Origin of the sequence: Streptomyces sp. NPDC096040, assembly GCF_040303265.1 — a bacterium.
Lineage (GTDB): Bacteria > Actinomycetota > Actinomycetes > Streptomycetales > Streptomycetaceae > Streptomyces.
Window position 1 is genome coordinate 1 of the sequence record NZ_JBEOTA010000018.1, and the last position, 57142, is coordinate 57142.

General features: G+C 70.9%; 51 protein-coding genes and 1 pseudogene (1 of these 52 cut by a window edge). 23 read left to right on the forward strand and 29 right to left on the reverse strand.

Annotated elements, in window-relative coordinates:
- The 10 genes and pseudogenes from ABTY98_RS24595 to ABTY98_RS24640 form a co-directional block, all read right to left on the reverse strand.
- A pseudogene (locus ABTY98_RS24595) lies at positions 1-149 on the reverse strand (sulfate adenylyltransferase subunit CysD); the annotation flags it as partial.
- The gene (cysC, locus tag ABTY98_RS24600; protein WP_352223106.1) at positions 146-682 is read right to left on the reverse strand and encodes an adenylyl-sulfate kinase; all 537 of its coding nucleotides are present in this window, start codon (positions 680-682) and stop codon (positions 146-148) included. The gene cysC and the pseudogene ABTY98_RS24595, both read right to left, overlap by 4 nt.
- A 44-nt stretch (positions 683-726) precedes the next feature.
- The gene (locus tag ABTY98_RS24605) at positions 727-1437 is read right to left on the reverse strand and encodes a phosphoadenylyl-sulfate reductase (RefSeq protein ID WP_352223107.1); all 711 of its coding nucleotides are present in this window, start codon (positions 1435-1437) and stop codon (positions 727-729) included.
- On the reverse strand, positions 1434-1622 hold the full coding sequence (locus tag ABTY98_RS24610; protein WP_352223108.1) for a hypothetical protein: 189 nt from the start codon (positions 1620-1622) through the stop codon (positions 1434-1436). Before ABTY98_RS24610 ends, ABTY98_RS24605 begins: the two co-directional genes overlap by 4 nt.
- Positions 1619-3316, reverse strand: a complete 1698-nt coding sequence (locus ABTY98_RS24615) for a nitrite/sulfite reductase (protein WP_352223109.1) — start codon at positions 3314-3316, stop codon at positions 1619-1621. Before ABTY98_RS24615 ends, ABTY98_RS24610 begins: the two co-directional genes overlap by 4 nt.
- A 125-nt stretch (positions 3317-3441) precedes the next feature.
- Positions 3442-3525: a putative leader peptide gene (locus ABTY98_RS24620; protein WP_309500612.1), complete on the reverse strand. Its 84-nt coding sequence runs from the start codon at positions 3523-3525 to the stop codon at positions 3442-3444.
- Positions 3526-3617: 92 nt separating this feature from the next.
- Entirely contained in the window at positions 3618-4232 is a 615-nt protein-coding gene (locus tag ABTY98_RS24625; RefSeq protein WP_352223110.1) for a GNAT family N-acetyltransferase, read from the reverse strand.
- Positions 4233-4275: 43 nt separating this feature from the next.
- Positions 4276-5610: a hypothetical protein gene (locus ABTY98_RS24630; RefSeq protein ID WP_352223111.1), complete on the reverse strand. Its 1335-nt coding sequence runs from the start codon at positions 5608-5610 to the stop codon at positions 4276-4278.
- Positions 5611-5818: 208 nt separating this feature from the next.
- A complete protein-coding gene (locus tag ABTY98_RS24635) occupies positions 5819-7111 on the reverse strand; it encodes a GAF domain-containing protein (protein WP_352223112.1) in 1293 nt (430 codons plus the stop codon).
- Positions 7112-7391: 280 nt separating this feature from the next.
- Positions 7392-9035: an acyl-CoA dehydrogenase family protein gene (locus ABTY98_RS24640; RefSeq protein ID WP_352223113.1), complete on the reverse strand. Its 1644-nt coding sequence runs from the start codon at positions 9033-9035 to the stop codon at positions 7392-7394.
- Positions 9036-9187: 152 nt separating this feature from the next.
- Between ABTY98_RS24640 and ABTY98_RS24645 the strand changes: the two genes are divergently transcribed.
- Both ABTY98_RS24645 and ABTY98_RS24650 read left to right on the forward strand, forming a co-directional pair.
- Positions 9188-10333, forward strand: coding sequence for a YihY/virulence factor BrkB family protein (locus tag ABTY98_RS24645; RefSeq protein ID WP_352223114.1), 1146 nt, complete (start codon positions 9188-9190; stop codon positions 10331-10333).
- A 255-nt stretch (positions 10334-10588) separates the two neighbouring features.
- Positions 10589-11260 (forward strand): helix-turn-helix domain-containing protein, encoded by a 672-nt coding sequence (locus ABTY98_RS24650; protein WP_352223115.1) that lies wholly within the window; start codon positions 10589-10591, stop codon positions 11258-11260.
- Here ABTY98_RS24650 and ABTY98_RS24655 read toward each other — a convergent pair.
- Both ABTY98_RS24655 and ABTY98_RS24660 read right to left on the reverse strand, forming a co-directional pair.
- A complete protein-coding gene (locus tag ABTY98_RS24655) occupies positions 11249-11644 on the reverse strand; it encodes a VOC family protein (protein ID WP_352223116.1) in 396 nt (131 codons plus the stop codon). The two genes, ABTY98_RS24650 and ABTY98_RS24655, sit on opposite strands and share 12 nt — an antisense overlap.
- Positions 11645-11695: 51 nt before the next feature.
- Positions 11696-12322 (reverse strand): VOC family protein, encoded by a 627-nt coding sequence (locus ABTY98_RS24660; protein WP_352223117.1) that lies wholly within the window; start codon positions 12320-12322, stop codon positions 11696-11698.
- 97 nt (positions 12323-12419) lie between these two features.
- Between ABTY98_RS24660 and ABTY98_RS24665 the strand changes: the two genes are divergently transcribed.
- The 4 genes from ABTY98_RS24665 (at position 12420) to ABTY98_RS24680 (ending at position 14912) form a co-directional block, all read left to right on the forward strand.
- Complete coding sequence (locus ABTY98_RS24665) at positions 12420-12962, forward strand: membrane lipoprotein (RefSeq protein WP_352223118.1); 543 nt, start codon at positions 12420-12422, stop codon at positions 12960-12962.
- Positions 12963-12993: 31 nt separating this feature from the next.
- Positions 12994-13644, forward strand: a complete 651-nt coding sequence (locus tag ABTY98_RS24670; protein ID WP_352223119.1) for a ThuA domain-containing protein — start codon at positions 12994-12996, stop codon at positions 13642-13644.
- A gap of 159 nt (positions 13645-13803) precedes the next feature.
- On the forward strand, positions 13804-14670 hold the full coding sequence (locus ABTY98_RS24675; RefSeq protein WP_352223120.1) for an isocitrate lyase/PEP mutase family protein: 867 nt from the start codon (positions 13804-13806) through the stop codon (positions 14668-14670).
- A gap of 17 nt (positions 14671-14687) precedes the next feature.
- Positions 14688-14912 carry a hypothetical protein gene (locus tag ABTY98_RS24680; protein ID WP_352223121.1) on the forward strand — a complete coding sequence of 75 codons (225 nt, stop codon included), beginning with the start codon at positions 14688-14690 and terminating at the stop codon, positions 14910-14912.
- Positions 14913-14972: 60 nt separating this feature from the next.
- Here the strand turns inward: ABTY98_RS24680 and ABTY98_RS24685 are convergent, their stop codons facing one another.
- The 5 genes from ABTY98_RS24685 to ABTY98_RS24705 form a co-directional block, all read right to left on the reverse strand.
- Positions 14973-15176: a hypothetical protein gene (locus tag ABTY98_RS24685; RefSeq protein ID WP_352223122.1), complete on the reverse strand. Its 204-nt coding sequence runs from the start codon at positions 15174-15176 to the stop codon at positions 14973-14975.
- Positions 15177-15206: 30 nt separating this feature from the next.
- Positions 15207-16271 carry a LacI family DNA-binding transcriptional regulator gene (locus ABTY98_RS24690; RefSeq protein ID WP_352223123.1) on the reverse strand — a complete coding sequence of 355 codons (1065 nt, stop codon included), beginning with the start codon at positions 16269-16271 and terminating at the stop codon, positions 15207-15209.
- 412 nt (positions 16272-16683) lie between these two features.
- Entirely contained in the window at positions 16684-17589 is a 906-nt protein-coding gene (locus tag ABTY98_RS24695; RefSeq protein ID WP_352223124.1) for a carbohydrate ABC transporter permease, read from the reverse strand.
- Positions 17589-18473, reverse strand: coding sequence for a carbohydrate ABC transporter permease (locus ABTY98_RS24700; RefSeq protein ID WP_352223125.1), 885 nt, complete (start codon positions 18471-18473; stop codon positions 17589-17591). Before ABTY98_RS24700 ends, ABTY98_RS24695 begins: the two co-directional genes overlap by 1 nt.
- Before the next feature lie 10 nt (positions 18474-18483).
- Positions 18484-19812, reverse strand: a complete 1329-nt coding sequence (locus ABTY98_RS24705; RefSeq protein ID WP_352223126.1) for an ABC transporter substrate-binding protein — start codon at positions 19810-19812, stop codon at positions 18484-18486.
- A 331-nt stretch (positions 19813-20143) separates the two neighbouring features.
- On the opposite strand from ABTY98_RS24705, the gene ABTY98_RS24710 reads away from it, so the two are divergent.
- The 5 genes from ABTY98_RS24710 (at position 20144) to ABTY98_RS24730 (ending at position 28734) form a co-directional block, all read left to right on the forward strand.
- The gene (locus ABTY98_RS24710) at positions 20144-21178 is read left to right on the forward strand and encodes an ABC transporter substrate-binding protein (RefSeq protein ID WP_352223127.1); all 1035 of its coding nucleotides are present in this window, start codon (positions 20144-20146) and stop codon (positions 21176-21178) included.
- Positions 21175-22701: a glycosyl hydrolase family 28 protein gene (locus ABTY98_RS24715; RefSeq protein ID WP_352223128.1), complete on the forward strand. Its 1527-nt coding sequence runs from the start codon at positions 21175-21177 to the stop codon at positions 22699-22701. Before ABTY98_RS24710 ends, ABTY98_RS24715 begins: the two co-directional genes overlap by 4 nt.
- Positions 22698-25802, forward strand: a complete 3105-nt coding sequence (locus ABTY98_RS24720; protein ID WP_352223129.1) for an alginate lyase family protein — start codon at positions 22698-22700, stop codon at positions 25800-25802. Before ABTY98_RS24715 ends, ABTY98_RS24720 begins: the two co-directional genes overlap by 4 nt.
- A gap of 29 nt (positions 25803-25831) precedes the next feature.
- A complete protein-coding gene (locus ABTY98_RS24725; RefSeq protein ID WP_352223130.1) occupies positions 25832-27070 on the forward strand; it encodes an alginate lyase family protein in 1239 nt (412 codons plus the stop codon).
- A 107-nt stretch (positions 27071-27177) separates the two neighbouring features.
- On the forward strand, positions 27178-28734 hold the full coding sequence (locus tag ABTY98_RS24730) for a carboxylesterase/lipase family protein (protein ID WP_352223131.1): 1557 nt from the start codon (positions 27178-27180) through the stop codon (positions 28732-28734).
- Here ABTY98_RS24730 and ABTY98_RS24735 read toward each other — a convergent pair.
- The gene (locus tag ABTY98_RS24735) at positions 28708-29766 is read right to left on the reverse strand and encodes a LacI family DNA-binding transcriptional regulator (protein ID WP_352223132.1); all 1059 of its coding nucleotides are present in this window, start codon (positions 29764-29766) and stop codon (positions 28708-28710) included. The two genes, ABTY98_RS24730 and ABTY98_RS24735, sit on opposite strands and share 27 nt — an antisense overlap.
- Before the next feature lie 128 nt (positions 29767-29894).
- On the reverse strand, positions 29895-30812 hold the full coding sequence (mmuM, locus tag ABTY98_RS24740) for a homocysteine S-methyltransferase (RefSeq protein ID WP_352223133.1): 918 nt from the start codon (positions 30810-30812) through the stop codon (positions 29895-29897).
- Between the two features lie 129 nt (positions 30813-30941).
- Between mmuM and ABTY98_RS24745 the strand changes: the two genes are divergently transcribed.
- Genes ABTY98_RS24745 through ABTY98_RS24755 form a run of 3 tightly spaced genes read left to right on the forward strand, consistent with a single transcriptional unit; the run spans position 30942 to position 34335 of the window.
- Complete coding sequence (locus ABTY98_RS24745) at positions 30942-32333, forward strand: amino acid permease (RefSeq protein WP_502994333.1); 1392 nt, start codon at positions 30942-30944, stop codon at positions 32331-32333.
- 31 nt (positions 32334-32364) lie between these two features.
- Positions 32365-33189, forward strand: coding sequence for a PhzF family phenazine biosynthesis protein (locus ABTY98_RS24750; RefSeq protein WP_352223134.1), 825 nt, complete (start codon positions 32365-32367; stop codon positions 33187-33189).
- A gap of 9 nt (positions 33190-33198) precedes the next feature.
- A complete protein-coding gene (locus ABTY98_RS24755; protein WP_352223135.1) occupies positions 33199-34335 on the forward strand; it encodes an aminoglycoside phosphotransferase family protein in 1137 nt (378 codons plus the stop codon).
- Between the two features lie 48 nt (positions 34336-34383).
- On the opposite strand, the gene ABTY98_RS24760 is transcribed toward ABTY98_RS24755, so the two are convergent.
- Positions 34384-36501: an autotransporter gene (locus tag ABTY98_RS24760; protein ID WP_352223136.1), complete on the reverse strand. Its 2118-nt coding sequence runs from the start codon at positions 36499-36501 to the stop codon at positions 34384-34386.
- A 201-nt stretch (positions 36502-36702) separates the two neighbouring features.
- Between ABTY98_RS24760 and ABTY98_RS24765 the strand changes: the two genes are divergently transcribed.
- Positions 36703-38112 carry an RICIN domain-containing protein gene (locus ABTY98_RS24765; RefSeq protein ID WP_352223137.1) on the forward strand — a complete coding sequence of 470 codons (1410 nt, stop codon included), beginning with the start codon at positions 36703-36705 and terminating at the stop codon, positions 38110-38112.
- Between the two features lie 12 nt (positions 38113-38124).
- Here ABTY98_RS24765 and ABTY98_RS24770 read toward each other — a convergent pair whose 3' ends face one another.
- Positions 38125-39804: a rhamnogalacturonan lyase B N-terminal domain-containing protein gene (locus ABTY98_RS24770; protein ID WP_352223138.1), complete on the reverse strand. Its 1680-nt coding sequence runs from the start codon at positions 39802-39804 to the stop codon at positions 38125-38127.
- A 188-nt stretch (positions 39805-39992) separates the two neighbouring features.
- On the opposite strand from ABTY98_RS24770, the gene ABTY98_RS24775 reads away from it, so the two are divergent.
- The 4 genes from ABTY98_RS24775 (at position 39993) to ABTY98_RS24790 (ending at position 43571) form a co-directional block, all read left to right on the forward strand.
- On the forward strand, positions 39993-41051 hold the full coding sequence (locus tag ABTY98_RS24775; RefSeq protein ID WP_352223139.1) for a rhamnogalacturonan acetylesterase: 1059 nt from the start codon (positions 39993-39995) through the stop codon (positions 41049-41051).
- Positions 41052-41216: 165 nt separating this feature from the next.
- Positions 41217-42914, forward strand: a complete 1698-nt coding sequence (locus ABTY98_RS24780; RefSeq protein ID WP_352223140.1) for a DUF2264 domain-containing protein — start codon at positions 41217-41219, stop codon at positions 42912-42914.
- A 12-nt stretch (positions 42915-42926) separates the two neighbouring features.
- Entirely contained in the window at positions 42927-43223 is a 297-nt protein-coding gene (locus tag ABTY98_RS24785; protein WP_352223141.1) for a hypothetical protein, read from the forward strand.
- Between the two features lie 183 nt (positions 43224-43406).
- On the forward strand, positions 43407-43571 hold the full coding sequence (locus ABTY98_RS24790; protein ID WP_352223142.1) for a hypothetical protein: 165 nt from the start codon (positions 43407-43409) through the stop codon (positions 43569-43571).
- Between the two features lie 15 nt (positions 43572-43586).
- Here the strand turns inward: ABTY98_RS24790 and ABTY98_RS24795 are convergent, their stop codons facing one another.
- The 5 genes from ABTY98_RS24795 to ABTY98_RS24815 all read right to left on the reverse strand — a co-directional run bounded on the left by ABTY98_RS24795 (position 43587) and on the right by ABTY98_RS24815 (position 48905).
- Positions 43587-44387: an ABC transporter permease gene (locus ABTY98_RS24795; protein WP_352223143.1), complete on the reverse strand. Its 801-nt coding sequence runs from the start codon at positions 44385-44387 to the stop codon at positions 43587-43589.
- Positions 44388-44392: 5 nt separating this feature from the next.
- Positions 44393-45196, reverse strand: coding sequence for an ABC transporter permease (locus tag ABTY98_RS24800; RefSeq protein ID WP_352223144.1), 804 nt, complete (start codon positions 45194-45196; stop codon positions 44393-44395).
- Position 45197: 1 nt separating this feature from the next.
- A complete protein-coding gene (locus ABTY98_RS24805) occupies positions 45198-46193 on the reverse strand; it encodes an ABC transporter ATP-binding protein (protein WP_352223145.1) in 996 nt (331 codons plus the stop codon).
- Positions 46194-46332: 139 nt separating this feature from the next.
- On the reverse strand, positions 46333-47583 hold the full coding sequence (locus ABTY98_RS24810) for an ROK family transcriptional regulator (RefSeq protein WP_352223146.1): 1251 nt from the start codon (positions 47581-47583) through the stop codon (positions 46333-46335).
- 68 nt (positions 47584-47651) lie between these two features.
- Positions 47652-48905 carry an FAD-binding protein gene (locus ABTY98_RS24815; RefSeq protein WP_352223148.1) on the reverse strand — a complete coding sequence of 418 codons (1254 nt, stop codon included), beginning with the start codon at positions 48903-48905 and terminating at the stop codon, positions 47652-47654.
- Between the two features lie 180 nt (positions 48906-49085).
- Between ABTY98_RS24815 and ABTY98_RS24820 the strand changes: the two genes are divergently transcribed.
- The 4 genes from ABTY98_RS24820 (at position 49086) to ABTY98_RS24835 (ending at position 54761) form a co-directional block, all read left to right on the forward strand.
- Positions 49086-50093, forward strand: a complete 1008-nt coding sequence (locus ABTY98_RS24820) for a hydroxyacid dehydrogenase (RefSeq protein ID WP_352223149.1) — start codon at positions 49086-49088, stop codon at positions 50091-50093.
- A 48-nt stretch (positions 50094-50141) separates the two neighbouring features.
- Complete coding sequence (locus tag ABTY98_RS24825) at positions 50142-51200, forward strand: LacI family DNA-binding transcriptional regulator (RefSeq protein WP_352223150.1); 1059 nt, start codon at positions 50142-50144, stop codon at positions 51198-51200.
- A gap of 388 nt (positions 51201-51588) precedes the next feature.
- Complete coding sequence (locus ABTY98_RS24830; RefSeq protein WP_352223151.1) at positions 51589-52908, forward strand: radical SAM protein; 1320 nt, start codon at positions 51589-51591, stop codon at positions 52906-52908.
- 359 nt (positions 52909-53267) lie between these two features.
- Complete coding sequence (locus tag ABTY98_RS24835) at positions 53268-54761, forward strand: cellulose binding domain-containing protein (RefSeq protein WP_352223152.1); 1494 nt, start codon at positions 53268-53270, stop codon at positions 54759-54761.
- Between the two features lie 94 nt (positions 54762-54855).
- On the opposite strand, the gene ABTY98_RS24840 is transcribed toward ABTY98_RS24835, so the two are convergent.
- The 3 genes from ABTY98_RS24840 to ABTY98_RS24850 all read right to left on the reverse strand — a co-directional run.
- The gene (locus ABTY98_RS24840) at positions 54856-55857 is read right to left on the reverse strand and encodes an ABC transporter substrate-binding protein (RefSeq protein ID WP_352223153.1); all 1002 of its coding nucleotides are present in this window, start codon (positions 55855-55857) and stop codon (positions 54856-54858) included.
- Between the two features lie 79 nt (positions 55858-55936).
- On the reverse strand, positions 55937-56971 hold the full coding sequence (locus ABTY98_RS24845; protein ID WP_352223154.1) for an ABC transporter permease: 1035 nt from the start codon (positions 56969-56971) through the stop codon (positions 55937-55939).
- On the reverse strand, positions 56968-57142 hold the 3' portion of the coding sequence (locus tag ABTY98_RS24850) for an ATP-binding cassette domain-containing protein (protein ID WP_471509688.1). 581 nt of this gene lie beyond the right edge of the window; 175 of the gene's 756 nt are visible here — the last part of the coding sequence; the start codon falls outside the window, past its right edge; its stop codon occupies positions 56968-56970. The genes ABTY98_RS24845 and ABTY98_RS24850 overlap by 4 nt, the downstream gene beginning before the upstream one ends.

Consider the following 57142-nt stretch of genomic DNA (forward strand, 5'->3'; position numbering starts at 1 on the left):
TTGCCGCCGGAGAACAGGATCACCGGCCGTTCGAACTCGCCCGCCACCTCACGGAAGACATGGACCGCCTCGGACTCCAGCGCGTCCAGGTGGGAGAGGGCGTACGGGGTGTCCGTGCCCTCCTCATGGGTTGCCACGGTCGCCGTCATGCCAGTCCCTTCTCGCCGAGCAGGGCGTACACGGACGCCGCGGACTCCTGCACGGTCTGGTGCTGCGACTCGATCCGCAGATCGGGCGTCTCGGGCTCCTCGTACGGGTCGTCGACCCCCGTCAGCCCGGTCAGCTCACCGGCGGCCTGCTTGGCGTACAGACCCTTCACATCGCGTACGGAGCACACCTCGACCGGGGTCGCCACATGCACCTCGACATAGGCGGTGCCGTTCTCCTCGTGGCGCTTGCGCACCGCGTCCCGGCTGTCCGCGTAGGGGGCGATCACCGGAACCAGCGCCTTCACGCCGTTGCGGGCCAGCAGTTCGGCGACGAAGCCGATGCGCTGCACATTGGTGTGCCGGTCCTCACGGCTGAAGCCGAGGCCCGCCGAGATGAACTCGCGGATCTCGTCGCCGTCGAGCACCTCGACGAGATGGCCCTCCATGCGCAGCCGGGCCGCCAACTCGTACGCGATGGTGGTCTTGCCGGCGCTCGGCAGACCCGTGAGCCAGACGGTGGCTCCGGTCGTCACGTGATTCTCCAATGTCGTAGGTGTCGTAGGCACGGTCATGGGGATCAGGTGTGCAGGCCGCACTCGGTCTTGGCGCGGCCCGCCCAACGGCCGGCGCGCGCGTCCTCGCCCTCCAGCACCCGACGGGTGCAGGGGGCGCAGCCGACCGAGGTGTAGCCGTCCATCAGCAAGGGGTTGGTCAGTACACCGTGCTCTGCGACGTACGCGTCCACGTCGTCCTGGGTCCAGCGGGCGATCGGGGAGATCTTGACCTTCTGCCGCTTCTCGTCCCAGCCGACGACCGGGGTGTTCGCCCGGCTCTCCGACTCGTCGCGGCGCAGCCCGGTCGCCCAGGCCGTGTAGCTCTCCAGACCCCGCTCCAGGGGCAGCACCTTGCGGAGCCGGCAGCAAAGATCGGGGTCGCGGTCGTGCAGCTTCGGCCCGTACTCGGCGTCCTGCTCCGCGACCGTCTGGCGCGGGGTGAGCGTGATGACGTTGACGTCCATCACGGCCTCGACCGCGTCCCGGGTGCCGATGGTCTCCGGGAAGTGGTAGCCGGTGTCGAGGAAGACGACGTCGACGCCCTTCTGGACGCGCGACGCAAGATGGGCCACCACCGCGTCCTCCATGGAGGAGGTCACGCAGAAGCCCTTGCCGAAGGTGTCCACCGCCCACTGGAGGATCTCCAGGGCGGAGGCGTCTTCGAGATCGCGGCCGGCCTGCTCGGCCAGCGCCTTCAAATCGTCGGTGGTGCGGTCTTCCTGAGCTGTGGTCATATCTGTTCCCCTCCGGCTTCGGAGTGCTTCAGCCCCCGGGCGAGCAGCCCGAGGAACTTCAGCTGGAATGCGCGGTTGCAGGCCGCGCATTCCCAGGCACCGTGACTGCCTTCCAGAGCCTCGCTCGGCCGAAGGTCCTCGTCACCGCAGTAGGGGCAGTAGAAGGGGGCGGCCCGCTCGCTCATGACAGGGCCTCCTCACTGGCGCGGGACGCCCAGGTGGCGAACCGCTCGCCGTCCTCGCGCTCCGCCTGGAAGCGCTTGAGCACCCGCTCGACGTAGTCCGGCAGCTCGTCCGAGGTCACCTTGAGACCGCGGACCTTGCGGCCGAAACCGGCCTCCAGACCCAGGGCGCCGCCCAGGTGCACCTGGAAGCCCTCGACCTGCTCGCCCTGGTCGTTGAGGACCAGCTGGCCCTTGAGGCCGATGTCCGCGACCTGGATGCGGGCGCAGGCGTTGGGGCAGCCGTTGAGGTTGATGGTCAGCGGCTCGTCGAACTCGGGCAGCCGCCGCTCGAGCTCGTCGATGAGCGAGGCGCCCCGTGCCTTCGTCTCGACGATGGCGAGCTTGCAGTACTCGATGCCGGTGCAGGCCATGGTGCCGCGCCGGAAGGGGGACGGCCGGGCGGTCAGGTCCAGCGCCTCCAGGGCCTCGACCAGCGACTCGACCTGGTCCTCCACGACATCGAGGATGATCATCTTCTGCTCGACGGTGGTCCGCACCCGGCCCGAGCCATGGGCCTCGGCGAGGTCGGCGATCTTCGCCAGGGTGGTGCCGTCCACACGGCCGACGCGCGGGGCGAACCCGACGTAGAAGTTGCCGTCCTGCTGGCGGTGCACACCGACGTGGTCACGCCAGCGCTGCAGGGGCTGGGCAGGCGCGGGGCCGTCGACGAGCTTCCGCTTGAGGTACTCGTCCTCCAGGACCTGGCGGAACTTCTCCGCGCCCCAGTCGGCGACCAGGAACTTCAGCCGGGCGCGGGTGCGCAGCCGCCGGTAGCCGTAGTCGCGGAAGATGCCGATGACACCGGCCCAGACGTCCGGGACCTCGTCCAGCGGCACCCAGGCGCCGAGCCGGACGCCGATCTTCGGGTTGGTGGACAGTCCGCCGCCGACCCACAGGTCGAAGCCGGGGCCGTGGTCGGGGTGCTCGACACCGACGAACGCCACGTCGTTGATCTCGTGCACGACGTCCAGGAGCGGGGAGCCGGAGATGGCCGTCTTGAACTTGCGCGGCAGGTTGGAGAACTCCTTGCTGCCGATGTACCGCTCGTGGATCTGGTCGATCGCCCAGGTGCCGTCGATGATCTCGTCCTCGGCGATACCGGCGACCGGCGAGCCGAGGACCACACGCGGGGTGTCGCCGCACGCCTCGGTGGTGGACAGGCCGACGGCTTCGAGGCGGTTCCAGATCTCCGGGACGTCCTCGATGCGGATCCAGTGCAGCTGGATGTTCTGCCGGTCGGTGACGTCCGCGCTGCCGCGCGCGAACTCCTGCGAGATCTCGCCGATCACCCGCAACTGCTGGGTGGTGAGCCGGCCGCCGTCGATCCGCACCCGCAGCATGAAGTACTTGTCGTCCAGCTCCTCCGGCTCCAGGATGGCGGTCTTGCCGCCGTCGATGCCGGGCTTGCGCTGCGTGTACAGGCCCCACCAGCGCATACGTCCGCGCAGGTCGTTGGGGTCGATCGAGTCGAAGCCGCGCTTGGAGTAGATCGTCTCAATGCGTGTCCGCACATTGAGACCGTCGTCGTCCTTCTTGAACTGTTCGTTTCCGTTGAGCGGGGTGAAGTGACCCATAGCCCACTGACCCTCACCGCGGTGACGGCTCACCTTGCGGCGGGGCGCGGAGGCGGCAGGGTTCTGCGGGGTGGCGGCCATGGCGATATACGTCCTTCGGACAGGTGGGAAGCGTGCTCTTACCTGCGCCTGCGGGCGCGCGTGGAGGTCTGCGCGGCATTGCGCGAGGAGAGGTCTGGACAGGAAAAGGCGGCGGTGCTGTGCTCTCAGCCCGCCGGACAGATGGCGCTGGACATGCGGCCGAGGTCGACGTGCCGCCGACTCACCAAGGCGATTCCAGTTCCAGACATGACGGAAGCGTGTCACGCGGATCTCTGACCAGTCCACCATCGTCCGCGATTCGGACGGATCTATTCTGAATGCTGAGACGAGGTGGTGTGGGTCACGCCCCGGGGCTTGTCGCCGGACGGACCTCCGGGTGGGCCCCGGGGTGGGCACCCGGCCAGGGTCCCGGCGCTGTGACGTCCGGCTCCTCCTCGACCTTCGTGTCGAAGAGCCTGAAGCCCCGCCGCTGGTAGTTGGCCATCGCGTGCTCGCCGTCCAGGCTGCAGGTGTGCAGCCACACCCGCTTCGTCGGCGGCCGCTCGGGCCACCGCTCCGCCAGGTCCCAGGCGCGTGCGGTGCCGTACGAGAGCAGGTGACCGCCGATCCGGCGGCCCCGGAACGCCGGGATCAGGCCGAAGTAGACGATCTCCACGACCCCGTCGTCCTGCGGTTCCAGCTCGACGTAGCCCGCCGGGGTGCCCCGGTCGTAGCCGACCCAGGTCTCCACGCCCGGCCGCTCCAGGTGCTCCCGCCACCGGGCGTACGTCCAGCCCAGCCGGTCGGTCCAGCGGATGTCGCCGCCGACCGAGGCGTACAGGAAGCGGCTGAACTCGGGGGAGGGGATCTCGGAGCGGACGATCCTGACCGTGTCGTCCTGCGGCGCGGCGGCCGGGAGGAGGTCGGCGGGGGAGGTCTGCTCCAGGGACCAGGTGGTCACGACGATGCTGCTCATGGGGGCCAGGCAACCATCCCGGCCCCGGCCGTGTCGATGTCCGTCATCCGAGTGAGGCGTCGATCGAGCGCAGCGGCACCGAGAACAGCATGCGGTCCGTGACCGACCACACCTCGCCCGTGTCCGGGGCGTAGGAGAGCGAGCCGGTGCTCTCGGCCCAGCAGCGGTGCGAGGTGTCCGAGCCGCAGCGGGCCGCCCGTGCGCCCCCGGTGTCCTGGCGCCACAGGCTGCCGTGGCCGTCCATGGCGCCGGGGAGGTGACCGACATACCACTCGGAGGCGGTCGCGCCCGGCGGGCGGTACGACAGGACGCCCCGGATCTCCGAGGCACCGGTCCGGTACGCCTCGACCGCGTCCGCCCGGCCGGCGGCGTCGGTCGCGAGCGGTCCGTCGTCCCTGGGGTTCTCGTCGAACGCGTACCGCCACAGCCGGGCCCGCTGGTCGCTGCCGGCGGACGTCCACTCGGCGAGGACCAGGCTGTCCGGGGCCGTCCCGCGGTCCACGGCGAGCGCACTCGGGCAGGGGGCGCCGGCCGGGGAGCAGGCTCCGGCGGTGAACCGGTACGAGCCCACGGCGGGCATCACATACCGGAAGCCGTCGGCCGACCAGCCGCCGGGCACCCGGCCGATCGCGTCGGTCAGTACCGAGGTGCGCTGGATGCGGTTGAGGTCGTAGACGTAGAGCGCGTCGGCGCTGCCCGCGGTGGTGGTGACCAGCAGCTTGTCCTCGTACCAGACCATGCCGGAGATCTGCGAGGTCAGGCCCCGGTAGCTCCTCCCGTCGGCGCTGGGCACGGTCAGCAGGACCCAGGAGTAGGAGGGGTGCGCCGGGTCGTTGGTGTTCACGACCGCGACTCCGGCCAGGCCCCGGGAGGCGGCGGGGCCGCTGGAGGTGCTGTGTGTCCAGCCGGCCAGGACGACCCGGTTGGCGCCCCACAGGCCGTCGTCGTCCGCGTCGGAGGAGGTGGTCACCGAGGCCGGTTGCCAGTCGTCGGTGAGGGTGTCGGTGGGGTCCCAGCAGTAGGCCTCGGCGGCCGCCGGGGTGACCGGCAGCGACTCCCGGTCGCCGGAGTCGCAGTCGGCCGCCTCGCGAAGGCTGTGGTCGGCGTCCGCCAGGACGTCGGCGACCCCGACCGTGCCGCCCATCGCCGAGGCGAGCCGGTCCAGCGAACGGCGCGGTACGAGGTGTTCCTGAAGCTGCAGCCGCGCGGTGTCGGCGGTGGAGGTCAGTGGCTTCAGCGCGCCCGGGTCCTCGGCGACCGTGGCCTGCGAGGCGCTGACGATCGTGGCGGTCGCGGTGAGCGCCAGCGCGGTCCCGGCCAGGGCGGCGCGCAGTGCCGCGCCCCGCCTGCGCCGCCGGTGTCTGCCGCGATGCTTCATGTCTCCTCCCGAGGCGGGCCAACTGCGCCTGATGGTCCGTACGTTGATCGAGGAGCAGTTGGGGATGCCCGCACCGGGATGCTACGGCAGTCCGGGCGGCCGTACCGCGAAGACCCCGCAAATATGCGGAAGATACGTCACCGTATGTCACGGATGCGTCAAATAAGCCTGGGGTTACGGGCCTTCACGCGGACATACATGCGGGCCTTCACCTGGACCGGGGACCCGCTCCTCTCCTCGCCGCCACCGCCGGGGCGGTCGAGTGGGGCAGCAGGTCGCGCGGGTCGGCTGGGAGCAGCACCTCGATCTCCGCGTCCTCCCCGAAGCGGTACGGCCGGTGTTCGAGCAGCGCCCCCAGATAGCGCCGGATCCTGGACATCTCGGCGCGCACGGTCACCGTCCGTGAGGCGTCCCCGAAGACGTCCTCGGCCAGCCCGGCCGCGCTGCGCCCGGTGCGCCGTACCGCCAGCAGATACAGCAACTCGGCGTGCCGGGGGCTCAGTTCCCGGGACCAGGAGCCCGCGCCGCGGCCCACCGTCACCGAGGGTCGGCGGGGCTGGGCCAGGTCGAGCACCAGCCGGCCCCCGCCCAGCGGCGCCGGCTCGTCCATCGCCCGCAGCAGCCAGCCCCCGCCCAGCGGCTCCACCGAGCACAGCCCGATCGCCGGCAGCCAGCGGCGGCCCGGCGACAGGGACTTGGGCAGCGCGAGCCGCCGTGGATACGGCATGCCGGTGACCGCCGCCGTCCAGCCGTCGACGTCCACCACCAGCGCCCGCCCGCCCAGCCGGGCCAGCACCGGCGCCGCGACCGCACGCAGCCGCTCCAGCGCGTCCAGATGCAGCTCCCGCAGCCGGGCCTCGGCGAGTTTCGCCACCGAGTCGACCCAGGCCAGGGTGGCCGGATGCATGGTCTCCAGCGGACCGCTGACGTCCACCACGCCGAGCAGCCTGCCGTCCCGGGGGTCGGTGATCGGGGCACCGGAACAGGTCCAGGAGGTGTGGGTGCGGACGAAGTGCTCGGCGGCGAACACCTGCACGGGGCGGCGCACCACCGCCGGGGTGCCCACCCCGTTGGTGCCGACGACATCTTCGCGCCAGTCGGCGCCGAGTTCGAAGCCCAGCCCGTCCGCCTTGCGCAGGACCGGCGAGGAACCCTCGCGCCACAGCACCCGGCCTTCGGCGTCGGCCACCACCATGATGTGCTGGGCGACATCCGCGACCGAAAGCAACCCCTCGCGCAACACCGGCAGTACGTCCCTGAGCGGTGACTCCTCACGTCTGCGCCGGACTTCGTCGGCGGACAGCAGCCCCGAACGGAAGTCGTGGTCGGGGTCGACGCCGCTGCGCAGCATCCGCCCCCAGGACTGCTCGATCACCGGCCGGGGCGCGATCCGCCCACGCTGTCCGGCGAGTCTGGCCTCGCGTACCTCGTTCAGTAACCGCGCCGCCTGCGCCGCGTCCACCGCGGCAAGTCGCGCCACGTCCTTCGGCAGGTTCCCCACTGAGGTCCTCCCGGACAGTCCTCGAAAAGGCATGGAAGAGTCTTGTCAAGCCGTCCGGGCGGCGGTTTCCGGTCCGACTGCGCGTCTCATACTGCCGTTTTCCAGCGCCGGAGGGACACAGTCCGCACACAGACACCGATATGTTGCAACCCCTTGCAACCCTGGTGAACGGACCGTGGGTGGCCGAAAATTGAGCCGACGCCACGGCGTCTCTGGCCTGACATGGGCCGAGAAGCGGGGGTGGTGCCGTGTCGGCGCAGCACCACCCCCGCGTCCCTTTTCACGCAGGGGTGCGCACCCTGGCCCGGTCCACCACAGCCGTGAGGTCCAAGCCGCCTGGCAGCGTGCCGAAACTCGAACCCCACTGGTTGCCCAGCCGCGACGCGCAGAAGGCGTCGGCCACCTCCGGTGGGGCGAAACGGACCAGCAGGGAACCCTGGAGAACCGTTGCCAGGCGTTCGACCAGCCGACGGGCCCTGGCCTCCATGCCCTCCAGGTCGGCCAGTTCGGAGAAGAGGTCCTTGACCGCGCGGTCCAGGCGGTGGTCGGCGCCGTGGGCGCGGCCGATCTCCTGGAGGTAGGCGTCCAGTGCTCCCGGTTCGCGCTGCAACGCCCGCAGGGCGTCCAGCGCCTGGACGTTGCCCGCGCCCTCCCAGATCGAGTTCAGCGGTGACTCGCGCACCAGCCGGGGCAGCCCCCACTCCTCCACATAGCCGTTGCCGCCCAGGCACTCGGCGGCCTCCACCGCGACCGGCGCGCAGCGCTTGGTCACCCAGTACTTGGCAGCGGGCAACGCCAGCCGCAGCAGGGCCCGTTCGGCCTCGCTCCCGTCGTCGTAGGCGGCTGCCAGCCTGAGTGCGAGCGTCGTCGCGGCCTCCGACTCGATCGCGAGGTCGGCCAGGACGTTGCGCATCAGCGGCTTGTCGGTGAGTTTCCCGCCGAACGCCTCGCGGTGCGTGCAGTGGTGCACGGCCTGCGCCACCGCCTGCCGCATCAGCCCCGCCGAGCCCAGCACACAGTCGAGCCGGGTCGCGGCGACCATCTCGATGATCGTCCGCACCCCGCGCCCCTCCTCGCCCACGCGCCGCGCCCAGGTGCCGTCGAACTCGACCTCGCTCGACGCGTTCGACCGGTTGCCGAGCTTGTCCTTGAGACGCTGGAGGAGGAAGACGTTGCGGGTGCCGTCCTCCAGGACGCGCGGCACGAGGAAGCAGGTGAGCCCGCCGGGCGCCTGAGCCAGCACCAGGAACCCGTCCGACATGGGCGCCGAGCAGAACCACTTGTGTCCGGTGAGCGTGTACGTCCCGGACTCGGCGAGCGGGACGGCGGCGGTCGCATTCGCGCGTACGTCGCTGCCGCCCTGTTTCTCCGTCATGCCCATGCCGAAGAGGACGCCCGCCTTCTGGGCGGCGGGCCGCAGCTCACGGTCGTAGATCATGGAGGTCAGCAGCGGTTCCCACGTGGCGGCCAGCTCCGGGTCGGTGCGCAGTACGGGCACCGCCGCGTTCGTCATCGACAGCGGGCAGCAGTTGCCGGCCTCGACCTGGGTCCAGACGAGGAAGACGGCCGCCCGGCGGACGTGCCCCGAGGGCCGTACCCAGCCGGTGGTCAGGCCCGCGCCGACGCCCTTGCCGAGCATCCGGTGCCAGGCGGGATGGAAGTCGACCTCGTCGATCCGGTGGCCGTAGCGGTCGTGGGTGCGCAGCCGCGGTGGGTGCTCGTTGGCCTGCGCCCCCCACTCCTGCACCTGCGCCGAACCGGCCGAGACGCCGATCGACGACAGTTCGGCGCGCACCTCGTCCAGCAGCTCCGGTCCGGTGTGCCGCTCCACAGCCTCGACGAGGGCGCGGTCGGCGGCGAAGAGGTCGTACCCGACCAGCGGGGGCGGCTGGTTGGTCACGGTGTGGGTGGTGGTGCCTGCCATGTCTGCGAACCTACCCGGGGCGACGGCGGTGGTCTCCAGCGTGACACAGCGGGTACCCCAGGTCGCCTCGCAAGATCCCCCCGAGTTCCGGAAGATCACGGCCGGGGCCCCGGAAGATGAGTACCGCCCCGGACGGCGGATACCGTTAGGGCGTGCAGCCAGCAAGCGATACCCCCGAGCGGCCCTCCGGCCGGCTCCACCGGGCCAGGGCCCTCTACCGGAACGTCTCCAAGCGCAGGACGGCCTGGCTGCTGCTCAAGGACACCGTCAATTCCTGCATGGAGTACCGCATCCTCGGCCTGGCCGCCGAGGCCGCCTTCTTCACCCTGCTGTCCGTGCCGCCGCTGCTGCTCAGCCTCATCGGACTGCTCGGCTACGTCGACGACTGGACCGGCGCCGACACCATCGCCAGTCTGGAGACCAACCTCCTGGACGCCTCCCGCACCGTCCTGTCCGACAGGGGCGTGAAGGAGATCGCGGAGCCCATCCTGCACGACGTGATGCGGGGTGGCCGCCCCGACGTGATCTCCATCGGTTTCCTGTTCGCCCTGTGGTCGGGCTCCCGCGCGGTGAACGTCTTCATCGACACGATCACCGTGATGTACGGCCTCGACGGTGTCCGGGGCATCGTGAAGACCCGGCTGGTGTCCTTCCTGCTCTTCATCGCGGCCCTGCTGATCGGCTCGGTGGCGCTGCCGCTGATGGTGGCCGGGCCGGACGCGGTGGTCCGGATCGTGCCGTGGTCGGAGACGGTCGTACAAGTCCTGTACTGGCCGGTCGTGATCGTCCTGTCCATCGTCTTCCTGACCACGCTGTACCACGTCTCCGTGCCGGTGCGGTCGCCGTGGATCGAGGACGTGCCGGGCGCCCTGGTGGCCCTGGCCATGTGGGTCCTCGGCAGCTTCCTGCTGCGCATCTACCTGACCAGCACCATCGAGGGCGCGACGATCTACGGCTCACTCGCGGCCTCCGTCGCCGTGCTCCTGTGGATCGGTGTGTCGGCGTTCGCGGTGCTCGTCGGCGCCGCCGTCAACGCCGCGATCGACCGGGTCTGGCCGGCCGCCGCCACGGCCGCGGCCCGCGCCGCCAACGAACGGCTGCGCGAGGCCCAGGTCGCCGAATACGTCGCCCGCGCCGCCGCGGCCCGCGAGGCCCACCTCGACGACCCGGACGACCCCGACATGCCCTCCGAGTTCCCGGAGCGCTGGTCCCGCTTCCTGCCGCCCGAGGACGTCACGGCCCGCCTGCGCACCCATGTGAAGAGCAGTCACCCGCCGCACAAGCGGGAGAGAGGCTGAGGGAGCGCGAGGGCCTGTCCGGCGGATCATGCCGCGGACGCGGGGTGTGGCACCCACTCCCCCGAAGGGGGAACCCCCAGCGGCGTTGTCGTCGGTCACCGACGTCCCCCAGCCTTCGGCCGGAGGTGTCCCCGCCGCGTCGACGCCCTCCTTCGCCTTGCAGCCGCACGCACCACACCCCGCTCACCGGCGTCGATGAGACACCGCTGGCTTCCTGCGACTTCATCCGCCGGGCAGGCCCCTAGGCTGGCGTACGTGTACGAGGAACGGGCGTCCCGGCTCTCCGGCGCGGTCGTCTGGGTGAACGCCCCCGGCGAGGACGGATCGGGGCGGGTGCTGCCCGACGGGTGCATGGACCTGCTCTGGCACGAGGGGCGGCTGCTCGTCGCCGGGCCCGACACGCATGCGTACGTCACTCAGGGCGTCCCGGGCGTATGGGTGGGCCTGCGCTTCTCTCCCGGTACCGCGCCCGCCTTTCTCGGAGTGCCCGCGCATGAGCTGCTCGATCGGCGTGTGGAGCTGTCGGAGCTGTGGCCGGCGTCCGTCGTACGTCGGCTGCGGGGGCGGGTCGAGGCCGCGGCGGAGCCCGCAGCCGCCCTGGAGGAGATCGCGCTGGAGCGGGCCGCCGCCCCCGACCCGTTGCTGGGCCGGCTCGTCCAGGCCCTGGACGAGGGGCGGCCGGTGGGCGCAGTCGCCGACGAACTCGGTGTCGGGGTACGCCGGTTGCACCGGCGCAGTCGTGACGCCTTCGGCTACGGACCCAAGACGCTCGCCCGGGTCCTCCGGATGCAGCGGGCCCTCTCGCTCGCCCGGGGCGGGATTCCGCTCGCCGAGACGGCCGTCCGGGCCGGGTACGCGGACCAGCCCCATCTCTCCCGTGAGGTGCGGGAGTTGGCCGGGCTGCCGTTGACCGGGCTACTCCGGTAGCGGAGCGAACAGGTCGACGCCGTTGCCGTCGGGGTCGTGCACCGTGGCGTACCGCTGGCCCCAGAAGGCGTCCCACGGCTTGAGCTCGCCGTGGTACCCGGCACCGACCAGGTCCTCGTAGACGGCGTCCACCTCGGCCGGCGACCCGCAGCGGAAGGCGAGCCCCACCCGGCCGCCGCCGGCCGGCGGGTGCCAGGCCGGGTGGAAGGAGCGGACCGTCTCCTCGGTGTCCAGGGCGACGGTGAGCCCACCGGGAAACTCGGCCTCGACATGCGGCTGTTCCTCGGCACCGGGCGGGAAGTCCAGGCCCAGGCGGCGGTAGAAGGCGAGGGACGCGGTCAGGTCGGAGGCGACCAGACCGATCACGGCGAATCGTGGGGTCATGACGTCACCGTAGGCAGAAGGGCGAGCGCCGGTCTTGAAGGAATCGGACAGTCAGCCGAAGGTCACGGCTCCCCGCGGGGTGTCGACGGTGATGGAGAACGACAGCGGTCCCTCGGCCAGGGGCAGGTCCGTGCCCAGGGCCCTCAGCAGGGGGCGGAGCTCCGCGGGGTCGGGGGCGGTCGCGGACACCGCGAGCAGCGGGGTGACCGGCAGACCGGACGCGGTCGGGTGGAGCGAGGAACCCCAGTCGATCAGGAACGGCACCAGGGGGTGCGCGGAGGTGCTGTCGGTCAGCCGCCACTCCAGCAGCGTCCCGTCGGGGCGGCGCCGGCTCATCGGGTGCGGGGTACCGGGGTCGTAGCCCCGGGCCCGCGCGGCCGCGACCGCCGCGTCCAGGTCCGGCGGGCTGATCGCCCAGGTCACCAGGCGGGCCGTGGTGAGCGCGTCGACACCGAAGGGGCGGGCGCCGGGCGGTACGGACTGCTCCGGGTCCGGGCCGATGATCTCCAGGTAGCCGGTGCCGCCCAGCGACACCAGATGGTTGCGGGTGCCGAGATCCGGGTGGACACCGCCGGCGGCAGGGGTCACACCGGTCCGCCGGGCGAAGTCGGCGACCGTCGCGGCGAGGTCGGGGGTCGCCAGCACCAGGTGGTCGAGGAGGGGCGGGGTGGCGTTCATCCAGGCCGAGGTTAGGCACAGCCGGGAAGGAGTCACAAGCGGCGGGGAGACCGGAAATCCCGGTGCCTGTGGAACACCTGTGCGGCACGATAGGCGCGTGATCCGTGTCGTGCGCGTCCTGCCGCCGCTGCTCCTCGCCGCCGCCCTGCTCACCGGATGCGGTACCGAGAAGGCGGGCCCCGGAGATTCAGGCTCGCCCGCCGACCCGGCCGAACTCGCCTCCAAGGCAAAGGCGTTGGGCATGGACCCGGAGCTGGTCTACGTCACCGGGGCCCCGGGGTTCACCCTCGCCCAGCAGTCCGTCGGCGTGCAGGGCGACGACGGCTTCTCCGCCTCCTACACGGACAGGACCGGCGCCGTCATCCACCTGTACACCGACCACCCGCGCTATGCCGGGCAGCACGAGTACGAGGTGACGAAGAAGGACTGCGTGGTGTGGCTGGACGGCGAGGGCGGGGTCTCCGACGCGGTACTGGGCAAGGCGGTGCACGCGATCCACCGCCCCTCCGCCGACGAACTCGACGCCCTGCTGCCCACGCCCGACCCGGCCTTCACCGACGACCAGCCGGTACAGCGCGGCGACCTGCCGCCCAACGGCGACGGCGCACCCGACAACAGCGTGCCCACGCCCGGCCTTTGAGCCGTCGACGGTCATGGGCGACCATGCGGCCATGGCCCCTCGACTGCTCCTCCACACCCGCACCACCGGCTACCGCCACGACTCGATCCCCGACGCCATCGCCGCCGTACGGGAGTTCCCCGATGTCGACGTCGACGCCACCGAGGACCCGGCCGCCCTCGAACAGCCCCTGGACGGGTACGCGGCCGTCGTCTTCCTCTCCACCAGCGGCGAGATCCTGACCCTGGCGGGCCGCGCCCGGCTGGCCGCCTACGTCGAGGCGGGCGGCGGCTTCGCCGGCGTACACGCGGCGGCCTGCACCGAGTACGACTGGCCGTACTACGGCGAACTCCTCGGCGCCCGCTTCGCCCGCCACCCGGAGTACCAGCCCGGCAGGGTGCTCATCGAGGACCATGACCATCCGGCGACCCGGCAACTGCCCGCCGTCTGGGACTTCACCGACGAGTGGTACGACTTCCGGGACAACCCGCGCGGCCGGGTCCGGGTGCTGCTGCGCGCCGACGAGTCGTCGTACGACGGAGGCGCGATGGGGGACGACCACCCGCTGTCCTGGTGCCGTGAGCAGGGAGCCGGACGGGTGTTCTACACGGCCCTGGGACACGCCCGGGAGGCCTACCGGGACCCGGGCTTCCTGGCCCATCTCCACGGGGGCGTCACCTGGGCGGCACGGCGCGGCAAGTGACGTTTCTCCGGTGAACCCGATCCGCCATTGGAGTGAGTAAAGCTCGCGCATGGAGATGGTCACGCGCATATCTAGAGATGCTCTTGTCTTGGTAAAGGGCTGTCGAGACGCGGAGGCCGTCGAGCCGCCGCGCCACCCACCCACAGGAGGAGCCGGACCTTGACTTACGGGAAGAAGCTGCGCGAGCAGATCGCCGGGCCGGGGACCACCCCGTTGATCGGCGTGTACGACATGTACTCGGCGTCGATCGCGGCCAAACACTACGACGGTATGTTCGTCTCCGGCTTCGGCTTCGCCGCCTCGTACTACGGCCTGCCGGACATCGGATTCATCGCCTGGCCCGACATGGTGGCCTTCGTCCAGCGGCTGCGGGGTGCGTTCCCGCACCACCATCTCCTCGTCGACATCGACGACGGGTACGTCGACCCAGAGGTCGCCTGCCACGTCGTGGAGGGACTGGAGCGTATCGGCGCCTCCGGGGTGATCCTCGAGGACCAGAAGCGGCCCCGCCGTTGCGGGCACGCCGACGGCAAGCAGGTGCTGCCCCTGGAGGAGTACCTGGAGAAACTGGAGAAGGTCCTGGAGACCCGCAAGGACCTGGTCGTCGTCGCCCGCACGGACGCCACGGACGAGCACGACATCCTGCACCGCGCGGAGCGGCTCGCCGCCACCGACGCCGACGTGGTCCTCGTCGACGGGGTCCGCAGCGAGGAGTGGATCCGCCGCATCCGCAAGGTCGTCGGCGACAAACCGCTGCTCTTCAACCAGATCGGCGGCGGCAAGTCACCCAGGCTCTCGCTCACCGAACTGGACGAGCTCGGTGTCGACGTGGCCATCTACTCCACTCCCTGTCTGTTCGCCGCGCACGAGGCCATGGAGAGCGCGCTCGGCGAGCTCAAGGCGTCGGACGGCCGGCTGCCCCAGGTGGACGCGGCCGGTGGTGTCGGGGTCAAGGCGTCCACCACCCTGCTGGAACGCAACATCGCCCGGGAACGGCTCGACGCGCCCGAGGGCGTGGGCGTGTGAGGCGGTTGCCTACGGCTGTGGCGGTCGCGGCGGTGCTTCTCGGCCTGGCCGCTGTTCCCGCCCACGCGGGCGGGAGTCTGATCACGGTGATCGACAACTCCAACGCGGACTCCATCCTGGAGGTGGACCGCACGGCGAACATCCAGGCCGGGAGGGGTACGGCCGGCAGCGACCACGACGGCAGCGCCGTGGACGCGATCCAGGCGTTGCTCGGTGAGCCTCGTCAGGATGACGACGACTGAGGACCGCACCCGAGTGGGCGGCCGGACACTGTCCGGCCGCCCACGCTCGTCTCCGGGCGCTCAGTCCTCGTTCAGATCCGGGCGGCCGTTCTCGTCCAGCTCCACGTCCTCCTTCGGATCGTGCTCGTCGGTCGGGACGGCCACCGCGGCGTGGTGCTGGGCCGGGGCGACAGTGCGGGTGGTGGCCTGGGCGGAGCCCAGGGCCATGGTCACGGCGGCTGTGGCCAGGGCACCGGCCGCGGCGGTACGCAGGGTGAGATCCATGCACTGGAAACGATCTTGACGAGGGCCCGGTCACCCTCGTACGGCTGAACGGGCAGGCGGGGCGGCCGTGCTCGCTCGCTCCACCAAGCGCGTCGACAGCTCGGTCCGGGTGCCCTCCGGACGGTCCCCGTGCATCAGCCGCACCAGCAGCCGCAGCGCGGTCGCCGCCATCTCCGCGAGCGGCTGGCGGACCGTGGTCAGCGCCGGGGCGCCCCAGCGTGCCTCGGGCAGATCGTCGAAGCCGACCACGCTGATGTCGTCCGGCACCCGCAGCCCGCGCTCGGCCAGCGCCGTGTACACCCCGAGCGCCATCCGGTCCGAGCAGACGAACACGGCGGTCGGCGGCTCCGGCAGGTCGAGCAGTTCGTGCATACGATGCCGGGCCGTGCCCTCGTCGAAGCTCGCGTGCCGGACGTACTCACCCCGGTGGCGCAGCCCGGCCGAGGCGAGCGCCGAACGGTAGCCGGCCACCCGGGCGCCGCTGCACATCCTGCGCCGATTGCCCGCGATCACCGCGATCCGCTCATGGCCGAGAGCGAGCAGATGCTCGGTCGCGGACACCCCGCCCTGCCAGTTCGCGGCCCCGACCGACACCACGCCCGCCGGGGGTTCGTGGACGGGGTCGATCAGCACGTACGGGATGCGGTGGTGGTCCAGCCAGGCGTACTGCGCCTGGGTCAGCTCGGCCAGGTTGAACAGCGCCCCGGAGGAGCCGCGCGCGGTGAGCTTGTCCAGCCAGCCGCGCTCCGGGCGCCCGGCCCGTGTCCGGGTCAGCCCCGCCGACACCACGACCTCCAGACCCGCCTCGTGCGCCGCCTCCTCCACCCCGTGCAGCACCGCGCCCGACCACGAGCTGTCCAGCGAGTGCACGACCAGGTCGATCAGGGCGGGGGCCTTCGCCATGTCGAAACGCGGTCTGCGCACGTAGCCGAGCCGTTCGAGGGCCTCGGTGACCCGACGGCGGGTCTCGGGGGCCACATCCTCACGGCCGTTGACCACCTTCGACGCGGTCGGTACGGAGACGCCGGCTTCGCGGGCCACCACCGCCAGCGTCGGACCGGCCGCCGCCACGCTCGTACCCCCGGCACGGACCATGGGGAACCGCCTCTCCGGCCCGCCCTTGGGCCAACGAAAGTAACGAAAGTTGCGACCTACGCTGCTTCCGCGGTCTGCGTACACGCCGTGCAGTAAGCGCTTCCTACGATAGGTGCGCGTCAACACGGCGTGAAGAGCTGGGAATTCACGGGATCAACGGCGACGAGACTTTCGAAACCCCGGACACAGGCGGTCGGGTCGGACGGGTGTGCCTCGGACTACTCGGGGGTGCGGGTGACTTGGGAATCCGCGAGGTCCGCCATCGGGGCCGTGGTGGCCGCGGCGGGTGTACCAAGGTTGTTCGCCGGGTGCGGGTGGGTGGGGGCCGGTCGCGCGGTTCCCCGCGCCCCTGCCGGGGCGCTGTCTCCACCAACCACTCGAAGGAGCTGGTCGCCAGGGAGTGCCGGCACGGTCATTTGAGGGCTCCCAGGGTGACGCCCGTGCGCCAGTAGCGGCGCATCGCGATCATCATGACGGCCATCGGGACGATGGAGAGCAGGGCGCCGGTGAGGACCAGGCCGGTCAGGTCGACCCCGGATTCGAGGCGTTTGCCGGACCAGTTGTACAGGCCCAGGTTCAGCGTCCAGTTCTCCTCGCCGCGCAGGACGGTGAGGGGGAGGAAGAAGGCGTTCCAGGTGTTGACGAAGGCCAGGAGGAAGACCGTGGCCCCTCCTGTCGTCATCATGCGCAGGGCGATCGAGAAGAAGATGCGCAGTTCGCCCGCTCCGTCGATGCGGGCCGCCTCCAGGAGTTCGAAGGGGACCGTCGCCTCCGTGTAGACCTTCGCCAGATAGACGCTGAACGGGTTGATCAGGCAGGGAATCAGCATCGCCCAGGGCGTGTCCACCAGGCCGATCTTCGAGAAGAGGAGGTAGAGGGGGAGAGTGAGCAGGGCGATGGGGACCAGGAAGGAGCCGACCACGCAGGCGAACACCAGGTTGCGCCCGGGGAATTGGAAGCGGGCCAGGCCGTAGCCCGTGGCGAGCGCGATGAGCGTGCCGCCGAGCGAGCCGACTCCCGCGTACAGGAAGGAGTTGGCGGTCCAGCGCAGGAAGATGCCGTCCTCGTAGGTGAACAGCTGGTGCAGGTTGTCCCACAGGTGCCAGCCGGAGAACCAGAGGCCGTTGCTCTGGTAGAGAGCGGTGCGGTCCTTTGTCGCGGCGACCAGCAGCCACCACACCGGGAACAGGCTGTACGCGCCGGCCAGGACCAGGCCGACGAGAAGGAAGCGCTGGCCGCCCCGGGAGCGGGACGCAGGATCGGGTTCGGTCTTGCGGTGGACGGGGCTCGTGCGTGCGCGTTCCTCGGTGAGTGCCATCAGTCGGCCTCCTTCGAGGTCAGCCGGTAGAAGAGGAAGGAGGCGACGCCGAGGATCAGGGCCAGCAGCACCGAAAGGGCGGCCGCGTAGTGGTAGTTGCCCGCGTTGAACGCCTGGTTGTAGATCACCATGATCGGGGTGAAGCTGTCGCTCACCGTCTGGGGCGTGACATTGCGGAACAGGGCCGGCTCGTTGAAGATCTGGAGCATCTGGATGATCGACAGCATGCCGGTGAGGACCAACGCGCCGCGTACGTACGGGACTTTGATGCTCAGGGCGATACGGCGCTCGGAGGCGCCGTCCAGCCGTGCCGCCTCGAAGAGTTCGCGTGGGACGCCCTGGAGCGCAGCGTAGATGATCACCATGTTGTAGCCGATGCCGTGCCAGGTCAGCAGGTTGCCGATGGACGGCCACACCATCGACGGCGCGAAGAAGTTCCAGGTCAGTCCGAACGCCTTGCCCAGCGGGGTGAGGGGACCGACGTCCGGACTGTAGAGGTTGATCCAGACGATGGCCGCGACCACACCGGGGATCATGTACGGCACCAGCAGCAGCACCCGGAAGCGGCCCGCCGTCCGTGAGGTGAGCGTGTCCAGGAAGAGCGCGAGGAGCAGGCTGACCAGCAGCATCACCGGGATCTGCACGCAGGCGAACAGGAGTACCCGCAGCACGGAGTCGAGGAACGCCGGGTCCGTCAGGCCCTGTCGGTAGTTGGCCAGGCCGGAAAATCTGTCCGTCGTGCCACCGAGGCCAAGGCCGGACGACTGCGAGCGGTACAGCGACTGGTGGACGGCGTAACCGATCGGGATCAGGTAGAGGAAGACGAAGCCGAGTTGGAAGGGCACCGTGAAGGCGGCGCCCTTCCAGCGCTGGGAGCGGACCATCCGTGCCGCCTCAGCCCTTGACGCTGATGCCGCGGGACTTGAGGTCGCCCACCGTCCACTCCTGCATATGGGCGAGGAGGCCGGTGACCTTCTGCTGCCCGCTGACCACCTTCGCCCAGCCGTTCTGCAGCTCGGTGAACATGGCCGTCCAGTCGGGGCCGAAGGTCCAGTCGGTGGTGACGTCGTCCAGGCTGTCGGTGACGACCTTCTTCGCCGGGTCGTAGTGGGCGCCGAGCAGTTTCTGCGAGAGTGCCTCGTCGACGTAGGCGCTGCTGTCGGCCAGCGCGGGCATCACACCGTTGCCGGTGGTCGGGCTCGCCATCGTCTTCACCGCGCCCGGATCGGTCGACATCCACAACGCGGCCTCGGCGGCCTGCTGTTGGTGTGCGCACTGCTTCGTGACGAGGGTGACGCTGCCGGTGAGGTTGGTGCCGGCCGGGGTCTTCGCCGCCTCGCCGGTGAAGGCGGGCCAGGGGGAGAGCGCCCAGTTGCCGAAGGACTTGGTGAAGTTCTGCACCATGCCGGCCATCTGCCACGTGGAGATCTGCCGGGTGGCGGTGCCGCCGTTGTCGTAGTTGCGCTGTACTGCCGCGTAGTCGGCGAACGACAGCTTGGAGTCGAGGTCGTTGTCGATGATCCGCTGGATTACGCCGGCGGCCTTCAGGGTGCCCGGGTCCTGGAAGTCGACCTTCCAGGAGTCGCCGTCGATCGAGTACCAGTGGGCGCCTGCCTGCATGGCGAGCACTTCGAGGGTGCTGGGATCCTCACCGGCATAGTTGGTGATCTTGATGCCGTGCTTCTTCAACACCTTGCCGGCCGCGATGAACTCGTCCCAGGTGGCGGGGGCCTTGAGGCCGTACTTCTGGAAGATGTCGGCGCGGTAGATGGTGAAGTTCGGCGAGGAGCTGGTGGGGACGCCGTAGAGCCTGCCCTGCACCTGCGCGGCCGACCAGGAGCCGGAGTTGAACTTGTCCTTGGCCGGGCCGACGTACTTCGTGATGTCGGCGAGGGCGCCCTGGGCCACCCAACTCGTCACGTACTCAGCGGTGTTCTGCACCAGGCAGGGAGCGTTGCCCGCCTTCACCGCGTTGGTGAGCTGCTTCTGCATGGTCAGCTGGTCGGTGACCTTCGTGTACTTCAGCCGGACCTCCTTGTGGGAGGCGTTGAAGGCCCTCACCACAGCATCCTGGCCGTTCGCCCAGCCCCAGAAGGGCAGGGTGACCGGGCCGGAGGCCGAGTCGGAGCCGCCGGAGCCGGAGTCCGATCCGGCGCAGGCGGAGAGCAGACCCGTCAGCGCGAGGCCCGCGATCGCGGCGCGGACCAACCTGGTGGAGTTCATCTGACCGTGTTCCTTCGGAGGTGGGCGCTCTCGGAGAGGAGGGCGGCGGCTCAGCAGTGCCTTAGAAACCGGTTTCCACGAGACGGTAGGACGGCTCGGTCGCTCCCAGCAAGGGGTATGAGTCGGAATCTTTCGATGTGCGATCGGCCGAACGGGCCATGAGCAGCAACCGGTACACGAGAGCAACCGGTTGTCGCCGAACGGTTTTCGAAACTTCGTCACCGCCCTTGACGACGCTCCTGTACGGGTCGAAGCTCCCCTCACCCCCATAGCAACCGGTTGCCCTATCGGGCCGACGTCCTGTCACCGCCGCGCAGAGAGTGGGTAGTCCATGCAGAAACACGCCGGAGCCCCGGTCAGCCGGCGCCGCTTCCTGGCGCTCGGTGGCACCGCCGCCGCCACGGCCGCCCTCGGCGGCTGTGCCCTACCGGTGTCCGGCAGCGTCGGCGGCTCGGGCGAGACCGTCACCCTCATGGTCAACCCCGACGACATCTCCACGGACCTCATCAAGCAGGCCCAGAAGGACATCGGGATCGGCATCAACACGGTTCGTTACGACATCACCAAGCTGATCGCGATGATGACCAGCGGCAGCGCGCCCGACCTGGTACGCGGGGTCGGCGCCGTCGACACCCCGTACCTCGCGGCCCGGGGCATCGCCGAGGACCTGGACCCCTGCTTCCCCCGCAGCACCGTCCTCAAGGTGTCCGACCTCGACCCGGTCAACGACCTGTGGCGCTACGACGGCCGCACCCAGGGCAAGGGCCCGCGCCACGGCATGGCCAAGGACTTCTCCCAGGACTCGATGTACTGGTACGGCACAGCCCTGTTCGACAGTTCCGGCGTCGACTGCCCGCCGGAGACCGAGCCGATCACCTACGAGGAGTGGCTCGACAAGGCGAGACGGCTCACCCGCACCAGCAAGGGCCAGACCACCGTCTTCGGCGGCACCTACAACGGCCTCGGCGCCTCGATCCTGCTGGCCGGACTCACCGCATCGGCCGGCGGCAGCATGTTCAGTGACGACTTCACCCGGGTCGACTTCACCGCTCCCGAGGCTCACAAGGCACTGAACTGGTACATCGAAGTGTGCCGGGCCAGGGTCGGCACGAGTCTGATCCAGCCCAACCCCAACGCCTGGGACGGGCCCACCTACCAGGCCCGCCGACTGGCGATGTACAACGCGGGCTACTGGGTGGGCGGTCTGATCAACACCGACAAGAAGCTCGCCGCCGTCACCCGGCTGGCCCCGGCGCCGGTCTTCGCGGGCGGCCCCCGGCTCAGTACCTGCCAGGGCGGCACCGGGCTGTGGATGCCGAAGAAGGCCAACCTTCCCCGCCGATCCGTTGCAAGGAGTCCGAGATGAACACGCCCTTCTCACGCCGTACCGCACTGCGAGCCGCCGGAGCCACCGCGCTCGCCTCCGGGCTGTCCGGCGGCCTGACCGCCACCGCCGCCCACGCGGAAGGCCACCGGTCCGCGCCCAAGCTGGTCACCTACCCTCGGCCGTCCGGCGTACCGACCAACACCAGCTTCCGGGTGCGGGTGCGTACCGTCCCCGACGGCGACTGGCAGACGCTGGACATCTACCGGCCGCAGTTCGAGGAGATCAACGCGACCACCGGTTCCGGCAAGGTCTACGACTCCTCGTTGGTGTACTTCGACTTCCAGCACTCCGTCGAAGTCGAGGTGACCTACCTCAAGGGCGGCACCACCAAGGCCCGGGTGAGACCGGACTCGTACGGCATGAAGCCCGAACTCCTCGGCGACACCCTGCGGTTCACCCTCGACGAACCGAAGGACCTCGTCGTCCAGGTCAACGACGAGATCTTCGACTGCCTGCACATCGTCACCAACCGCGTCGAGCACCGCCCGCCGGCCGCCGACGACCCCGACGTCATCTACTTCGGCCCCGGCGTGCAGACCGTCACCGGCGGAGTCCTCACCGTCCCCAGCGGCAAGACCGTCTACCTCGCCGGCGGCGCCGTCCTCAAGGCGACCGTCTACTTCAAGGACGTCGAGAAGGCCGCCCTCAGGGGCCACGGCATGATCTGGGGCGCCTCCGGCCAGGGCGTGCTCTGCGAGGGCAGCAAGCACATCCGGGTCGAGGACGTCATCATCATGAACCCCGGCAACTACATCGCCACCCTCGGCGAAGCCCGGAACGTCCACATCAGGAAGGTCCGCGGCTTCAGCTCACGCGGCAACGGCGACGGCATCGACATCTTCTCCTCCAGCGACGTCCTCATCGACGGCTGCTTCCTGCGCAACTCCGACGACTGCATCGCCATCTACGCCCACCGCTGGGACTACTACGGCGACACCCGCGACATCACCGTGCAGAACTGCTCGCTGTGGGCCGACGTCGCCCACCCCGTCAACATCGGCACGCACGGCAACACCGACGCCCCGGAGACGATCGAGAACCTGGTCATCAGGAACATCGACATCCTCGACCACCGCGAACCCCAGATGAACTACCAGGGCTGCGTCGCCCTCAACCCCGGCGACTCCAACCTCATCAAAAACGTCCGCATCGAGGACGTGCGGATCGAGGACTTCCGTTGGGGCCAGGTCATCTACATGAAGGTCATGTACAACACGAAGTACAACACCTCGGTCGGCCGTGGCATCGAGGACGTCTACGTCAAGAACCTCACCTACACGGGCACCCACGCCAACCCGTCGCTCCTCCTCGGCTACGACGCCGACCACGCCATCAAGAACGTCACCTTCGAGAACCTGGTCGTCAACGGTGTCGTCGTCGCCGACTCGATGAAGAAGCCGAGCTGGTACTACACCACCGACACCGTCCAGTGGTTCTCCAACGAGCACGTGACGAACCTGAGGTTCCTCACCACCGCCGAGGCGGAGGCGGCCGCCCAGTGAGCCCCCTCAGCCGCCGCGGCCTGCTGAAGTCCTCCGGCGCGCTGCTGCTCGCCGCGGGCGCGAACACGCTGTTCGTGCCCACGGCCCGGGCGGCGGGCGGCCTTCCGGACTTCGCCTTCACCCACCCCGGCATCCTGCACACGGCCGACGACCTGGCCCGTATGCGATCCGCCGTCGACAGCAGGCAGTCGCCCCTCTACGACGGCTATCTCGCCCTCGCCGCCCACGCCCGCTCGCAGGCCGCGTACGCCATCCAGAACACCGGCCGGATCACATCCTGGGGCCGCGGCCCCGCCAACTTCCAGAACCAGGCCGTCGCCGACTCGGCCGCCGCCTACCAGAACGCCCTGCTCTGGGCCGTCACCGGCGACCGCGCGCACGCCGACAAGGCCCGCGACATCCTCGACGCCTGGTCGGGCTCCCTCACCACCGTCACCGGCGCCGACGGCCCGCTCGGCGCGGGACTGCAGGGCTTCAAGTTCGCCAACGCGGCCGAACTCCTGCGCCACACCGGTTACGACGGCTGGGCGGACCCCGACATCGCCCGCTGCGAGGCGTCCTTCCTCAACGTCTGGTATCCGGCCGTCTCCGGCTACATGCTCTACGCCAACGGCAACTGGGATCTGACGGCCATTCAGGCCATCCTCGCCATCGGCGTGTTCTGCGAGGAGCGCACCCTCTTCGAGGACGCCCTGCGGTTCGCCGCCGCCGGCGCGGGCAACGGCAGCGTCCGCCACCGCATCGTCACCGACGCCGGCCAGGGCCAGGAGGCCGGCCGCGACCAGGGCCACGAACAGCTCGCGGTGGGCCTGATGGGCGACGCGGCCCAGGTCGCCTGGAACCAGGGCGTCGACCTGTGGGGCTGCGACGGCAACCGCATCCTCGCCAACGCGGAGTACGCGGCCCGCTACAACCTCGGCGACGACGTCCCCTTCACCCCGGACCTGGACCGCACCGGCAAGTACATCAAGACGGCGGTCTCGGCGATCTCCCGCGGCACCCTGCCCCCGGTCTACGAGATGTACTACGCCCACTACGCCGGGGTCCGCGGCCTCGCCACGCCCTACACACAGGCCGCCGTCTTCCGCGGCACCGACGGCGCCCGGGTCGTCGAGGGCAGCAACGACGACCTGCCGAGCTGGGGCACCTTCACCTACGCCGGCAGCACGGTCCCCGCCCCGGGCGCGCCGACCCCTCCGGCGGGCGTCACGGCGGACGGCGACGAGCACGCGGTCACGGTGTCCTGGCTGCCGTCGGTGGGGGCAACGCGCTACGAAGTGCGGCGCGCCGAACATCCCGACGGTCCCCAGGGGCCGCCGACCGAGGTCCGCTCGCCGTCGTACACGGACGGACGGGTGCGCCCGGGCCGGACGTACTACTACTCGGTCGTCGCTGCCAACTCCCTCGGGACGAGCGGGGCTTCGGCCGTCGTCTCGGCGACCGCCGGACTCCCTCGGCCCTGGCGGACCCGGGACCTGGGCGCCGTACGCATCCCGGGTTCGGCCCGCTTCGACGGGGAACGGTTCGTGCTGGAGGCGAGCGGCACCGCGGACACCTACCGGCTCGTCCACCTCCCGCTGCACGGCGACGGCACTGTCACCGCCCGGATCGTCTGGCCGCTCAGCTCGCAGTACGCCAAGATCGGGGTCACCCTCAGGGCCTCGCTCGACCCGTCCGCCGCCCATGCCTCGATGCTGATCCAGGGGCTGCCCCTGCACACCTGGAGCGGGGTGTGGAGCGTACGGCCGGCGGCCGGTGCCGGTATCTCCGCGACCGGGAGCACCCCGGTGCCGCCCAGTCAGCAACAGGCCATCACCACCGGCGCCGGCTTCCCGATCTCCGATCTGGGCGCGCTGCCCGAGTCGGCGACCCCGCTGGCCGCCCCGTATGTCGAGGGAGCGGGGGACGGATACCGGCTGAGGGCGCCGTACTGGGTGCGGGTGACCCGGGACGGGGACCGCTGCACCGGGGCGGTCTCGCCGGACGGGGTGCGGTGGACCGAGGTGGGGTCGACCGTGTGCGAGCTGCCGCGGACCGCGTACGCCGGGCTCGTCCTCACCTCCTGCCTGGGCGTCGACGAGGAGTACGCCGAGACCGGCACCGGCGCCTTCGACAACGTCAGCGTGGTGTCCCGGGGCGGCGCGGGGTGGCGGGCGCCGCGCCCGGTCCGCAGGGCCACCGATCTGCTCGCCGCCACGGGCTCCGACGGAGTCGAGCTGGTCTGGACCGACCCTGACCCGTCGGCCCGTTACACCGTCCTGCGTGCCCCGGGCGCCCATGGGCCGTACCGGACCCTCGCCCGGGACGTCGGCGCGGTCGGCTTCGGCACCCGCGTCCGCTACACGGACGGGAGCGGTGCGTCCGGGACGACGTACCACTACGCCGTCGCCAAGACCAACTGCGCCGGGCAGGGGCCGCGTTCGGTGTCGGTGAGCGCGGTAGCGCCCGCGGTCGGCACGGCGTCCCCCGCCACGCCGGCTCCCGTCTCCACGCTGCCCGACCCCTGGGCCGGCGGTGACCTCGGTGATGTCGTCCTCGACCCGCGTGCCTACGGCACCCTCGGCGTCGTCGCCGTCCTCACCCCGGGCGATGCGGCCTACGCCGACGGCGTGTTCACCGTGCGCGGCGCCGGAGTCGACCTCAACGTCAACTCGCAGGGAATGACAGGCCAGTTCGTACGACGTCCGGTCAACGGCGACTGCGAACTCACCGCCCGTCTCGTCTCCCGCTCCGGGGCCACCGCCGACCGGGTGGGGCTCCTCATGACCAAGTCGCTGTCGCCGTTCGACCAGGCGGCCGGCGTGATCGTCACCGCGGGCACCACCGCGCAGCTCATGCTGCGCCCGACCGTCGCCGGAGCCTCCGCCTTCACCGGCACCACCGCCGCCCAACTGCCCCTGCTGCTGCGGCTGAAGCGCACCGGGACCGCCTTCGCCGCCGCCCTCTCCACCGATGACGGCGTCACCTGGAGCGCGCTCGCCACGGGCACGATCCCCGGCTTCGGTGACGCCCCCTACTACGTGGGCCTGGTGGTGTGCTCGCGCACGCCGTCGGCCCTCGGCACCGCGCGATTCGAAGAGGTGAGTGCCGCACTCACCTGAACTCCCCCCACCGAAGGAGAACCCACGCGATGAGCCGCCGCGTACCACCCCCGCCGGACACCGGCAGGCCGAGCCGCCGCAGTGTCCTGAAGTCCGCCGCCGCACTGGCCGTCGCCGCCTCGGTCACCGCCCCCAGGGTGGCCGACGCGGCCCCGGCCGCCTTCACCCACCCCGGCATGCTCCACAACGCCGGTGACATCAACCGCGCCAAGGTGCGGGTCGCCGCCGGCACCGACCCCTGGCTGTCCGGCTGGAACAGGCTGACCGCCAACTCCCACTCCGCGTCCACCTGGACACCCAACCCACAGGCCACCGTCATCCGCGGCGGCACCGGAGAGAACTACGGCACCCTCTACAACGACATCGCCGCCGCCTACCAGAACGCCCTGCGCTGGAAGGTGGGCGGCACCGAGACCAACGCGGCCTGCGCGGCCAGCATCCTCAACGCATGGTCGTCGACCCTGACGACCCTCACCGGCAACGCCGACCGCTTCCTGGCCTCCGGAATCTACGGCTGGGAGTTCGCCAACGCCGCCGAACTCATGCGGGACTACGACGGCTTCGACCTCGCCGCCTTCCAGCAGATGATGACCGACGTCTTCTACCCCCTCAACAACCAGTTCCTCACCGGCCACAACGACGCCTGCGTCACCAACTACTGGGCCAACTGGGACCTGTGCAACATGGCCTCCGTCATGGCCATCGGCATCCTCACCGACGACGCCGCCAAGTACGACCAGGCCGTCACCTACTTCAGGTCCGGCGCCGGCAACGGCTCCATCGCGCACGCGGTGCCGTACCTGTACACGGACGCCGACGGCTACGCGCTCGGCCAGTGGCAGGAGTCGGGCCGCGACCAGGGCCACACCGTCATGGGCATGGGCCAGATGGGCGCGGTCTGCGAGATGGCCTGGAACCAGGGCGACGACCTGTACTCGTACGACGACCGCCGCTTCATGAAGGCCGCCCAGTACGTGGCCAAGTACAACACCGGCCAGGACGTGCCCTACACCACCTACACCTGGGGCAGCGGCCAGAACTGCGCCCAGCAGTCCCAGACCGTCATCTCCACCGGCTCCCGGGGCCAGGTCCGCCCGGTGTGGGCGATGCTCCACTTCCACTACAACCGGCGCCTGTACCTCGACGACAAGTACATCTCGGCCATGTACTACGACCTCGTCACCCCCGAGGGCGGCGGCGGGGATTACGGCTCCACCAGCGGCGGGTACGACCAGCTCGGCTTCGGCACCCTGATGTACGCCAAGTAGCCGCGCGTATCCAGCCGCACGCCGTGGGTGCCGGAATACCGGGAGCGGATGTGATGCTCTTGCCGTACCGGCGTTGAGGCACGCGCTGCGGGAGGAGCTGGTGGCTGATGACGGCAGACCGTACGGACCTCAGGGACCCCGTGGTCGGCACCCCGTACGGGGCGGTGCGCGGCAGATGGGAGCACGGGGCCGCCGTGTTCCGCGGTATCCCGTACGCCGCCCCGCCCTTCGGGGCACACCGGTTCCGTCCGCCCGTGCCGCCCCAGCCCTGGGACGGAGTCCGCGACGCGGGCGCCTTCGGGCCGACGGCGCCCAAACCGCCGTACTCGGAGGCGTTCGCGCAGTATCTGTCCGACCCGGTGATCCCCGGCGACGACTGCCTCAACCTCAATGTGTGGACCCCGGAGCCGGGCCCCGGCGCCCGGCTCCCGGTCCTGGTCTGGCTGCACGGCGGTGCCCTGACCAGGGGCTCGTCCGCCGTCCCTGTGTACGACGGTCGTGCGTTCGCCCGCGACGGGGTGGTCTTCGTCTCGGTCAACTACCGGTTGGGGGTCGAGGGCTACGGCGTGTTCCCGGACACCCCGCACAACCCCGGCCTGCGCGACCAACTCGCCGCCCTGCGCTGGGTCCACGACACCATCGCCGGCTTCGGCGGCGACCCGGACCGCGTCACCCTCTGCGGTCAGTCCGCCGGCGCCATCAGCGCCGGCGCCCTGCTCGCCGCACCCCAGGCTCAGGGCCTGATCCGCCGGGCCGTGCTGCAGAGCGGGCCGCCCGAGGCCGCGGAGCGCGACAAGGTACGGCGCATGGTCCGCCGGATGGCCAACCGTCTGAAGGTCCCCGCCACCGCCCAGGCCTTCGCCCGGGTCGACCGCGAGCTGCTGCTGCGCACCCAGGCCGAGGTCGGCCGGCTGAGCAGCCCGGTCCTGGGCGGCCCCGCCTTCGGGATCGTCGTCGACGGCGACCTCGTCCCACGCGACCCCCTCCAGGCGCTCCTCGACGGCGATGCGGCCCACGGCGTCGACCTCCTCATGGGCTGGACCCGCGACGAGTACCGGCTCTGGCTGGTCCCCGGCGGCCTGACCGACCATCTCGACCGGCTCGGCCCGGTCGCCTTCGCCGGCGCCATGGCCCGCTGCCGTGTCGGCCACGAGGTGCCGCGCGGCTACCGCGCCCTGCACCCCGAGGCAGGCCCCGCCGAGACCGTCGGCCAGATGGTCACCGACCACCTGCTCCGCCGCCCGCTGCACCGGCTGGCCGAGGCACGCCCTGGCACGTCCTACCTCTACGAGTTCGCCTGGCCCTCCAACCGCCCCCGACTCGGCGCCTGCCACGCCCTGGAGCTGGGCTTCGTCTTCGACACCGGGGACGAACCCGACGCGGCCCGGCTGGCCGGCGAAGGCGCCCCGCAGGAGCTGGCCGACGAGATGCACGGCGCGTGGGTCCGCTTCGCCACCACCGGCGAACCCGGCTGGCAGACCTGGGACGACACCCACCCGGTCCGCGTCCTCGGCGACGGCGAGCCCCGCACGGTGTACGGCCCCCGGGACCGCGAGTTCGCGCTCTGGACGCCCCCTGCCGTACCGAACCCCGAACGGGCCGCCGAACCGGCCCTGGCGGTACGCCGGCTGCGCCGCTCAATGGCCGTCGTACGCCGCCACTGAGTCCCGTACCACCACATGGGTGCCGAGGAGCACATGCTCCTCGGCCGACTCCCCGCCGTGCCCGAGCGCGGTCCGCACGGCGAGCCGCCCCAGCTCCTCGTAGGGCACATGCACGGTGGTCAGGGCCGGGTGCAGATCACGGGCGAACGGGATGTCGTCGTACCCGGCCACCGACACGTCCCCGGGCACGTCGAGCCCCGCCTCGTGCAGGGCGGTCAGCGCCCCCGCCGCGACCATGTCGGTGGCGGCGACGACAGCGCTGAACTCCAGCCGCCGCGCGAGCGCCTGCCGTATCAGCCGGTGCCCGGAGTCCCGGGTGAAGTCGCCGTGCAGCACAAGAGCGGGGTCGGGTTCAAGACCCCTGGCCCGGTGGGCGGCGAGATAGCCGCGCTCGCGCCCCATCGCCGTCGTGTGGTCCGGCTTCCCACCCAGGAACAGCACCCGCCGATGGCCCTGCGCGAGCACATGGGCGACCAGGGCGTGGGCGCCGCCCTCGTTGTCGTACTCGATGACCGTGACCGGCGCGCCGGGCCCGAACGGCGGCCGCCCGCACAGCACGAGCCGGGACCCGGCCGAGGCCAGCGAGTCGGCGGTACGACGGGTCCGCTCCCGGTACTCGGGCGTGTCCGCCGCCCCGCCCACGAGAATCACGGCGGCGGCCCGCTGGGCGCGCATCATCCCGATGAAGTCCAGCTCGCGGCGTACATCGCCGTCGGTGCTGAACACAAGGCTCAGATGCCCGAGGCGGGTCGCCTCCCGCTCCACCCCGTGCGCCATGTGCGCGAACGAGGGCCCGGTGATGTCCTCCAGCACAAAGGCGAGGGTGGGCGTACCGGCCCCGGCGACGGCCTTGGCGCGGGCGTCGGCGACGTAGTCCATCTCGCGGACGGCACGCAGGACGCGCGTACGGGTGGCGGCACTGACGGGGTAGGCACCGCCGAGCACCCGGGAAACGGTGGAGGCGGACACCCCGGCACGGACAGCGACATCACGGATCGTGCTCCGCCCGGCGTCCCCGCTTTTCCTGGTCAACTCCACCCCCGGCTACTGGCCAACGCCGGGACACTAGCGCCCCCTGGGGGCGCGGGGAACTGCGCGATCAGCCCCCACGACCCGCAGTCGCGCACGGTGCGGGACCACCTACGGAGATCAGGCGACCCTCAAACCACCCGAGCAATCCCACTGATCGCCTCCGGCCCCACCCGACAGCACCCCCCGATCAACCGGGCCCCCGCATCCCGCCACCCCTGCACCTGCCCGGCGGCAAACGTCGACTCCCCGGTCCACGCGCGAGCCTCCGCATCCCACACCTCGCCGCTGTTGGGATAGACGACCACCGGCTTCCCGGTGACCCGTGCCGCCACCTCGACCGCGGCATCCACGTCCTCGGGCGCACAGCAGTTCACGCCCACGGCGATGACCTCGTCCACATCGGCCGCCAGGGCGAATGCCTCCGCCAAGGGCTGCCCGGCGCGCGTCCGCCCACCCGCCACGCTGTACGACAGCCAAGCCGGCTCCCCCAGCCCCCGCACCGCCCGCAGCAACGCCTCCGCCTCCTCCGCGTCCGGCACGGTCTCCAGCGCGAGCACATCAGGCCCCGCCCCGGCCAGCACCTCGAGGCGCGGCCGATGGAACCGCTCCATTTCGTCGACGCTCAGCCCGTACCGCCCCCGGTACTCGGAGCCGTCCGCGAGCATCGCCCCGTAAGGCCCGACCGAGGCGGCCACCCACAGCGGCCGTACGATCCCCTCCGCCCGCGCCCGCCGTACCGCGTCCCGCCCCAGCTCCACACTCAGCGCGAGCAGCCGAGTGGCCTCTTCATGGGAGATCCCGCGCTTGGCGAAGCCCTCGAACGTGGCCTGGTAGCTGGCGGTGATCGCGACGTCCGCGGCCGCCCTGAAGTACGCGAGGTGCGCGTCGCTGACCGCGTCGGGCCGGTCGGCCAGCAGCCGTGCCGACCACAGCTCGTCGCTCAGGTCGTGTCCGGCGGAGGCCAACTGGTTGGACATACCGCCGTCGAGCACGACCGTCCCGGCGGCGAGGGCATCGGCGAGGCTGGGGGAGTTGTCGCTGGTCATGCCCCGACGCTAGTCGACCCGGTGTCGAACTACCGACCGTGTCCATTGTATGAACGGATCGCCCATCATGTGGACACCGGTTATACGATCACCCGACTTCCCTGCTCCCTGGACGCCTCCGGAACCGCAATGACAGTCCCCACCCCCACCCCCGCTCCCACCCCGACGCCCACCGAGACCGACGAACCCACCCGGGCCTCGTCCGCTCCTCGCCGCACCTTCGGGCTCGCCACCGCGACCGCCCTGGTCATGGGCAACATCATCGGCGGCGGCATCTTCGCGCTGCCCGCCGCCGTGGCCCCGTACGGCACGGTCAGCCTGCTCGCCTTCGTCGTCCTGTCCGTCGCCGCCGTCCTGCTCGCCCTGCTCTTCGGCAAGCTGGCCCGCCGCAGCCCGGTCACCGGCGGCCTGTACGTCTACCCCCGCGACGCGTTCGGCCCCTTCGCCGGCTTCCTGTCCGCCTGGTCGTACTGGACGATGTGCTGGGTCAGCATCGCGGCGCTGGCGGTCGCGGTCGTCGGGTACGTCGACGTCCTGATCCCCCTGCACGGCAACCACCTCCTCGAAGGCGCCGTCGCCCTCGCCGCGCTCTGGCTGCCGACCGCCGCGAACTTCGCGGGCACCCGCTGGGTCGGCGCGGTCCAGCTCGTCTCGACGGTCCTGAAGTTCGTCCCGCTCCTCCTCGTCGCCACCGTCGGCCTGTTCTTCGTCGACGCGGACAACTTCGGCCCGTTCAACGCGTCCGGCGACAGCGCCCCCGGCGCCCTCGCCGCCGCCGCGGCCCTGCTCCTGTACAGCTTCCTGGGCGTCGAGTCGGCCGCGGTCAGCGCGGGCGAGGTGGAGAACCCGGAGCGCACGGTCGGCCGCGCGAGCGTCCTCGGCACGCTGGGCTCCGCCGTCGTCTACCTCCTCGGCACGGTCGCCGTCTTCGGCCTGGTCCCGCACCAGAAACTGGTGAACTCGTCCGCCCCCTTCGCCGACGCCGTCAACGCGATCACCGGCGGCCACTGGGGCGGCACCGCGATATCCCTGGTCGCCGTCGCCTCGATCGTCGGCTGCCTCAACGGGTGGATCCTGATGGCCGCGCAGATGCCGTACGCCGCCGCCCGCGACGGACTCTTCCCGAAGCCGTTCGCCAAGGTCGGCAAGGGCGGAGTGCCCGGCTTCGGCGTCTGGGCGGTCGCCGTGCTCGGCACCCTCCTCATCGCCCTCAACTACACGGCCGGCCCGGACACCACGTTCCGCGTCCTGGTCCTCATCACCACGTTCACCGGTTGTGTCCCGTACCTGCTCTCGGCCGCCGCCCAGCTCTACTGGCTCGCCCAGGGCACCCGCGACCGCGTTCGCCCACCGGCACTGGTCCGCGACCTGATCGTGGCCGCCCTCTCCTTCGCGTTCTCCTTCTGGCTGATCGCCGGCGCCGGCTACGCGGCGGTCTACCAGGGCGTGCTGTTCCTGTTCGCGGGCATCCCGGTGTACGTGTGGCTGCGAGGGCGGCATCGGGAGGACGCCACCGTGTGACGGTCGACGGGCGTCCTCTACGCTCACTGCCGTGAACGTGACCATCGTGCGTGCCTGTCTGCGCGACGGGCGCGGGGGCAGTCCGACCGCGGTCCTGGACGAGACACCGCTCACCGACGACGAGCGCCGCGAGGTGCCGGTCCGGGCCGGTACGTCGCATGCCGTGTTCCTCTCGGCCGGCCAGGACGGCGACGAGGTGGCGCTGCGCTTCTTCACGGCTGAGGGCGAACTGCCCGGCTGCGGACACGGAACCATCGCGGCGCTTGCCGTCCTGGCCGAGCGCACCGGCACCCGCGAGGTAACACTGCGGACGCGGGCAGGCGCGCTGGAGGGTCGGGCGATCCGCCATGAAAACGGCGGCCTGGAAGGCTGGTTCACGCCAGGTCCGGTCGAGCTGCGCGAGCCCGCGGGCGGCGAACACGAGGAGGTCCTCACCGCCTTGGGCATGGGCCGGGACACCCCCGGCTGCGTCGTCGCCACCCTGGGACGGCCCCGACTCCTCGTCCCGCTGCCCACCCGATCCACCCTCTCGGCACTGACCCCGGACCCCGACCGCCTCCGCGCCGCCTGTGACCGACTGGCCCTGCTGGGCTGCTACCTCTACTCCGCACCGACCCCGGACGGCCGAGTGGCGGCCCGCATGTTCGCCCCGTTGATCGGCGTCCCCGAGGACATCGCCAACGCCAACAGCACCGCCTGTCTGGCCGCCCACCTCGCCCGCGAGGGCCTGCCCCGGGTCACCGCCGACATGGGCGACTCCCTCGGCATCCCGTCCACGATCACCGCGGCCGTACGGCACCACACGGACGGTCCGGAGATCCTCGTGGGCGGCGCAGCGGGGTTCCCCGACAACTAGCCTTGCGCCATGCCTGAAACGACCCTCGCGGACACCGAGTCCCGTGAGGTCCTCGGCGCGGCCGGAGCCGTCTTCGAACCCCTTGTCCACAATCCGAAGAACGGTGTCACCGGCGGAGTGTGGCGGGTGAGCGCCGGTCACCGCTCGGCCGTTCTGAAGGTGCTCACCCGCAACAAGGCGGCCACCGGACGCTGGGCCGCCTCGGACGATCCCCGCCACTGGAACTACTGGCGGCGCGAGGCGTACGTCTACGAGTCCGGTCTTGCCGAGGTCTGGCAGCCGTACGGCATCCGTTCGCCCCGGCTGCTGGCCCGCGTCGAGCGGCCCGGCGGAGACGTCGCGCTGTGGCTGGAGGACGTGCCGGGCGAGCCGGCCACCGCGTGGCCGCTCGCCCGGCACGTCGAACACGCCCACCGTCTCGGCGCCGCCCAGGGGGCCGTCCGGATCGACGACCGACCGTGGCTGACCCGCGGATTCCTGCGCCAGTACATCGGCGGCAACACCCTCGGACTGGAACTCCTGGATGACGACGAGGCCTGGCGACAGCCTCTGGTCCGCGACCATTTCCCGCCCGGTCTGCGCCGGGAGATGGTCCGGCTGCACCACGACCGCGCATGGTTCCTCCAGGTGCTGGAGGCCCTGCCGCGAGCTTTCTGCCACCTCGACATGTGGCCCGCGAACCTCCGCTCCGACGGCCCCGCCACCGTCGCCCTCGACTGGTCGTTCGCCGGGGACGGCGCCCTGGGCGAGGACCTGGGCAACTACCTTCCCGACTCCGTCTTCGACCTCTTCGTCCCGGCCGCCCGGCTGCCCGAGTACGCGGCGGCGGCCTACGAGGCCTACGTCCAGGGTCTGCGCGAGACGGGCCGGGGTGTCGACGAGCGGCTGGTACGGCTCGCGGTGTGCGCCTCGGCGGTCAAGTACGACTGGCTCACCGCCCTGATGCTGGCCCGCGCCGGAGAGGAGCAGCTGGACTACGGCGGCGGCCGCCCCGTTTCCGCCGAACTCCGCTACCGGGAACGGGGATTGACGCTCTCCTTCCTCGCTGGCTGGGCGGCCGAGGCGCGCGCACTTGCGCCGCAACTGGGGTTTCCGGAACCGCCCAGCGGGCGAGGGGCCCAGGCGTTTCGACTTCCAGGTGGATGACCTGGACGCGGCGGACGCCCTGACGGCGGGTAGCACGCGTGCCGGGCGTCAGGCCGCGTGCCGGGCGCCCCTCCGGCGTCCCTTCTTCGGGTTGCGCAGGCCTGCCTTCCGGGTGCGCAGGGCCGCCGGGACCATCAGGCCGCCGAGGAGGCCGAGGGCCAGGGCGTACGGCCACCAGCCGAAGGCCTGCGACGAGTCGGCGGCGGTGCGGGTGGTCACCGTCGGGGGTGCCGTGGACGGGGAGTCGGCGCTGTCGGTCTTCGGGGCGGCCTTTGCCGGCTGCGGGTTCAGGACCACGTCGTTGCCGTCGCCGCCGCGGTAGCTGATCCGGTAGACCGTGTCGGCCAGCTTGACCTCGGCGCCCTCACGGAGACCGTCGAAGGAGCCGGTGGTGCGGGCCGTACCGGTGTGGTCGATCACCGTGATGCGGCGGGCCGGGGACGTGCCCGCGGCGGGCAGGTCGAAGGCGCCGGCCAGGCTGAGGCGGCCCGTCACCTTCAACGGCTTGTCCCGCAGGACCAGTTCGGCCCGCTTGTGCTGGGTGTAGTCACCCCGCACCGTCAACCCGCTCGCCACCAGGCCGTCGTTGGTCACCGAGCCCCGTACGGTGCCGTTGCCGGAGAGGGCGGTGGCGACTCGCAGGCCCGTGGTGCCCGCGTCGAGCCGGGCGGTCGCCGAGGTGAGCCGGATCGCCTTGCTGTGCAGGAGAGTCGCTCCGGAACGCAGCGCCAGCGTGCCCCTGGTCACGGTCGTCGTCCCCGTGTACGTCACCGCGCTCCCGCTCAGCGTGGTCGTCGCCGTGCCCGACTGGACCAGCGACCCCGCGCCTCCCACGTACTCCAGGGTCACGGGAGTCGAGGTGTTGCGGACGTACAGCGTGCCGTCGTTCACGATCCGGCGCTGCTCGGTGCCGGTCAGCAGGGAGCCGTCGCCGCCCTTGGCGCCCGAACCGAGGCGCAGCACCGCGCCCTTCTCGACCGTGGTCGAACCGTCGTAGTCCTGGGCGGCCGCGAAGGTCACGTCGTTGCCGCGGGTGCCCGCGATCACGATGTCCCCGGCGCCGGGCGCGGCCAGCGTGTCGTGGTAGCGGCCGCCGCCGATCGGGGCGCCCAGCGTCACGGGGCCGTCGTAGTCGAAGGTGAGCCGCGACCGACGCCCACTGGCCGCGTGCAGGTTGATGTAGACGGTGTCCTTCGTACCCGGCATGAAGATGCGGTGGGTGGTGCCGTCGCCCCAGTGCACGTCGGCGCCTTCGATGTTGGTGCCCCGCTTGTTCAACTGGTGTGTGATTGCTTTCCAGTTGAGGGCCGGATCGCTGAGCGACGGGTCGGTGTCGCCGCCCCGGTCGCTGTAGCTGTACTGGCCGGTGAGCACCACCTTGCTGCCCGGCCGCGAGTGGACGTTGACGTCACTGCCGTACTCCCGCTGGTAGAAGTCCTGCCGCAGGATGATCGTCTGGTTGAGCGGGGTGTCGATGATCCAGGAGCCCTGGTTGAGGATCGCGCGGGCGTGGGGCAGCGCGACCGGGTACTCCGGGCGGCCGACGGCCATGCCGGTGCCGTTGTCGATGACCCCGGAGAACGGGTGGGTGCCCGCCAGGTCGAGGGTGCCCCACATGTTGCGGGGCTGGGTGACCAGGCCCGAACCGCTGATCGTGCCGATGTTGAAGGTGCGGGTGAGGGACAGCCGCAGGGTGCCGTCGACCCGGACGTTGAGCTGGTTCAGCTGGTAGCCGGGCGTGTTGTAGGGGAAGTGGCCGATCAGGCCGGTGCCGCCGCCCGTGCCGTACTGCAGGGTCGTACCGCGCTCCACCGTGATCGCGGGCGGGTCGGGGTGGGTGACGGTCGTATACGGGTGGTTGCCGCCCTGGGTGCGGACCACCTGCCGTTGCCGGGACTTCGGCAGCGTGAAGTCGCTGTCCTTGGTGAGGACCAGCGTGCCGCCGCCGCGCACGGTGAGCGTGCCCTCGCCGTGCAGGACGCCGTCGTACGTCGTCGTCCCGGCCGGCACGGTGACGACCGTGTCCCCGGTGAGGGTCACGTCCCGGTCGGCCAGTACGTCGGCGGTGATGTCCCGGGGGCCGGCGGCGGACGCCGGGGGAGCGGAGGCCAGGAGGGCGGCGAGGGCGCCGACGGCCGCTGCGGTGGTGTGGAGGTGGCTGCGCACGTCATCGGAGACGCTTCCGGCGGCCGTCGATAACAAAAAAGCGGGGCCCGGCGGAGACCTTCTGGAAATCGCTTTCCCCCGTGTGTCGTCAGACCCGTTGACCTCCTCGTAACTCGCCCTTACCTTTTCGGCGATCACCACGTCCGTCATGACAGATGCCGTTCGTCATATCGGACATCGAACACTCAAGGAGTGTGTGAGATGAGACGTGCGTACGCGATCCTGCTGTCCCTCTGTCTGGCGGTGCTCGGCGCCCTGGCGGCCGCGGGCCCGGCCGCGGCCGCCTCCCAGACCGTCACCAACGGCACCCGTTTCACCGACACCTCGGGCGCTGTCGTCCACGCCCACGGCGGCGGGGTCATCAAGGTCGGCTCGTACTACTACTGGTTCGGCGAGGACCGCAACTCCGACAACACCTTCAGGTACGTGGACGCCTACCGCTCCACCGACCTCAAGACCTGGGAGTTCCGCAACCACGTCCTCACCCAGTCCTCCGCCGCCGAGCTCGGCACCGCCTACATCGAGCGTCCGAAGGTCATCTACAACGCCTCCACCGGCAAGTTCGTGATGTGGATGCACAAGGAGAACGGCGTCGACTACAGCGAGGCCCGCGCCGCCGTCGCCGTCTCCGACACCGTCGACGGCGCCTACACCTACCAGGGCAGCTTCCAGCCGCTCGGCCAGTACATGTCCCGGGACATCACGACCTTCGTGGACACGGACGGCACCGCCTACATGGTCTCGGCGGCCAACGAGAACTACGACCTGCACATCTACAAGCTCACCGCCGACTACACCGCCATCGCCGGCCTGGTCGCCAACCCCTGGGCGGGCGGCCACCGCGAGGCACCCGCCCTCTTCAAGCGCAACGGCGTGTACTTCATGCTGACCTCGGGCGCGACCGGCTGGAGCGCCAACCAGCAGCAGTACGCCACCGCGACCTCACTGTCCGGCCCCTGGACGGCGTTCACGAACGTCGGCGACTCCACCGCCTACAACTCCCAGACCGCGTACGTCCTCCCGGTCACCGGCACGTCCGGCACCTCGTACCTCTACATGGGCGACCGCTGGGGCAACTCCTTCGGCGGCACGGTCAACGACTCCCGTTACGTCTGGCTGCCGTTGACCTTCCCGACCACGACCACGATGTCGATGTCCTGGTACCCGCAGGTGTCGATCGACACGACCGCCGGGACGGTCTCCGGCACCAGCGCCACCTACAACACGCTGATCGCCCGGCACAGCGGCAAGTGCGCCGACGTCCCGAACCAGTCCCTGTGGGAGTCCATCGCGATCAGCCAGTACACCTGCAACGGCGGCACCAACCAGAAGTGGTGGTTCAAGGACCTGGGCACCGGCTACTACGAGCTGATGGGCCGCGGCAGTTCACTCTGCCTCCAGGAGAACTCCACCACCGTCACCCAGGAGGACTGCACCGGCGCCACCGCCCAGCAGTGGTCGGTCGTCACCTCGGGCTCCTACGTCAACATCAAAGCCCGGACGACCGGTGAATGCCTGGACGTGAACGGCGCGTCCACCGCCAACTCGGCCGCCGTCATCACGTACACGTGCAACGGCGGCACGAATCAGCAGTGGACGCGGGGCACTTGATACCCGACCAGGTCAGGCCAGCAGATCGATCGCGTCGATCGAGGTGCCGGCGCTGAGGAAGGACGTCGTCCCCGAACCGCTCACCACGTAGATCTTCAGCGTGTTGTACGCGCTGGTGTCCGTCAGCCAGGCGGACGCCGGGACGCTGTAGGTGAACGTGTGGTTGTTGCCCCGGTAGGAGCCCACGGTCAGCGACCTGGTGCTCGGCTGGGTGGGCGGCGAGGGTACGGCGGAGGTCCAGGTGTCGTTGACGACGACCTGCGGCCGGCCGTTCGCATAGGCCGTCGTCACCCCGATCCGCAGGGTGTGCGCGGCGGCGGCCTGGGCGGCCGTCAGCTTGAAGTAGACGATGATCCCGCTGTTGACGTCCTTCCACAGATAGCAGGGGAAGGCCGAGGTCTCCGTACCGCTGCCGACGACCACGTTCCCGGTCCAGGACGCGGCCCGCACGTCCGACGGATGGGCGTACGTCATCAGGTCGGCGTTCTTGAACCCGCCCGGCGTACCGTCCCAGTTGTTGATCCGCCAGATCGCGGTCGCGTTGCTCGGGTCGTTCGAAGACGGGATCGCGATGGTGTTGAGGGTGGTCGTGCCACCCGCCGTCACCGACACCGATGTGGTGTACACGGCCAGTTCGCCCTTGAAGACGGTCAGCGTGTACGTCCCCGGAAGCACGCTCCCGATGGAGAAGTAGCCGTCCGACGAGCGTGCCGAACCCCAGTACTGCGAGGCGGAGTTGGCGAGCCCGACCGTATAGGCGTACGCCGTGTCACGGCCGCTGATCCCGACGCCCGCGACCTTGCCCCGGCCGCTTGCCGCTACGTACCCGGAGATGCCGAGCGAGTCCGCCCAGGAGGTGGTGAGCGTGCCCGGGTAGAGGGACGAGGAAGGCGCGCCGCCATCCGTGAAGGCGATGACGTACGGGCCCTGGAGGCCGTAGCGCTCGGACTCGGTCTGGTTCTCGCCGTAGTAGAGGATCTCGTACAGACCGCCGCCGTCGGCGCTCTGGTGGCGCAGCAGCGAGCGGTAGAACGGGCCGCCGGAGGCCTTCTCGTGGTTGCTGCGCACGATCCACAGGCCGACGCTGCCGGTCGTCCAGCCGATGTAGTCGTAGTCCATCACCCGCAGCTTCGAGTAGTGCTTCGCGCGGGTCTGGCCGTCGGACTTCTCGAAGACGTCCGCGGACTCGATGACGGTGGGCGCGTAGGTGTAGGAGTCCGGCTCGTCGTTGAGGAACAGACCGGCCTTGACGCGCACGATGTAACGGGTCGCGGTGACGGACGAGTCGGCCTTGTTGGTCCACAGATAGACGTTGTTCTCGCCGCTGCGGGCCGCGTAGTAGTGCTTCAGCGTGCCGTACGTCACCGAGATCAGGATCGTGGAGCCGGACCGGGCGATGGTCACCGTGGAGGTGCCGAGACCCGACTCGACATGCGAGTTCTTGCCGCCGTAGCCCTGGTACTCGGTGCCCTTGTAGACGAGCGAGGTCAGGTCGCCGTTGGTCTTGCTGACCTTGAAGACCAGGCCGGCACCGGTGTCGACGACGTAGTTGGAGCCGTCGTCCGACCAGCCGAAGCCCGCGGCCGAGGCAGTGGTGGCGAGCGGGCCGGTGAGGGCGGCGGTGCCGGCGGCGGCCGCGCTGCCGAGGACGAAGGTACGGCGTCCGAGGGGTCTCCCGGTGGATCCGGACATGGGGGTGCCTCCTTCGGAGGGGCGGGGTGCGGGTGATTGTGAGGGTGACAGTTGAATCGATTTCGCGAAAGGGCTTTCGTGGTCGTGGGGTTGGCAATCTCGCGAAATCGGTCCAAGAGCTAGAAAGCGCTTGCGGGTGGCGGTACGGTCCCCGCCAGGCCTTGTCGCCGTGACGGAGGAGTCCCCGAGTGAGACGTTTCAACGGTGTCCGTGCCGCCGTGGCCGCGGCGGTCGTCCTCAGCACCGCCACCGGCCTGGCGGCCACTCCCGCCCAGGCCCATGACCGGCGGCCGCCGCTCTCCCTCGCCAACTGCACCGCCGACGCCTGCCACTTCGACGTCCCGCCGGGCGACTACGACGTGACGGTCCGGCTCGGCGGTACGGCCGCGTCCAGCACGAGCATCAGCGGGGAGACCCGGCGCTCGCTGCTCCCCGAGACGGCCGCCGCGGCGGGGCGGCACATCACCCGCAGCTTCACCGTGAACGTGCGTACGCCGGAGGGCGAGCCGACCGGCCCCGACGGAACCCCCGGGCTCGACCTGGCGATCGGCGGCTCGGCGCCCGCGCTCGCCGGCATCCGGGTGACCCCGGCCCGGCACGCCCGCCGGCTCTTCCTGGTCGGCGACTCCACCGTCTGCGACCAGCCCGCCGACCCCTACTCCGGCTGGGGCCAGCAGCTCCCGCAGTTCCTGCGCCGGGGCGTCTCCGTCGCCAACTACGCGGACTCCGGGGAAAGTACGGTGACCTATCTCCAGAACCCCCGACTCTGGGGTACCGTCCAGCCGTTGATCGGCCGAGGAGACCTGGTCCTGATCCAGCTGGCGCACAACGACAAGACGACCGACGAGGCGACCTACCGCGCGAACCTGGAGGCGTTGGTGGCGGGCGTACGGGAGAAGGGCGGACTGCCGGTGCTGGTGACGCCGATCGTGCGCCGCTGGTTCAGTTCCGACGGCACGCTGAACAACGACATCGCGCTTCTGGTCAACGGGCTCGGCGTCAACCATCCTGAGGTGATCCGCTCGGTCGCCGCCGCCGAGGACGTTCCGCTGATCGACCTCACGGCGAAGACCAAGGCGCTGGTGGAGTCCCTCGGCGTGGAGGGCTCCAAGGCGCTGTACCTGTACAACGAGAAGAAGGACAACACGCACACTTCCGCGTACGGTGCCACCGTCTACGCGGGCCTGGTGCGTGACGAACTGCTCGCCCAGCACCTGGTGCCCCGGGGCACCGTGCGGGTGGGATGAGCCCCTGGGGCGTCCCGACCGGAACCGGGGCGCCCCAGGTCCGAACGGCACGAGGTCCGGCACGAGGTCCGGCACGAGGTCCGGCACGGGGTTTGGCGTGAGGCTCGGCATTAGGTTCGGCATCAGGTTCGGTACGAGGTTCCGTACGAGCGAGGAAGAGCACCGATGCAGCTGCCTGACGAGGACCGCGGCCCCAGCCCGCGTACCGGCTTCACCCGCGCCCACTGGGAGGCCGCGGCCGACGCCCTGCTCGCCGCCGTGGAGCCGTACGCCACCCCGGACCGCGCCCTCTACCACCTCCCCGGCGACCGACAGAGCTCGTCGGGACACCTCTCCGACGGCCTGGAGGGCTACGCCCGCACCCTCCTCCTCGCGGCCTTCCGTCGTGACGAGACCGTGCTCCAGCGGTACGCGGACGGGCTCGCGGCCGGTGTGTCGGGCGTCTGGCCGCGCATCGGGGACCGCGGCCAGCCGCTGGTCGAGGCCGCCTCGATCGCCCTCGGCCTGCGTCTGACCCGCCCCCTGCTGTGGGACCGCCTCGACGACGGGGTACGACAGCGCGCCGCGGCCTGGCTCGCCGACGCGCTGGCCGCCGAACCCTGGCCCTGCAACTGGGAGTTGTTCCCGGTGACGGTCGGCGGCTTCCTCGCAGAGATCGGCCATGAGCCGGAGGCCGCGCACAAGGCGGTCGACCACGGCCTGGCCCGCATCGAGGAGTGGTACGTCGGCGACGGCTGGTACACCGACGGCGACGGCCGCAAGTTCGACTACTACAACGGCTGGGCGATGCACCTCTACCCGGTGCTGCACGCCTGGCTGACCGGCGACGAGCAGCTGCTCGACCTCTACGGCGGCCGCCTGGAACGCCATCTCGCCGACTACGCGAGGCTTTTCGGCGGCGACGGCGCCCCGATGCACCAGGGCCGTTCGCTGACGTACCGCTTCGCGACCACGGCCCCGCTGTGGCTGGGCGCACTCACCGGCCGTACGCCCCTGGCCCCCGGGGAGACCCGGCGGCTGGCCTCCGGAGCGCTGAAGTACTTCCTGGACCGGGGCGCGCTGGACGACCGAGGACTCCTGACCCTCGGCTGGCACGGCCCCGACCCGGCCGTCCTGCAGGGCTATTCGGGCCCCGCCTCCCCCTACTGGGCGAGCAAGGGCTTCATCGGCTTGCTGCTCCCCGCGGAGCACGAGGTATGGACGGCGACGGAGGAACCGGCCCCGGCCGAGCGCACCGACGCGGTGACGCCGATCGCGCCGCCCAACTGGCTGCTCCAGTCCACGCGTTCGGACGGCGTGGTCCGCCTCCACAACCACGGCAGCGAGGACGTCCGGTACGACCCGTACTACACCCGGCTCGGCTATTCCACCGTGACGCAGCCCTCGGCGTCGTACGACAACAGTGTGATCGTCGGAGGCGATCCGAGCCGTACGGACATCGTGCCCCTGGGCATCGGGCAGGGCTGGGTGGCCTCCCGGCACACGGCCGCCTCGGGGGCTCGCGTGACGAGTGCCGTGCTGGTGCGCGGGGCCGTGGAGGTGCGGGCCTTCCTGGTGACCGGGGCGGAGCCGGGGACGCCGGTGCGGGTGACCGGCTGGGCCGAGGGGGAGGGACTCCGGGCAGAACTGCTGCCCGCCGTGGGCCTCGACGACGCGCTGACCGGTGTCACGGGGGAGGGCCCTGCCCTGTTCGTCGCGCTGAGCCGGCTCAGTGGTGCGGTGGACGCGGTGCCGTTGGGGGAGACGGTGACGGTGCGCGCCGAAGGGGCGAAGGAGCTGACCGTGCTGTGGAGCGAGGGCCCCGGGCTGCTGGTGCGATGGCAGGGCGACGGAGTGGATGTGGAGCACATCGCGCAGGGCTGAGCCGCGTCGGGCATGATGTCGATCACGGGGTGGAGAGACAAACTGACCGAACTGCTGGGGCGGCCCGGGCTGGAGCCGGTGGCGGACCCGTGTGTCGAGGACGTGGTGCCGCCGCCCGTGGCATGGCGCCATGTCGTCAAAGGGGATGCGGAACCGACCGCCGAGGTCGCGCTGGACCATCCCGATCTCGTCACCGAACTCAACGTGCGGTGGCACCGGTTGGCGTCCGAAGTGGGCATGCTCGACGGGGACGGGGTGTTCCTCGTCGCTTTCCACCGGGCTTGCCGGGCAGGGCGCCCGGTCCTTTAGGGCCGGGGGGAATGCCCGCTCCCACGTAGCGGGGCAGGGGTAGCCGGATCGCAGCCCGGGGAGATCCGGCGTGCCTGTGGACGCCCGGCCACCGGCGAACCGACGCCCTATGCGGTCTTCCTCGGCCATGTCCTGCGCCCGTTCACCGCCTACCGGCCGCCGATCGGCCTGCCCCGTCTCACGGTGGCCGCCGGAACCGACTCCCGCGGCCAACTCCTCCACCGCACCGCGGAGTTCGCCGCCGAGCACATCGGCGGCGCCTTCGCCGAGTTCCCCGGGGGCCATCTGGGCACCGTGGAACACCCGGCCGCCTTCGCGGACCGGGTCAGGGAGGTCCTGCTCGGCTGAAGGCCCGCCGACCGGTCAGCCGTTCACCCCCGTGTAGTGGCCCAGCGCCCACCGCCACAGCCACCGTGACGCCAGGTAGGCGAGCAGGCCGAGGAGCGGGGACCCGGCCGCCAGCCAGTAGGGGGCGCCGGTCGTATGGCCGTGGCCGGTGAGGACCGCTGCCGGGAAGTAGGCGACGAAGGCGAGAGGGAGGCCGTAGGTGAGGAGACCGCCCACCGCGCGGGGGAGGACGTTGAGGGGGTAGCTGCCGAAGGTGCCGAGGAGCTCCTCCAGCCAGCGGCCCCAGTAGTCGGCGGCCGGGTAGCGCAGCGAGGCGCAGGCCACCACCGTGAAGAGGGCCGCCTCCAGGAGCATCCCGCCCAGGACCGCCGCGACCAGGTAGCCGATGCGGGACGCCGTCCAGTCCAGGTCGCTGCGGCCGAGCGCGCCCGCCATCAGGCCGGCCGCCACCGCCAGGTCACCGATCGCGTTGGTGGGGAAGAACTCCAGCTGGACCTGGCGGTAGACGGGCAGCGGGCGAAGGAGATAGGCGTCGATCCTGCCCTCCTGGATGCTCCGGCCCAGGCCGTGCACCCGGCCCAGGAAGAGCACGAACAGGCCGTGCGCCAGCATCCGGGTCGCGGGGATCAGCAGGACATCGCCGCTGTTCCAGCCGCCCATCCCGGCGAACCGGGTGAGCAGCACCGTCGCGAACACGATCACCGACACCTGCCAGACCGCGCCGATCGCGATCATCATCAGGAACTCGGTGCGGTATTCGAGCTGGGCGCGGAAGTTGAGGCGCGTGATGCGCCACATGATCCGTACGGCGTTCATCGGCCTCAGCCTCCTTGCGAGATCACGCGGCGGGCGGCCCGCCGCCACACGAACCGGGTGAACAGGTAGAGGGCCACGACCCACGCGGCCTGGACGCCGAGCTGGAAGGCGGCCTCCGAGAGGGGGATCCGGCCGACATACAGCGACAGCGGCACGCTCAGCGTCGCCTGGAAGGGCAGGAAGGAACTCAGCGTGATGAACCAGTGCGGGAAGTACCACAGCGGCGCGTACACCCCGGACAGCAGGTTCTGCGCGAAGACCAGGATCAGCATCGCGGCGGTGTTGCGCAGCGTCCAGAAGCACAGCTGGTCGATGAGGAGCATGACGTAGTAGAGGACCGACTGGCCGAGAGCGAGGCTGAGTACGAACACGCCCGCCACCGCCGCCGAACCCGGCGGCCGCACGACCCCGACCACCAGACAGACCATGTACCCGGCCAACGCCCAGGTCAGGCCGTACAGTTGCTCGCCGATCGCACGCAGGGCGTGGTAGCGCCGGGGTGGCAGCGGGCGCAGATACCAGTAGACGATCGTGCCGAAGTGCACATGCTGCATGACCGTGTCCCGGCCCGCGTACTGGTCCAGCTCCCGCAGCCGGGACGCCAGTACGGCCATCACGGCGTACGTGACCGCCTGGCCGCGGTCGAGACCCGCGGTCGTACCGGACTGGGCGTACAGGCCGCGCCACAGCGAGGCCACCAGCACCACCTGCACGGTCAGGCGCAGCAGGACCCCCGTGATCCGGGGCGGGGTGTACAGCTCGCCGAGCGGGGTGACCCGGGCGGCGCGCCAGCCGTAGGACAGGGCCATCTCAGACCGCCTCGGCCTGCACGTACGCCGCCCGCATGACGTCCTCCAGGTCGGCCTCGTCCACCGCCACGTCCGTCACCTCGTACCGCTCGATGACCAGCTTCAGTGCCTGGTGGACGGTGGGCGCGGCCGGACCGTCCGGGCCGAACACCACCTGGGGGCCGTCCCGGCGCACCAGGGTGATGCCCGGCAGCGGGCCGGCCGGGGTGTGCGGGTCGGCGAGCGTGGCCCGCACCTGCCAGGTCGAGCCGAAGGTGCGGCGGATCTCGTCCAGGGTGCCGTCGAGCACCAGCCGACCGTGGTTGACCAGCATCACCCGCTCGGCGAGCCGCTCGACCTCGGTCATGTCGTGCGTGGTCAGCAGCACGGTACGGCCGCGCTCAGCCACCTGGTACCGGAGGAACTCACGGACCTGCTCCTTCACCACCACGTCCATGCCGATGGTGGGCTCGTCCAGGAACACGACCGGCGGATCGTGCAGCAGGGCCGCCGCCAGGTCGCAGCGGACCCGTTGGCCGAGCGAGAGGTGCCGGACCCGGGTGTCCCAGAAGGCGGAGAGGTCCAGCAGCTTGTCGAACTCCCGTAGCCGGGCGGCGTGTTCGGCCTTGGGTACCTCGTAGATGTCCCGCAGGATCGCGAACGACTCGCGCACCGGCAGGTCCCACCACAGCTGGGTGCGCTGCCCGAACACCGCCCCGATGTTGCGGGCGTTGCGCTCCCGCTCCTGGTAGGGCACCACGCCGGCGACCCGGGCCTGGCCGGAGCTCGGGGTGAGGATGCCGGTGAGCATCTTGATGGTGGTCGACTTGCCCGCGCCGTTCGGGCCCAGCAGGGCTAGGAGTTCGCCGGGGGCGACGTCGAAGGAGATGTCGGAGACCGCGTGCTTCTCGACGCGCTCGGGGTTGACCAGGGATCGCAGGGCGCCGGTGAAGCCCGGGCGCCGGACGGTGGTGTGGAAGGTGCGGGACAGACCGCGGACCTCGATGCTTCCGGCCACGCTGGGGACTCCCTCGTTCCGTGCACGACGTACGGCCGGCCGGTTTGGGAGGCCGACCGGCCGCGGATACGCCACGACGGTCGCAGAGCGCCGAAGAGCCCGGCAATGGATTAAACGACCAGCGAGTTGGACTAATCGATCACCGGGAGGAGGAGGCGGCCGAGGTGGGAGCTGTACGGCTTGGGCGTACCCCGTTGCGCTGCCCCACGGACCGCAGCGCGCCCTCCAGCGCGAAGGTGGCCGCGCCCAGGCAGACCGGATCGGTGGGGATGGGGGAGAGGACGATCTCGGTGGCGGCGAACGGCCGCCCGAGCGCATGGCGCCGGACGGCCTCGCGGACCTCGTCGAGCAGCGGTTCACCGAGCCTGCGCGCCACCCAGCTGCTGAGCACCACCAGTTCGGGGTTGAGCAGGTTGACCAGATTGGCGACCCCGGCGCCGACGTACCGGGCCGTGTCGCGTACCACCTGCACCGCGACCGGGTCACCGTCCGCCACGCCCCGCGCCAGCGCCTCGATCGTGGCCGTCTGGTCCTCGGGGTGCAGCAGCGGGCTGTCCGGGCTCGACTCCCGCAGGTTCAGCATGATTCCGGGCGCGCCGACATAGGTCTCCACGCACCCGTGGTTGCCGCAGTGGCACGGCCGCCCGTCAAGGACGAGTGTCGTGTGCCCCCACTCCCCGGCGCTGTTGCTGACCCCCCGGTGCAGTCCGCCGCCGAGCGCGAGCCCCGCGCCGACCCCGGTGCCGAGGTTCACCACCACCGTGTCCCCGCGCCCACGCGCCGCTCCGAACCACTGCTCGGCGACCGCACAGGCGCGCAGCGGATTGTCCAGGTGGAGGGGGTAGGCGATGTGTTCGGACAGCAGGTCGAGCAACGGCACGTCGTGCCAGTCCCAGTTGGGCGCGTACTCGGCGACACCCGTGCCCCGGTCCACCTGCCCGGGCACGCTCACCCCGACGCCCAGCACCCGCGCGCCCTCGACCCCGGCCTGCGCCACCACCGAGCCGACGGCGGCGGCGACATGGCTCACCACCTGCCGGGGCCGGTGCTCGCCGGGGCGCATGTCCTCCTCGGCGCGGGCGAGCACGTTCAACGCGAGGTCGAACAGCTCGACATGGACGTACGTCTCCGCGATGTCGACGCCGATCAGCGCGCTCCCCGAGGCGTTGACCGCCACGAGTCCCCGGGGTCGCCCGCCCGCCGAGTCCTCGAAGCCGACCTCCGTGATCATCCGCAGTTCGAGCAACTCGCCGACGAGCGTGGCGACCGTGGCCAGGCTCAGCCCGGTGACGGCCGCCAGCTCCTGCCGGGAGGTGGGAGACTCGGCGATGATGTGCCGCAGCACCTCGTAGCGGTTCGCGGTGCGGATGTCACGTGATGTGTGCTTCACACGGCGCAAGGCTATGGGCTGCGGCAGGCTTTCGACAAGGGATTAGGAAAAGGGCTTTATTAAGTCCGTCAGAGAGCCAGCGCATCGTGTACGAACGGATTGGCGAACTTCCCCTCCGGGTCCAGGGTCCGGGCCAGCGCGCGGAAGTCGGCGAGGCGCTGGTAGCGGCCGCGGAGCACCTCGCCGGGGACGGTGTGCACCTTGCCCCAGTGCGGACGCGGCTCGAAGGGCTCCAGCGCCTCCTCCAGCCGGTGTACCGCGGGCAGTACGGCCGCCAGATCGTCGACCCAGGTGAAGTGCAGGGCGACGGAGTCCCGGCCATGGGCGGGGCTCAGCCACTGCGGATCGGCGGCGATGGTCCGTACCTCGCAGGTCTGCAGCACGGGGGAGACCGACTGCCGGATGCCGTCGACCGCGTGCAGGGCGTCGAGGGCGGTCGATCTCGGCAGCAGATACTCCGACTGGAGCTCGTCCCCGCTGCTCGGCGTGAACTCCGCCCGGAAGTGCGGCAGCCGCTCGTGCCAGGGCCCCGGCACCCCGAACTGCTGGGTGCAGTTGCCCGCAGGCATCCCCGGCACCGGGTGCATCGCCTCCGTCGCGGGCCCGGCCCAGGCGAAGTCCACGGCGGCCCGATCGGTGCGCCGCTTCACCCACACCTGCCTGAAGCCCGGCTCCCGCCAGTCGGTGAACAGGCTCACGCTGTACCCCGCCCCGGACACGGCCGCGAAGTCAAGCCCCGCCAGCGGCAGTTCGACGTACACCGTCTGCGCCACCTCGTACGCCGGTTCCAGGTCGAGGGTGAGTGCGGTGACGACCCCGAGCGCGCCCAGCGAGGTCACGGCACCCTCGAAGCGGGCGTCGCCGCGCGCGATCGTCACCGTCGAACCGTCGGCGAGGACCAGCTCCACCTCCCGGACGGGCGCCGCGAGCGATCCGTTGGTGACGCCGGAGCCATGCGTGCCGGTGGCCACCGAACCGGCCACCGAGATGTGCGGCAGCGAGGCCATGTTGGGCAGCGCCAGGCCGTACGCGTGGACCGTGCGGGCCAGTTCGGCGTACCGCACCCCGCCCGCGACCCGGACCGTACGGGCCTCCGTGTCCACCTCGATCACCGGCGGCAGCCCGGCGACCGAGACCAGCACGCCCTGCGGACCCGGATCGGCGATGCGGTTGAAGGAGTGCCCGCTGCCCAGCACCCGCACCCGCGCACCGCCCGCCACCAGCGACCGGAGCGCGTCGAGCGAGTGCGGGCGGTGGAACTCCTTGGCCGTGTACGTGATGTTGCGCGCCCAGTTGGTGACCGTCTGCGCCGGATCCGTCATCGCTGTCGTCCCATCCCTTGTCGTCCCATGCCTTGTCCTCTCCTGCCACTGCGTCCCATGCCTGGCGTCCCCCGCCTGGTGTCCGCTGGAGAGCGCGTGTGCATTGACCCTCTCATTCGCCGAGACCTACGGTAGAGACCGGTTGCTATCCGTGCGTCACCGAGCCGGAAGGTCACTTCCTTGCCCGAGCGTCCCCAGGCAGTGTTCGCCATGACAGCCCAGAACGTGCCGCACATCTTCCCGCCGGAGGTGCTCGCCCGACTGCGCGAGTGCGTAGAAATCGATCCCACTCTGGTGGTGGACGACTTCACCGATCCCCGGGCACGGGAGACGCTTGCCCGCACCGAGGTCCTCGTCACCGGCTGGGGCTGCCCGACCCTGGACGCGGCGGCACTGGACACGGCGCCCGCACTGCGCGCGGTGCTGCACGCGGCCGGCTCGGTCAAGGGCTTCACCACGCCCGAGGTCTGGAAGCGCGGCATCCTCGTCTCCTCGGCGGCCGCCGCCAACGCGCTGCCCGTCGCCGAGTACACGCTCGCGATGATCCTCCTCGCCGGGAAGGACGTCTTCGCCTTCCGCGACCTGCTGCGCACCCGGCGCACCTACCCCTACGGCGGCATCGTCCCCGGCATCGGCAACTTCCGCCGCCGCGTCGGCGTCGTCGGCGCCTCCCGCATCGGCCGCCGCCTCATCGAACTCCTGCGCCCCCACGACCTCGTGGTGAGCCTCGCCGACCCGTACGTGGACGTGGCCGAGGCCGCACGGCTCGGCGTGCCCCTGCTGCCGCTGGACGAGCTGCTGCACGCCTCGGACATCGTCACCGTGCACGCCCCGCAGACCCCCGAGACCCGCCATCTCGTCGGCGCCCGTGAACTCGCCCTGATGCCCGACGGATCGGTGCTGATCAACACCTCACGCGGCTCGCTCGTCGACCACGACGCCCTGGTCGAGGAGCTGCGCACCGGCCGCCTGAGCGCGGTCCTCGACGTCACCGACCCAGAGCCGCTGCCCGCCGACTCCCCCCTGTTCGACCTCCCCAACGCCTTCCTCACCCCGCACCTCGCCGGCTCGCAGGGCAACGAGCTGGCACGGCTCGGGCTCACCGTCGTAGCGGAGGCCGAACGGCTGCGGACCGGCGACGGCCTGCTGTACGCGGTCGACCACTCGGTCCTCGAACGGGCCGCGTGACGCCGTCTCATAGGGTGACCCGAACACATGACGAAGGGGAGCCGAACGGTGGCGAAGAGGACGCAGCCGGTGCCGAACGGGGACGCCTCGACGGTACGGGACGTGGCCGCGCGGGCCGGGGTCTCCGCGTCGACCGTCTCCCGGGTCCTGGGCGGCACCTACCCGGTGGCCGCCGCCACCCGCGCCAGGGTCCTGAAGGCGATGCGCGAGCTGGACTACGTGGTCAACGCGCACGCCCGCGCGCTCGGCGGCGCCACCAACAAGACGGTCGCCTTCGTCGTCGACGACGTCACCGGCCCCTTCTACGCGCACATCGCACGCGGGGTCGAGGAGCAGGCCTCGGCGGAGGGCCGGCTGTGCATGCTCTGCACCACCCACGGCGACCCGCGGCGCATCCTCGCCGTCGTGGAGACCATGCGGGAGCAGCGGGCGGACGCGGTGATCGTGGTGGGCGGCGCCCTTGAGGACAAGGCGTACCACGACCGTATGACCCACTTCGCGCACGCCCTGGACCGGGCGGGCTCCCGGCTCGTCCTGGTCGGCCGCCCGCCGCTCGGCCCCGGCGTCCCGGCCACGGTCGTCGACTACGACAACGAGGGCGGCGCCTTCGCCCTCACCAGCCACCTCCTCTCCGGCGGCCACCGGCGCATCGCCTACCTCGGCCGCGTCCCCGGGCTGTCCACCAGCGCCCAGCGCATCGCCGGCTACACCCGCGCCCACGAACTCCTCGGCCTCACCCCTGACCCGGACCTGATCGCCGACGGTGTCTTCTCCCGCGCCTACGGCTACCAGGCCACCCGTGAACTCCTCGCCTCGGGAAGGGAGTTCACGGCGGTCTTCGCCGCCACCGACATGATCGCCTCGGGTGTGATCCAGGCCCTGCGCGAGTCCGGCCGCCGTATCCCCGGCGACATCGCCGTGGCCGGATACGACGACATCCCGGTCGCCCGGGACGTCCACCCGACGCTCACCACGGTCCACGTACCCCAGGAGGAACTGGGCCGGGCGGCGGTCCGCCTCGCCCTGCACCGCGACGAGCTGCCGGACGGCCAGCATCTGGTGCTGGGCACGCATGTGGTGCTGCGGGACTCGACGCGACGGGGCTGACCCTGGGCGCCCCGGACACGACTGCCCGATGAGAGGGACGCGGACCACGGTGGCACGCGGCTCTTCTCCGCGCCCGAGGTGACCGAGGTCTCCTCGGCGCTCGCCGCGTTCGACGAGGAGGAGCTCCGGCGGCGCTACGAGGCACTGGACTTCACTGGGGCGTACGGCTCTGAGCCGGACGGTCGTCCGTCCGGGGAAACCCGACGCCTGCGCCCACGCCTTCCGCCACCTCCGCGACTCCTGCAGCGCCGCCAGACAGGCCGGTCACGCCATGACGGTGTGGCTCGGCCGACCCGGTCCGGCGCCACACCATGCCCCCGCTCCCACCTCCGCCGACGAAGAGGCATACCGTGAGGAGTCGAACGCCTGAGCCGGGAGGAGAGACGGGATGGGCAGCCGTACCGCGCTGGTCGAGGATCTGATGGAGAGGTTCCCGCACGTACCGAGGGAAGCCGTCTTCAAGGAGGACCTGCTCCGGGGCGGTGTCGCCTTCGATCCGTCCGCCCTCAGCGACAACGAGAGTGGCGAGGTCAAGCCGAAGTCGTACTTCATCTTCTCCTTCGACCACGGCACCCTGCCCGAGCTGGGCGAGGCCGCGCTGCGCCGGCCCCCGGAGGAGATCATCCTCACGGGCGGCCCGTACGACCTGCGCCGGACCGTCGTGTCCGTACGTGTGAACCCCACCTCGCCGTACCGGGTGGCCGCGGGCGAGGACGGCCTGCTCGGGCTCTACCTCGACGGGAAGCGGATCGCCGACGTCGGGGTGCCGCCGATGCCGGAGTACTACCGGCACAAGCTCGCCAACGGGAAGTCCGTGATGGAGGTCGCCCCGACCATCCAGTGGGGCTACCTGATCTACCTCACGGTCTTCCGGGTGTGCCAGTACTTCGGCGCCAAGGAGGAGTGCCAGTACTGCGACATCAACCACAACTGGCGACAGCACAAGGCCGCCGGCCGGCCGTACACGGGAGTGAAGGACGTCGACGAGGTCCTGGAGGCCCTGGAGATCATCGACCGGTACGACACGGCGAAGACCTCCACCGCCTACACCCTCACCGGCGGCGCCATCACCTCCAAGCTCCAGGGCCGTGACGAGGCCGACTTCTACGGCATGTACGCCAAGGCCATCGAGGAGCACTTCCCGAACCGCTGGATCGGCAAGGTCGTCGCCCAGGCGCTGCCCAAGGACGACGTCCAGCGCTTCAAGGACTACGGCGTGCAGATCTACCACCCCAACTACGAGGTCTGGGACCGCCGGCTGTTCGAGCTGTACTGCCCCGGCAAGGAGCGTTATGTCGGCCGCGACGAGTGGCACAAGCGGATCCTCGACTCCGCCGAGATCTTCGGCGCGCGCAATGTGATCCCCAACTTCGTGGCCGGCGTGGAGATGGCCGAGCCGTTCGGCTTCACCACGGTCGACGAGGCGATCGAGTCCACCACCGAGGGCCTGCGCTTCTTCATGTCGCACGGCATCACGCCCCGCTTCACCACCTGGTGCCCCGAGCCGACGACCCCGCTCGGCAAGGCCAACCCGCAGGGCGCTCCGCTCGAGTACCACATCCGCCTGCTCCAGGCCTACCGCCAGACGATGGAGGACTTCGGCCTGTCCTCACCCCCCGGCTACGGCCCGCCCGGCCCCGGTAACGCCGTCTTCTCCGTCAGCTCCTTCATGGACAGCCTCCCGGCGGAGGAACCGACGAAGGTGTGACTCCCTTCCGGGTCACCGGACACAGGAGGGCGTCGGGCAGGCCGCCGACGCCCTCCCGGGCATCGATATGCGAGGGATCGAGGGGGACGGTGAGTCGGAACGCGGTTGCGGTCCGTATAGGAGGCCGGAGTTGTGGGCCACGGTGGACACGGACCCCTGAGCACTGCGGTTGACGTGACGCCGGGGACCGGTGGTATGGGTGACACGGAGGATCCGTGGCACGACCACCGGTAACCGGTTTTGAATACGCCGCTTGTCAGTTGTGCAGGAGACGTGAAAAGCTCGGGTCCTGCCGCGAGGTTTCCCCCAACTCCATTGCCGATGTGGTGAGTTGACCTCGCTTTTGATGCAGGAGACCCATGCCCGACCTGCCGATCCCCCAGGACGCCGCCGAGGCAGCGCTGTTCTCCGAATGCTGGGACGCGGTGCTCTCCTACGCCGACCTGTGCACGTCCGGCTCTCTGACGGCCAATCAACTGGCCACCGAGGCCTTCGCACTGGGTATGAGCGAGGTCCGTGACACGGACTTCACCACTGTCCGCAGCGTGGGACGGCGCGCCGCCCGGCTGCCGATGATCCCGCTGCTGCTCACCGCCGTCCGCAACACGGCCGCCGGTTGGGAGGCCCAGGGGCTGGGCCACAAGCTCGACCCGGACCTCAGGCTGTGGCTCAACTCCGAGAAGGCCGCACGCTATACGGGGCTGCCTTTGCAACGACCCGTCGCACTGCGCGGCCTGCGCGACATGCAGGAGGCCGACGCCTCACTGCTGTGGCTGGCCGAGGTGGAGGCGTTGCCGCTGCCCTCGGTGGCGCGCCGGCTCGGCCTCGACCCGGCCGTTGCCGCGCAGGAACTGGAGCAGGTGCGCGGTCTGTTCCGGGACCGCTGCCATCGTGCGCACCTCGACACGCCGATGGCCGCCGAGTGCCGCAGCTACGCCCGGCTCTTGGACGCGGTCACCCGGTCCGCGGCGGCCGACACGCCCGAGGACCTCTCCCGGCACCTCGCCACCTGTGTGCAGTGCGCCGAGGCCGCCGCCTGTCTGCGGCTGCACGGCGGGGGACTGCCCGCGGCGCTCGCCTGCGGGGTCATCGGCTGGGGCGGCCTCGCCTATCTCGAGCGCCGCCGCCGCGCGGCCGAGGTACGGCTCGGCGCGGGCCGCCCGGGCGCCGGCGACAACGACGGCGGCGACCCCAAGGAGGGCAGCGGGCGGGCCAGGGTGCTGCGCCACGGGCTGCTCGGCGCGGCGGTCATGATCTCGCTGGTGGCGCTCGGCGTGTCGATGATGCCGATGGGCAGCGGCTCCGGCGACGACACGGCCTCCGCCTCCCACGACGACCGCCAGCCGGTCGCCGACCCCACTGCCGCGCCCCCGTCGACCGACCCGCCCCCCACCCACACGGCCTCCGCCGCCCCGTCCTCCTCGGCCACCGCGGGCAAGCCGGCCGAAAAGAACCCCGACCCGGAACCCCAGGGCACCTCCACCGCCACGGCGAGCACCAGCCCCCGGGCCACCGGCTCCCCCACCGCATCCACGGCGGCCACCTGCCAGGTCTCCTACGATCTGGTCAACCAGTGGACCGACGGCTTCCAGGCCACCGTCACCGTCACCACCACCCGGGCCCTGGCCGACTGGCGGGTCCAGTGGTCCTTCCGGGACGGCCAGAAGGTCACCCAGATGTGGGACGCGAGCGTCAGCCAGAGCGGCGGCCGGGTCACCGCCGACGCCGCCGACTACAACAAGTCGGTCTCGCCGAACGGCACCCTGTCCTTCGGCTTCCTCGGCACCTGGAACGGCAAGAACTCGTCGCCGTACGCCTTCACGCTGAACGGCGGCTCCTGCTCGCCCAGCTGAGCCGGGCCGCCCGTACGACCGGCGGCCGGGGGACCCAAGGTGGGGCCCGCCCGGCCACTGACTGTCCGTCAGTAATTGAGGTCGAAGACGCCCGTCAGCACTGCGACTTGTAGAAGTACTTGCTGACCGACGCGTCGTTCATGTTGTCCTTCGTGATCGCCACCATGTTGGTGCCGATCGTCTTGCTCACCGACTTGCCCTCGAAGGCGCCGGCGAGCTGGTCCACCGCCTGCCGGCCGATCGCCGCCGGGTCCTGGGCGACCAGCACCTGGAGCGTGCCCGCCTTCAGCGCGGCGACCTCGTCGGGCTCGGCGTCGAACGCGGCCACCTTCACCGTGCCCTGCTTGCCGGCCTGCTTCAGCCCGGTGGCGATGCCCGTACCGGTGTTGGTGTTGCCCGCGAACGCCCCGCCCAGATCCGGGTGGGCGGCGAGCGTCGACTGGATCTGGGAGGCCGCGGTGGCCGGCAGGTCGTTGTCGTAGAGCGTCGGCAGCACCTTGATGTTCGGGTACTTGCCCATCTCCTCGGTGAAGCCCTTGATCCGGGCGTCGGTCGTCGACACGCCGGGCTTGACGCTGATGACGACCACCGAGCCCTTCTCGTTCATCAGCTTGGCCAGCGCATCGGCGGCGACCCGGCCGCCCTTCTCGTTGTCCGACGAGATCCGGGTGATCCCGACGGAGTCGTCGCTCACCGTCGTGTCCACCAGCGCCACCTTGGTGCCCGCCGACTGGATCTGCTTGAGCGACGGGGTCAGCGCGCTGGTGTCCACCGGCGAGATCAGCAGCCCGTCGGGCCGGGCCGCCGCCACCGAGTCGAGAAGCGGGCGCTGCACCGACACGTCCCACTGCGCGGAACCGTCGGCCGTGAAGTCCATCCCCTTGGCCTTGGCCTCCTGCTGCGCGGCACAGGTCATGGTGATGTAGAAGGGGTCGCTCTTGACCCCCGTGATCAGCCGGACCTTCTTGCCCTTGGCGCCGCCCGAACTCCCCGAACCGCCACCGTCGTTCGAGGAACCGCAGGCCGAGGCCGCTCCGAGAGCCAGCACCGTGCCCACCGCGACCAGCAACGCGCGCCTGCTGCGAATGCTTCCCATCACAGAGTTCTCCTTGTCCTGCGTGATCGAGTAGTCCTGTGCGATTCCGTGCCGCGCGATGCGGTCGGGTGTGACCGCGTCATGCGCGTTCCCGGGTCTTCCTGCGCATCTGGTCGACGTAGACGGCCACGACCAGCACCACGCCCACCGCCACGTCCTGCCAGTACTGCTGGACGCCGATCACGATCAGCCCGGTGGTCAGCACCGCCGGAATGAACACACCGATCACCGTGCCCAGCACCGAACCCCGCCCCCCGAACAGGCTGGTACCGCCCAGTACCACCGCGGTGATCACCTTGAGGTTGTCGGTGGAGTGGCCGGCGATCGACGTCGTGCCGTACGAGGCCAGCCACATCACCGCGCCCAGCCCGGCCAGCAGCCCCATCAGGCCGTACACCTTCACCAGATGCCGGCCCACCGGAATGCCCGCCCGCCGTACGGCAGTCGGATTCGACCCGATCGCGAGGGTGTGGTCGCCGAACCGGGTGGCGGCCAGTACCGCGCCGAAGACTGCGGTCACCACGGCGGCCAGGACCACCATCCAGGGGATGCCGAGCAGCTTGCCGAAACCGAGGCTGTTCTGGAGATGCGTGGAGGACGCGCCGGCCGGATCCTGGCCGCCGGTGGCGAGTTCGGCGATCCCCAGCGCCGCGCCGAGCCCGCCCAGCGTCACGATCAGCGGCGGAACCTTCCCACTGGCCACCACCACGCCCTGCAGCGCGCCCCACGCCGTGCCCACGGCCAGCGCGATGACGACACAGAGCGCGACCGTGCCCCAGCCCGACGCCGGCCCGCCGTGATGGATGTTGAACTCACCCGCCGCCACCGCGGCCAGCACCAGCACCGACCCGATCGACAGATCGATGCCCGCCGTGATGATCACGAACGTCATGCCGACACCGAGCACCAGATAGATGGCCGCGTTCACGGCGATCTGGGTGATGTCGTAGGTGGTGAAGAACTTGCCCGGCGCCGCGATGGTGAAGAACACCACCAGCGCCAGGAGGATCACAAAGGTCCACAGTTCGTTGAGAGTCGCCCCCCGCCGGAGCCAGTCCGGCACCCCGGAACGGCTGTCGACGGCCACCGGGGCCTTCTCGCTCTCGGCCGTCATCGTGCACCCTCCGCTTCCTTGCCCCCGTTGGGGCCGTCCAGCGACCCGGTCATCGCCCCGACGAGCTCCTCGATCGTGGTGTCGGCCGCGGTGTACGACGCGACGCGCCGCCCAAGCCGCAGCACCTCCACCCGGTCCGCGACCGACAGCACCTCGGGCATGTTGTGACTG

What these genes read in the sequence shown, in the direction of transcription:
- ABTY98_RS24795 (WP_352223143.1), bottom strand. Translation starts at nt 44,387, where the DNA reads ATGAACGCCGTACGGATCATGTGGCGCATCACGCGCCTCAACTTCCGC.
- ABTY98_RS24655 (WP_352223116.1), bottom strand. Translation starts at nt 11,644, where the DNA reads ATGACCCCACGATTCGCCGTGATCGGTCTGGTCGCCTCCGACCTGACC.
- ABTY98_RS24695 (WP_352223124.1), bottom strand. Translation starts at nt 17,589, where the DNA reads ATGGCACTCACCGAGGAACGCGCACGCACGAGCCCCGTCCACCGCAAG.
- ABTY98_RS24700 (WP_352223125.1), bottom strand. Translation starts at nt 18,473, where the DNA reads ATGGTCCGCTCCCAGCGCTGGAAGGGCGCCGCCTTCACGGTGCCCTTC.
- ABTY98_RS24625 (WP_352223110.1), bottom strand. Translation starts at nt 4,232, where the DNA reads ATGAGCAGCATCGTCGTGACCACCTGGTCCCTGGAGCAGACCTCCCCC.
- ABTY98_RS24630 (WP_352223111.1), bottom strand. Translation starts at nt 5,610, where the DNA reads ATGAAGCATCGCGGCAGACACCGGCGGCGCAGGCGGGGCGCGGCACTG.
- ABTY98_RS24835 (WP_352223152.1), top strand. Translation starts at nt 53,268, where the DNA reads ATGCCCGACCTGCCGATCCCCCAGGACGCCGCCGAGGCAGCGCTGTTC.
- ABTY98_RS24840 (WP_352223153.1), bottom strand. Translation starts at nt 55,857, where the DNA reads ATGGGAAGCATTCGCAGCAGGCGCGCGTTGCTGGTCGCGGTGGGCACG.
- ABTY98_RS24670 (WP_352223119.1), top strand. Translation starts at nt 12,994, where the DNA reads ATGGCCCCTCGACTGCTCCTCCACACCCGCACCACCGGCTACCGCCAC.
- ABTY98_RS24685 (WP_352223122.1), bottom strand. Translation starts at nt 15,176, where the DNA reads ATGGATCTCACCCTGCGTACCGCCGCGGCCGGTGCCCTGGCCACAGCC.
- ABTY98_RS24610 (WP_352223108.1), bottom strand. Translation starts at nt 1,622, where the DNA reads ATGAGCGAGCGGGCCGCCCCCTTCTACTGCCCCTACTGCGGTGACGAG.
- ABTY98_RS24690 (WP_352223123.1), bottom strand. Translation starts at nt 16,271, where the DNA reads ATGGTCCGTGCCGGGGGTACGAGCGTGGCGGCGGCCGGTCCGACGCTG.
- mmuM (WP_352223133.1), bottom strand. Translation starts at nt 30,812, where the DNA reads ATGACCAGCGACAACTCCCCCAGCCTCGCCGATGCCCTCGCCGCCGGG.
- ABTY98_RS24780 (WP_352223140.1), top strand. Translation starts at nt 41,217, where the DNA reads ATGCAGCTGCCTGACGAGGACCGCGGCCCCAGCCCGCGTACCGGCTTC.
- ABTY98_RS24845 (WP_352223154.1), bottom strand. Translation starts at nt 56,971, where the DNA reads ATGACGGCCGAGAGCGAGAAGGCCCCGGTGGCCGTCGACAGCCGTTCC.
- ABTY98_RS24615 (WP_352223109.1), bottom strand. Translation starts at nt 3,316, where the DNA reads ATGGCCGCCACCCCGCAGAACCCTGCCGCCTCCGCGCCCCGCCGCAAG.
- ABTY98_RS24815 (WP_352223148.1), bottom strand. Translation starts at nt 48,905, where the DNA reads ATGACGGATCCGGCGCAGACGGTCACCAACTGGGCGCGCAACATCACG.
- ABTY98_RS24730 (WP_352223131.1), top strand. Translation starts at nt 27,178, where the DNA reads ATGACGGCAGACCGTACGGACCTCAGGGACCCCGTGGTCGGCACCCCG.
- ABTY98_RS24745 (WP_502994333.1), top strand. Translation starts at nt 30,942, where the DNA reads ATGACAGTCCCCACCCCCACCCCCGCTCCCACCCCGACGCCCACCGAG.
- ABTY98_RS24660 (WP_352223117.1), bottom strand. Translation starts at nt 12,322, where the DNA reads ATGAACGCCACCCCGCCCCTCCTCGACCACCTGGTGCTGGCGACCCCC.
- ABTY98_RS24770 (WP_352223138.1), bottom strand. Translation starts at nt 39,804, where the DNA reads ATGTCCGGATCCACCGGGAGACCCCTCGGACGCCGTACCTTCGTCCTC.
- ABTY98_RS24830 (WP_352223151.1), top strand. Translation starts at nt 51,589, where the DNA reads ATGGGCAGCCGTACCGCGCTGGTCGAGGATCTGATGGAGAGGTTCCCG.
- ABTY98_RS24715 (WP_352223128.1), top strand. Translation starts at nt 21,175, where the DNA reads ATGAACACGCCCTTCTCACGCCGTACCGCACTGCGAGCCGCCGGAGCC.
- ABTY98_RS24605 (WP_352223107.1), bottom strand. Translation starts at nt 1,437, where the DNA reads ATGACCACAGCTCAGGAAGACCGCACCACCGACGATTTGAAGGCGCTG.
- ABTY98_RS24755 (WP_352223135.1), top strand. Translation starts at nt 33,199, where the DNA reads ATGCCTGAAACGACCCTCGCGGACACCGAGTCCCGTGAGGTCCTCGGC.
- ABTY98_RS24710 (WP_352223127.1), top strand. Translation starts at nt 20,144, where the DNA reads ATGCAGAAACACGCCGGAGCCCCGGTCAGCCGGCGCCGCTTCCTGGCG.
- ABTY98_RS24705 (WP_352223126.1), bottom strand. Translation starts at nt 19,812, where the DNA reads ATGAACTCCACCAGGTTGGTCCGCGCCGCGATCGCGGGCCTCGCGCTG.
- ABTY98_RS24765 (WP_352223137.1), top strand. Translation starts at nt 36,703, where the DNA reads ATGAGACGTGCGTACGCGATCCTGCTGTCCCTCTGTCTGGCGGTGCTC.
- ABTY98_RS24640 (WP_352223113.1), bottom strand. Translation starts at nt 9,035, where the DNA reads ATGGCAGGCACCACCACCCACACCGTGACCAACCAGCCGCCCCCGCTG.
- ABTY98_RS24800 (WP_352223144.1), bottom strand. Translation starts at nt 45,196, where the DNA reads ATGGCCCTGTCCTACGGCTGGCGCGCCGCCCGGGTCACCCCGCTCGGC.
- ABTY98_RS24620 (WP_309500612.1), bottom strand. Translation starts at nt 3,525, where the DNA reads ATGTCTGGAACTGGAATCGCCTTGGTGAGTCGGCGGCACGTCGACCTC.
- ABTY98_RS24785 (WP_352223141.1), top strand. Translation starts at nt 42,927, where the DNA reads ATGATGTCGATCACGGGGTGGAGAGACAAACTGACCGAACTGCTGGGG.
- ABTY98_RS24725 (WP_352223130.1), top strand. Translation starts at nt 25,832, where the DNA reads ATGAGCCGCCGCGTACCACCCCCGCCGGACACCGGCAGGCCGAGCCGC.